At 59.9% G+C, this 43,280-nt stretch carries 35 protein-coding genes, 1 tRNA gene and 1 pseudogene; 14 read left to right on the top strand and 23 right to left on the bottom strand.

Annotation, left to right across the window (positions count from 1 at the left end; translation table 11 throughout):
- The first annotated feature begins 183 nt into the window (after positions 1-183).
- From ACIF4X_RS25815 to ACIF4X_RS25805, 3 genes are read left to right on the top strand one after another with little or no spacing between them, the layout of a single operon-like run.
- On the top strand, positions 184-843 hold the full coding sequence (locus ACIF4X_RS25815) for a paraquat-inducible protein A (RefSeq protein ID WP_397484251.1): 660 nt from the start codon (positions 184-186) through the stop codon (positions 841-843).
- Entirely contained in the window at positions 830-1,453 is a 624-nt protein-coding gene (locus ACIF4X_RS25810) for a paraquat-inducible protein A (protein WP_160059432.1), read from the top strand. Before ACIF4X_RS25815 ends, ACIF4X_RS25810 begins: the two co-directional genes overlap by 14 nt.
- Positions 1,446-3,749 (top strand): intermembrane transport protein PqiB, encoded by a 2,304-nt coding sequence (locus tag ACIF4X_RS25805; protein ID WP_397484250.1) that lies wholly within the window; start codon positions 1,446-1,448, stop codon positions 3,747-3,749. The genes ACIF4X_RS25810 and ACIF4X_RS25805 overlap by 8 nt, the downstream gene beginning before the upstream one ends.
- Before the next feature lie 231 nt (positions 3,750-3,980).
- Here the strand turns inward: ACIF4X_RS25805 and mksF are convergent, their stop codons facing one another.
- From mksF to mksB, 3 genes are read right to left on the bottom strand one after another with little or no spacing between them, the layout of a single operon-like run.
- Positions 3,981-6,821, bottom strand: coding sequence for an Mks condensin complex protein MksF (mksF, locus tag ACIF4X_RS25800; RefSeq protein ID WP_397484249.1), 2,841 nt, complete (start codon positions 6,819-6,821; stop codon positions 3,981-3,983).
- Positions 6,818-7,519 carry an Mks condensin complex protein MksE gene (gene mksE, locus ACIF4X_RS25795; protein ID WP_397484248.1) on the bottom strand — a complete coding sequence of 234 codons (702 nt, stop codon included), beginning with the start codon at positions 7,517-7,519 and terminating at the stop codon, positions 6,818-6,820. The genes mksF and mksE overlap by 4 nt, the downstream gene beginning before the upstream one ends.
- Positions 7,509-8,801: an Mks condensin complex protein MksB gene (gene mksB / locus ACIF4X_RS25790; protein ID WP_397484247.1), complete on the bottom strand. Its 1,293-nt coding sequence runs from the start codon at positions 8,799-8,801 to the stop codon at positions 7,509-7,511. Before mksB ends, mksE begins: the two co-directional genes overlap by 11 nt.
- A gap of 232 nt (positions 8,802-9,033) precedes the next feature.
- Between mksB and ACIF4X_RS25785 the strand changes: the two genes are divergently transcribed.
- Both ACIF4X_RS25785 and rimI read left to right on the top strand, forming a co-directional pair.
- Positions 9,034-9,780, top strand: coding sequence for an energy transducer TonB (locus ACIF4X_RS25785; RefSeq protein ID WP_397484252.1), 747 nt, complete (start codon positions 9,034-9,036; stop codon positions 9,778-9,780).
- Positions 9,773-10,225 (top strand): ribosomal protein S18-alanine N-acetyltransferase, encoded by a 453-nt coding sequence (gene rimI / locus ACIF4X_RS25780; protein ID WP_007912963.1) that lies wholly within the window; start codon positions 9,773-9,775, stop codon positions 10,223-10,225. Before ACIF4X_RS25785 ends, rimI begins: the two co-directional genes overlap by 8 nt.
- 104 nt (positions 10,226-10,329) lie before the next feature.
- Here the strand turns inward: rimI and ACIF4X_RS25775 are convergent, their stop codons facing one another.
- Positions 10,330-10,734: a serine kinase/phosphatase gene (locus tag ACIF4X_RS25775; protein ID WP_397484245.1), complete on the bottom strand. Its 405-nt coding sequence runs from the start codon at positions 10,732-10,734 to the stop codon at positions 10,330-10,332.
- 141 nt (positions 10,735-10,875) lie between these two features.
- Between ACIF4X_RS25775 and can the strand changes: the two genes are divergently transcribed.
- Entirely contained in the window at positions 10,876-11,520 is a 645-nt protein-coding gene (can, locus tag ACIF4X_RS25770; protein WP_064120416.1) for a carbonate dehydratase, read from the top strand.
- An 8-nt stretch (positions 11,521-11,528) separates the two neighbouring features.
- On the opposite strand, the gene ACIF4X_RS25765 is transcribed toward can, so the two are convergent.
- The 6 genes from ACIF4X_RS25765 to ACIF4X_RS25740 form a co-directional block, all read right to left on the bottom strand.
- A complete protein-coding gene (locus tag ACIF4X_RS25765) occupies positions 11,529-12,053 on the bottom strand; it encodes an SET domain-containing protein-lysine N-methyltransferase (RefSeq protein ID WP_397484244.1) in 525 nt (174 codons plus the stop codon).
- Positions 12,054-12,233: 180 nt separating this feature from the next.
- Entirely contained in the window at positions 12,234-13,421 is a 1,188-nt protein-coding gene (locus ACIF4X_RS25760) for a hypothetical protein (protein ID WP_397484243.1), read from the bottom strand.
- 119 nt (positions 13,422-13,540) lie between these two features.
- Positions 13,541-15,235 carry an acid phosphatase gene (gene acpA, locus ACIF4X_RS25755; RefSeq protein WP_397484242.1) on the bottom strand — a complete coding sequence of 565 codons (1,695 nt, stop codon included), beginning with the start codon at positions 15,233-15,235 and terminating at the stop codon, positions 13,541-13,543.
- A 98-nt stretch (positions 15,236-15,333) separates the two neighbouring features.
- Positions 15,334-17,061 carry a J domain-containing protein gene (locus ACIF4X_RS25750; RefSeq protein ID WP_397484241.1) on the bottom strand — a complete coding sequence of 576 codons (1,728 nt, stop codon included), beginning with the start codon at positions 17,059-17,061 and terminating at the stop codon, positions 15,334-15,336.
- 11 nt (positions 17,062-17,072) lie between these two features.
- Positions 17,073-18,770 (bottom strand): molecular chaperone HscC, encoded by a 1,698-nt coding sequence (locus ACIF4X_RS25745; RefSeq protein WP_397484240.1) that lies wholly within the window; start codon positions 18,768-18,770, stop codon positions 17,073-17,075.
- Positions 18,771-18,960: 190 nt separating this feature from the next.
- Complete coding sequence (locus ACIF4X_RS25740; protein ID WP_201228493.1) at positions 18,961-20,379, bottom strand: TIGR00366 family protein; 1,419 nt, start codon at positions 20,377-20,379, stop codon at positions 18,961-18,963.
- Between the two features lie 352 nt (positions 20,380-20,731).
- On the opposite strand from ACIF4X_RS25740, the gene ACIF4X_RS25735 reads away from it, so the two are divergent.
- Positions 20,732-22,045, top strand: a complete 1,314-nt coding sequence (locus ACIF4X_RS25735; RefSeq protein ID WP_397484239.1) for an MFS transporter — start codon at positions 20,732-20,734, stop codon at positions 22,043-22,045.
- Between the two features lie 39 nt (positions 22,046-22,084).
- Here the strand turns inward: ACIF4X_RS25735 and ACIF4X_RS25730 are convergent, their stop codons facing one another.
- Positions 22,085-23,455 (bottom strand): gluconate:H+ symporter, encoded by a 1,371-nt coding sequence (locus tag ACIF4X_RS25730; protein ID WP_397484238.1) that lies wholly within the window; start codon positions 23,453-23,455, stop codon positions 22,085-22,087.
- 190 nt (positions 23,456-23,645) lie between these two features.
- Here ACIF4X_RS25730 and ACIF4X_RS25725 point away from each other — a divergent pair.
- From ACIF4X_RS25725 to ACIF4X_RS25715, 3 genes and pseudogenes are all read left to right on the top strand, one after another.
- Positions 23,646-24,470 (top strand): annotated as a pseudogene (locus ACIF4X_RS25725) (PAS domain-containing protein); the annotation flags it as partial.
- Positions 24,450-25,010, top strand: a complete 561-nt coding sequence (locus ACIF4X_RS25720) for a methyl-accepting chemotaxis protein (protein ID WP_371748318.1) — start codon at positions 24,450-24,452, stop codon at positions 25,008-25,010. The pseudogene ACIF4X_RS25725 and the gene ACIF4X_RS25720, both read left to right, overlap by 21 nt.
- 181 nt (positions 25,011-25,191) lie before the next feature.
- On the top strand, positions 25,192-25,791 hold the full coding sequence (locus ACIF4X_RS25715) for a flavin reductase family protein (protein ID WP_397484237.1): 600 nt from the start codon (positions 25,192-25,194) through the stop codon (positions 25,789-25,791).
- 77 nt (positions 25,792-25,868) lie between these two features.
- On the opposite strand, the gene ggt is transcribed toward ACIF4X_RS25715, so the two are convergent.
- On the bottom strand, positions 25,869-27,701 hold the full coding sequence (ggt, locus tag ACIF4X_RS25710) for a gamma-glutamyltransferase (protein ID WP_397484236.1): 1,833 nt from the start codon (positions 27,699-27,701) through the stop codon (positions 25,869-25,871).
- Between the two features lie 262 nt (positions 27,702-27,963).
- Between ggt and ACIF4X_RS25705 the strand changes: the two genes are divergently transcribed.
- Complete coding sequence (locus tag ACIF4X_RS25705) at positions 27,964-29,076, top strand: DUF2817 domain-containing protein (protein ID WP_397484235.1); 1,113 nt, start codon at positions 27,964-27,966, stop codon at positions 29,074-29,076.
- A 152-nt stretch (positions 29,077-29,228) separates the two neighbouring features.
- On the opposite strand, the gene ACIF4X_RS25700 is transcribed toward ACIF4X_RS25705, so the two are convergent.
- From ACIF4X_RS25700 to ACIF4X_RS25690, 3 genes are read right to left on the bottom strand one after another with little or no spacing between them, the layout of a single operon-like run.
- Complete coding sequence (locus ACIF4X_RS25700) at positions 29,229-29,498, bottom strand: bacteriocin immunity protein (protein WP_397484234.1); 270 nt, start codon at positions 29,496-29,498, stop codon at positions 29,229-29,231.
- Positions 29,499-29,527: 29 nt separating this feature from the next.
- Positions 29,528-29,803 carry a bacteriocin immunity protein gene (locus ACIF4X_RS25695; RefSeq protein WP_397484233.1) on the bottom strand — a complete coding sequence of 92 codons (276 nt, stop codon included), beginning with the start codon at positions 29,801-29,803 and terminating at the stop codon, positions 29,528-29,530.
- A 7-nt stretch (positions 29,804-29,810) separates the two neighbouring features.
- Positions 29,811-31,058, bottom strand: a complete 1,248-nt coding sequence (locus ACIF4X_RS25690; RefSeq protein WP_397484232.1) for an S-type pyocin domain-containing protein — start codon at positions 31,056-31,058, stop codon at positions 29,811-29,813.
- 375 nt (positions 31,059-31,433) lie between these two features.
- Between ACIF4X_RS25690 and ACIF4X_RS25685 the strand changes: the two genes are divergently transcribed.
- Complete coding sequence (locus ACIF4X_RS25685) at positions 31,434-31,832, top strand: helix-turn-helix domain-containing protein (RefSeq protein WP_397484231.1); 399 nt, start codon at positions 31,434-31,436, stop codon at positions 31,830-31,832.
- Between the two features lie 68 nt (positions 31,833-31,900).
- Here the strand turns inward: ACIF4X_RS25685 and ACIF4X_RS25680 are convergent.
- From ACIF4X_RS25680 to ACIF4X_RS25655, 6 genes are all read right to left on the bottom strand, one after another.
- A tRNA-Met gene (locus ACIF4X_RS25680) sits at positions 31,901-31,977 on the bottom strand.
- 86 nt (positions 31,978-32,063) lie between these two features.
- On the bottom strand, positions 32,064-33,518 hold the full coding sequence (locus ACIF4X_RS25675) for an amidase (RefSeq protein ID WP_397484230.1): 1,455 nt from the start codon (positions 33,516-33,518) through the stop codon (positions 32,064-32,066).
- A 59-nt stretch (positions 33,519-33,577) separates the two neighbouring features.
- Positions 33,578-34,624, bottom strand: a complete 1,047-nt coding sequence (locus tag ACIF4X_RS25670; RefSeq protein WP_397484229.1) for an extracellular solute-binding protein — start codon at positions 34,622-34,624, stop codon at positions 33,578-33,580.
- Positions 34,625-34,651: 27 nt separating this feature from the next.
- Positions 34,652-35,458: an ABC transporter permease gene (locus tag ACIF4X_RS25665; protein ID WP_158960223.1), complete on the bottom strand. Its 807-nt coding sequence runs from the start codon at positions 35,456-35,458 to the stop codon at positions 34,652-34,654.
- Positions 35,458-36,378 (bottom strand): ABC transporter permease, encoded by a 921-nt coding sequence (locus ACIF4X_RS25660; RefSeq protein ID WP_397484228.1) that lies wholly within the window; start codon positions 36,376-36,378, stop codon positions 35,458-35,460. The genes ACIF4X_RS25665 and ACIF4X_RS25660 overlap by 1 nt, the downstream gene beginning before the upstream one ends.
- 15 nt (positions 36,379-36,393) lie before the next feature.
- Positions 36,394-37,512: an ABC transporter ATP-binding protein gene (locus tag ACIF4X_RS25655; RefSeq protein ID WP_397484227.1), complete on the bottom strand. Its 1,119-nt coding sequence runs from the start codon at positions 37,510-37,512 to the stop codon at positions 36,394-36,396.
- 226 nt (positions 37,513-37,738) lie between these two features.
- Here ACIF4X_RS25655 and ACIF4X_RS25650 point away from each other — a divergent pair, with 226 nt between their 5' ends.
- Positions 37,739-38,641: a LysR substrate-binding domain-containing protein gene (locus ACIF4X_RS25650; RefSeq protein ID WP_397484226.1), complete on the top strand. Its 903-nt coding sequence runs from the start codon at positions 37,739-37,741 to the stop codon at positions 38,639-38,641.
- Here ACIF4X_RS25650 and ACIF4X_RS25645 read toward each other — a convergent pair.
- A complete protein-coding gene (locus ACIF4X_RS25645; RefSeq protein WP_397484225.1) occupies positions 38,634-40,691 on the bottom strand; it encodes a methyl-accepting chemotaxis protein in 2,058 nt (685 codons plus the stop codon). The two genes, ACIF4X_RS25650 and ACIF4X_RS25645, sit on opposite strands and share 8 nt — an antisense overlap.
- Positions 40,692-41,112: 421 nt before the next feature.
- Here ACIF4X_RS25645 and ACIF4X_RS25640 point away from each other — a divergent pair, with 421 nt between their 5' ends.
- The gene (locus ACIF4X_RS25640) at positions 41,113-42,330 is read left to right on the top strand and encodes an MFS transporter (protein ID WP_397484224.1); all 1,218 of its coding nucleotides are present in this window, start codon (positions 41,113-41,115) and stop codon (positions 42,328-42,330) included.
- A 142-nt stretch (positions 42,331-42,472) separates the two neighbouring features.
- Here ACIF4X_RS25640 and ychF read toward each other — a convergent pair.
- On the bottom strand, positions 42,473-43,280 hold an 808-nt coding region (ychF, locus tag ACIF4X_RS25635), incomplete at its 5' end, for a redox-regulated ATPase YchF (protein ID WP_397484223.1).

The following is a 43,280-nucleotide window of genomic DNA, read 5'->3' as shown; positions in this document are numbered from 1 at the left end:
GGTTTCCCCATGTGAGAGTAGGTCATCGTCAAGATTAAATTCCGAAACCCCAATTGCGAAAGCAGTTGGGGTTTTGTTTTGTCCGCAGGAAAGTTTTTTGCTCGCGACAGCGAACAAATTTGCACAGTTATTTTCGAATCAGAACACTAGAATAGCCCCACCTTATTCGGAGCCAGAGCCCGTATGTCAGAGTCGGTTGACGCCCCAGGGCTGTCAGATTTACCGCTGGAAGACCTGGTGGCCTGTCACGAGTGCGACCTGCTGATGCGCAAGCCAACGCTTGCCCATGGCGAGAAAGCGCTCTGTCCTCGCTGCGGTTACGAGTTGTACGCTCACCGTCATAACGTGGTGCAGCGCAGCCTTGCCTTGGTGATTGCAGCGTTATTGTTGTACATCCCGGCAAACTTTTTGCCCATCATGCAGCTCAATATCCTCGGGCAGTCTTCGCAGGATACGGTCTGGAGCGGCGTTCTCGGCCTGTTCAACACCGACATGCAGGGCGTTTCGATTGTCGTCTTCCTGTGCAGCATGGCCATACCGTTGCTCAAGTTGCTGTGCCAGTTGTTCGTTTTACTGACGATTCGTTTCAACGTCGGCCGCAGCTACGGTCTGCTGCTCTATCGCATCTATCACCACCTCAAAGACTGGGGAATGCTTGAGGTCTACCTCATGGGCGTATTGGTGGCGATCGTCAAACTGGCGGACATGGCCGCCATTACCGTGGGGCTGGGTCTGGCGTGTTTCATCGGTTTGTTGTTGGTGCAGGTCTGGCTGGAAGTGGTGATGTCACCGCACCAGATCTGGCAGGCGTTATCAGGAGAGGACGCTCATGCGAGCGATTGATGCGGGCATTCTGGTGTGTACCGAATGCCACGAATTGAACAAACAGGAAGCTGACGCCGACGAGCAAACCTGCACCCGCTGCGGTGCGCTGGTTCACGCTCGTCGTCCGAACAGCCTCGTGCGCACCTGGGCACTGCTGATCACGGCGGCGATTATCTATATTCCGGCGAATGTCTTGCCGATCATGACTGTCAGTTCTCTGGGGCAGGGTGATCCGAGCACCATCATGTCCGGCGTGATTCAGCTAGTGCAACACGGCATGATCCCAATTGCCGCCGTGGTGTTTATCGCCAGTATTCTGGTGCCGACTTTCAAACTGGTCGGCATCGCGCTGCTGCTTTTCTCAGTGCAACGACGCCAGCCGTTGTCAGCTCGTCAGCGCATCTGGATGTACCGTTTTATCGAGTTCATTGGTCGCTGGTCGATGCTCGATATTTTTGTGATCGCCATTCTCGTGGCGGTCGTCAACTTCGGCCGGCTTGCCAGTGTCGAAGCCAATCTTGGCGCCATCGCCTTCGCCAGTGTGGTGATTCTGACGATGCTCGCCGCAGTAACTTTCGATCCCCGACTGATTTGGGATAACACGGAGTCGGACGACGACCATGACTGATTTGCCCGTAGCGAAAACCCGACCGGCCTCGAACTGGTCTGCCATCTGGGTCCTGCCTCTGATTGCGCTGATCATCGGTGGCTGGCTCGGCTGGCGTGCCTATTCCGAAACCGGTATCGAAATTCAGATCCGCTTCGAGAGTGGTGAAGGCATCCAGGCCAATAAGACCGAGGTCATGTACAAAGGCATGTCGGTCGGTAAGGTCAAGGCGCTCAAGCTCGACGATGAGGGCAACTCCAAAGGCGTGATTGCCACCGTCGAGATGAATAAAGACGTCGAGCAATACCTCAAGACCAGCACGCGTTTCTGGCTGGTCAAACCGAGCGTGACCCTGGCCGGTATTACCGGTCTGGAAACCCTGGTTTCGGGTAACTACGTGGCCATCAGTCCTGGCGAAGGTGAGCCGGTGCGCAAGTTCAAGGCGCTCTCCGAGGAGCCGCCGCTGTCCGACGCCAAGCCGGGTCTGCACCTGACCATCAAGGCTGATCGTCTCGGTTCACTGAGCCGAGGCAGTCCGGTGTTCTACAAGCAGATCAAGGTTGGCCAGATTAAAAGCTACGTGCTCTCGGAAGACCAAAGTACCGTTGAGCTCAAAGTCTTCATCGAACCGACCTACGCCAAACTGGTGCGCAAACATACACGCTTCTGGAATGCCAGCGGCATCAGCATCGACGCGAACCTGTCCGGCGTGAAAGTGCGCAGCGAATCGCTGGCCAGCATCGTCGCCGGCGGCATCGCCTTCGCCACGCCGGAAAATCGCAAGGACAGTCCGCCGACCGATCCAAGCCTGCCGTTCCGTCTCTATGAGGACTTCGACGCTGCCGCTGCCGGGATCCGCGTAAAGGTCAAACTCAGCGACTTCGAGGGCCTGCAGGCTGGCCGCACGCCGGTGATGTACAAAGGTATTCAAGTCGGCAACCTGAAAGCGTTGAAGGTCGATCCGGATCTGAACAGCGCCACAGCCGAACTGACCCTTGATCCATTGGCTGAAGACTATCTGGTTGACGGCACGCAGTTCTGGGTAGTGAAGCCATCGATTTCTCTGGCTGGGATCACTGGTCTGGAAGCCTTGGTGAAAGGTAACTACATCGCCGTGCGCCCGGGTGACAAGGGCGCTGCGCCGAAGCGCGAGTTCGAGGCACGGCCGAAAGCGCCGCCGCTGGACCTGCGTTCGCCGGGCCTGCACCTGGTGTTGTTCACCGATGTCCTTGGCTCGATCGATGTTGGCAGTCCGATTCTGTATAAACAGGTCAAAGTCGGTTCGGTGCAGAGCTATCAGTTCTCCAAGACCCGCAAGCAGCTGGTGATCGGTGTTCACATCGAGAAGGAATACGAAAACCTGGTCAACGCTTCGACGCGCTTCTGGAATGTCAGTGGCATCACGTTGACCGGCGGACTGACCGGTGGCATTCAGGTGAAGAGCGAATCGCTGCAGACGCTGATGGCCGGTGGTATCGCCTTCGAGACACCGCAAGCCAAGGCTCCATTGCAGAAGCGTATTCCGCGTTTCCGTTTGTTCGCCAACCATGATGACGCCAATCAGAAGGGCGCCGTAGTCACGATCAAGGTCGATCGCGCTGATGGTCTGCGCAGCGGCACCCCGGTTCGCTTCAAGGGCCTGGATGTCGGCAAGATTGAAAGTGTCGATCTGACTGACGATCTGCAATCGGTCATCCTCACGGCGCGCATCACCGAAGTGCCGGAGAAGATCGCCCGGGTTGGTAGTCAGTTCTGGGTGGTAAAACCTGAGTTGGGGCTGATCAAGACTGCCAATCTGGAAACTCTCGTCACTGGGCAATACATCGAAGTGCAACCGGCGGCGAAGAACCTCGGCCCACAGAAGAACTTCGTTGCACTGGCCAATGCGCCGGAAGTGACCAAGCAAGAGGCGGGGCTGAGTCTGGTATTGAGCGCTGCCCGTCGTGGTTCACTGAAGCCCGGAGTGCCGGTGACTTATCGTGAAATTACTGTCGGTAAGGTGACGGGGTACGAGCTGGGGCAGACTGCGGATCGTGTGTTGGTGCACATTCTGATCGAGCCGAAATATGCGCCGTTAGTGCGCAGTGGTAGCCGGTTCTGGAACACCAGTGGCGTCGGGTTTGATATCGGTTTGTTCAACGGGCTGACGGTGCGCACCGAGTCGCTGGAGACGGCGATTCAGGGCGGCATTGCCTTTGCCACGCCGGACGGTGAGCGCATGGGCAACCCGGCGCGGGCTGAGCAGACGTTCCCGCTGTTCGACAAGTTTGAGGATGAGTGGCTGACGTGGGCACCGAAGATTTCGCTCGGTAAGTAGCCTCAAGCTTATTCGGCGTCTGGAAGGACGCCATCGCTGGCAAGTCGAATCGTCGCACCGCAGCTCCCACAGTGGTCGGTGGTGCACACAAATTTTGTGTACGACAAATAGACCTGTGGGAGCTGGCTTGCCAGCGATGAAGCCCGCAAAATCAGCACAACTTCCAAGCCATAAAAAAGGGCCGCGATCCCATCAGATCGCGGCCCTTTTTTTGCCTTCAGTTAATGCCGATCAAACCGCATCCAGCTCCGGTTCATCCGCTGCAACATTGACCGTAGCCTTCACCACATCATGGCGACGGATGTATTTCCAGTCCGCCTCATCAATGTAGATCCCCGCCGGGCCGCTGCCACCTTCCAGGTCGATCGCAACACTGGCGCAGACCTGCGGCTTCACACTCGCCAGAATCGGCACGAAGCCCAGTTGCAGGCTGGTTTCCAGCAGAGCGGCCTGGTTCTTCTCGTCGATGTCCGCTGCTTCATCGAGGTAGTACGGCAGACGTACGCGACCGGCCTGATCGCGATCCATCAAGTGCAGCAACAAATACATGTTGGTCAGCGCTTTGATGGTCATCGTCGTACCGTTGGACGCCGCGCCATCGATGTCGGTGTGGATCACCGGCTGGCCATTGACCTTGGTGATTTCGAACGCCAGTTCGAACAAGTCCTTGAGGCCGAGCTGGTTGTGGTTTGCCGCCACCAGCCGCGCCAGGTACTCCTTGGCCTCTTCGTTCTTGTTGTCCTGCTCGGCACTTTGGCTGAGGTCGAACACCGACAGGGTTTCGCCTTCCTCGTACTGACCGGCGCTGTGGATGATCTGGTCGATGTGCTTGAGCGCTTCCTTGTTCGGCGCGAGGACGATGCGGAAACTCTGCAGGTTGGAGACCTGACGTTTGTTGATCTCGCGGTTGAACAGCGCCAGTTGGTGCTCGAGGCTGTCGTAGTCGCTGCGAATGTTGCGCAGGGTCCGGGCGATGTCGGTGACCGCTGCACGACGCGCCTTGCCCAGCGTCAGCGCTTCATCGGTGCGGTGCGCATAAGCATTGATCAGCAGCGACAGGCGGCGTTCCATGTCGTCTTCGCTGTCGAACTTGGCCACGCCTTTGAGGCGCACTTGCGCGTACAGCGCTTCGATCTGGCCATCGGCACGCAGCAGGCCTTGCCAGCTGTCCTGATAGTCGTTGAGCAGCGGCAGCAGGTTGTCCATCGAATCGTCGACCGGATCCATGAACGGCGTACCGAACGGTAGATCCGCCGGCAGCAACTGACGACGGCGCAGCGCATCATCCAGGGTGCGTTGCTTGGCTTCCATGTCGGCGATCTGCCGGCCGACCAATTGCAGCTTGGCCGACAGTTGCTGGACACGTTCGGTGAACGCATCGCTGGAACGCTTGAGTTCGTCCTGCGCGCCTTCCATCTGCGCCAATTGCTCGAGCTTGTCGCCTTCTTCAGCGCTCAAGGTCTGCGTGCGGCGGAAATCTTCCAGGGCTTTCTGCGCATCCAGCACTTGCTGGTACAGCGCTTCGGTCTGGGTCTTGCTCGCGGAGCGGTCAGCAGCAACGGCCTGTTGGGTCTTGAGCTGTTTCAGCTCTTTTTCCAGACGCTCTTTCTGATCGCGCAGCGCGGCGCGGTCAGCCAAGGCCTGAAGGGCCGGCGGTTCGATGTGTGAGATGTCGATCGACAGGCCCGGCACTTCGAAGCGCTCGCCTTTGAAACCATCAAGGATCAGCTCGACCGATTTGACCCATTCGCCGTCGTCGTCGAGGGTGATGCCGTGTTCGCCCAGCGGCAGGCTGAACAGTGCGCTGTTGAACAGACGCATCAAACGCTCGACGTCCTGTTGCGAGAATTCCTCGCGCAGACGGGCGTAGCTGTTGTTGTCGGCATGATCGAGTTGTTGCTTCACCGACTTCAGGCGTTTTTCCAGATCGCGCACGCGCTCTTCCAGATCTTCGGCGCTGAACTGACGGGACTGCGCCAAGGCACCGGCCAGTTCGTCGTGCGCGTCTTTGGCGGCGAGCAACTGTTGCTCAAGCACTTTGACGTCATCGACGAGCGCGAAGCGATTCTTCAGTACCGACAATTCGCCGAGCCAGCGCTGGATGCCGGAAATTTCCCGCTCCAGACGCATCAGTTCCTGAGTGCCACCGCGCTGATCGTTTTGCAGACTGTCCTGCTCACCACGGTAGTGGTCGGCCTGAATCGTCAGCTCTTCCTTGCGCGCACTGGCGTAGTCCGACCAGGTGCCGAGCAACGAATCGAGCAGTGGCGACAGGCGATGCAGTTTGCCGCGCAATACATCGCGCTGTTTCACACCGTTGGCCAAGGCTTCAACCAAGGGGCCGGCAGCGACCAGCGAGTTGTAGTCCTGTTCCATCCGGCGCACGTCACGGAAGGCTTCTTCGCACGCGGCGATGTAATCGACGCTGCCGGAACGCAGGCTGTGTTCGAAGGCATCGAGGAACAACTGCTTCAACTTGGCCGCAGTGATTTCGCGCATGTGCAGCAGGTTGATGAACAATGCGCGGAAGGTCTTCAGGCTCTGCTCGCTGGTGGAGCGCAGCGGGATCAGCGTCAGGTCGAGCGGGATCGACGTGTGACCGCCCACCAGCAAACGACGCAGCTCATCCGGCTTGAGTTCGTAGGCTTTCAGGCCTTCTTTCTCAAGGTTGCTGAACAGCTCTTTCTGACGCAGGCAGGTGTCGTTCTTCTGGTAATGCGCCAGATCGAGCTTGCCGGCGTAGGCGAAGAACTGGTGACCGAAACCACCGCCCGGGCCGCGCCCGACCACGCCAATCACGTGCGGGCCGTGGGGCAGATTGACTTCGACGAGGATGTAGCTGGTGTCGGAAGCGAAGTAGAAGCGCCGCGATTGTTCGAGGCTGTACTTGCCGAAACTCATGTCCGACATGCGCGCCAGAATCGGGAACTGCAAGGCGTTGATCGACGCCGATTTACCGAGGTTGTTCGCGCCGTAAACCGACAACGGTTCTTCCAGCGGGAACAGGCCGAGGCTGTAACCGGCGGTGTTCAAAAGGGCAAAGCGGCGGATGCCGTAGCGTTCCTGGCTCATGCGTCGGACTCCTGTTCTTCGGCAATGGCGCGGGCCAGTGCGTCTTCTTCGCTTTCTTCATCGAATTCGGTGAGATCGAGCGGATCGTCGGTTTCGAGGAATTTGGCTTCCGCCGCTTCGTCGATCAGCACCGGTGCTGGCAGCGGCAATACGCTGTGCACGCTGGCCGCCAGATCGCGGTCCTGCTGCACCGACAGGCACACATCGAGGAAACGGTGCATCGGCGGCAGGAAGCGATACACGCCGTTTTCTTCGCTGGCGAAACCGAGTTGAGTCATGCGGCGCATGATCTTTTCTTCGAGTTCTTCCACGGTCTGCACTTCGGCCTGAATGAACAGGTCGCGGTATTTCTCCAGCAGCGACGGCAGCTCTTCGCGACCGAGGCTGCCACCATCGAGCACGGCGATCGGGTCGCGGCCCTGATCGGCCAGATGCTCGACGAGGATGAAGGTGAACAGCGCCAGACGCTGCGCAGTCTTGTTCACCGCCGCAGCGGCCATGTCCGGCACGAAGTAGTAGAAACCACGGGTGTCGCAGACCAGTTCAAACCCCAGCGCCTTGAACAGCGTGCGGTACTGATCCTGGAAGTTCGACAGTTGCGCGTACAGCTCCGGGTCGCGGCGGCTGACGTGGTACCCCTTGAACAACTCGCGGAAAATCGGTGCGAGTTGCGACAGTTCGGAAAGATCAAGTTGCATTTGAAGTACCTGCAGAGAGGGCGCTCGCAGAATCCTCGGCGGCGTTGTCGCTGGCCGAGAGCAGGGCGAAGGAGCGCAGGCTGACCTGGTGCTCATGAGTGTGATATTCGCGGCGTTCCAGACGCTCACGCTTGAAGCGTTTTTCCCGCGACAGACGAGAGAACCAGTAGAGCAATTCGTCGGTAGCGCCGTCCGGTTCCTGTTCCAGCAGCCAGGTCATCAGATCCGGCATCGGCAGGGACTCTTCGCAACGGTCGACCATCTCGCGCACAGTGCGCGGGGCGCGTGGAGCTTCGCCTTTCTGCGTTTTGTGCGCCTTGGGGAAGCGCGCCGGTTTCGGCTCGAAACGCGCCAACGCATACACGTAGGCTTCGACCTGACTGGCGCTGCCGAGGAAGGTGCTTTGCGGACGGGTGAACAGCGGCATCGCCGCTTGCGGCACGGCATCGATGCCTTTACGGCGAATCGCCGCCAGGGCCAGCGCGGCACCACGGGTCACGGCATTGTGCCGGCGCGCTTCTTCACGCAGCGGCAGCAGCAGTTCGCGGGCATGACGCAAAGTCAGTTGGGCGCTGGTCTGCATTTCGAGGATGCGCGCGTGGGTGCGCAGGAGCATGTCATCGTCAACCAGATGGCCGAGGCGCTGTTGCTCGCTGAGCATTTTCAGCAGCACGGTTTCGACCTTGCGCACGCCTTGTTCGAAGGCGCCGTCGGCGTTCACCAGATCGATCATCGGCTCGACGTATTCGTCCCACGTCGCCAACACTTCGGCGTAACGCTGACGCAGCGGAATCTGCCGATCGCTGGTCTTGGCGCGTTCGGCCACAGCCACCAGCGCCTGTTCGTCGTTGTCGAGCTTCTTCAGTACGTCGCGCACGCGCATGTCGAGCAAGCGCAACTGGCGGGCGAGGTCGTGGCCGTCGCGGATGTCGAACGCGTCCTGGATGTAGCCAGCCAGACGCTCGAGGTGGCGCAGATAGGCTTCGATTTCCAGGCACAGGCCCAAGCGGTGTTCACGGCGCAAGTAAGCGAGGAAATCGTGAATCTGCGCATTCAACTCGAAACGGTTCGGGCTTTTCGCCACTGGAATCAGAATATCGAGGCGAATCCACACGTCGAGCAGGCTGGTGATGTCCTGTGGTGTGCTGTCCAGTTGTTGGGCGGCCAGTTGCGCGCGCAGTTCGTTAAGGCTCAATGTGCCTTGGTCGAAGTGCTCACACAGCGGCTCAAGCAGTGCCCAGTGTTCAGCGAGGGCGCGCAAGACGCGCTTGGGTTCGATCATCGGAATGCCCGGCTGGTTGGCAATGAAAAGCGGCGATTGTACTGCATCACGAAGGATGCGATTCACTCTCGGGACGGGCTGTCGAGTTTTCTAAGGGAGAGAGCTTAGATAAAGGCTATCGATCAACAGCAAGCGATCTTGAGCGAACGGCGGTAGAATCAGCGCACTTCAGTTATCCACAAGTGGCCGACCCTTGCTAATCGAGTCCCGCCGCCGCGCCTATTTGAACGCCATGCAGGTGGTCAACTGGCTGCCGCGCACCGAATTGCCTTTCGCCGCACCGTCGCGGCCCGAGCTGCTGGACATGCCCGAGCCCGAGGTAGAAGCGCCGAGGGTGCTCACGCCGCAGGCCGAAGCTCCGGTAGCACCGACCGCGCGTCCGAGTGAACGGCCGAAGATCGAGGTGCCGCGCCCTTCGCTGGCCAGCACGCGAACCAACGCCAAACCGGTGGAAGAGGCTGACGATACGCCTGTCGTCGCCAGACCGGCACCGGTGCCACCACCGCGTTTCGCTTTGCAATTACTTCGCGCCGGGCGTTGCCTGCTACTGGTCGAGTTACCCACAGGCGAACCGTTCCAGAGCCGTGATCCAGCGTATTTGCTGTTGAAAGACATGCTGCGCGCCGCCGGTCTGCCGGATGCACCGCAAATTGTCGGCGAGCCGGTGCGTTGGCCGTGGCTCAATCGCGGCACCATGGATCAAGGCCCGGACGCGGCGCGCGATTTCGTGCAGGGATTTCTTTCCGTGCAAATGGAAGCCGCACCGTGTGCCTGCCTGTGGCTGATCGGCCTGCCGGCGGTGCGTTTTGCCGGTGAAGCGGACGCCGAAGCGTTCAATCGTGAATTGCAGATCGAAGGTCTGGGCTCGGCCTGGGCCATTCCAGGTCTGGAATTGTTAATGGAAGAGCCACAGCGCAAGGCCGCTGTGTGGCAAGCCATGCGTCGGCTGATGGCGCGCTGGAAAGAATCGAATGAGTGACGCCGTATCGTTCCGCCCGATGACCGAGGCGGATCTGGAAACCGTGCTGAAAATCGAGTATGCCGCTTACAGCCATCCGTGGACTCGCGGGATTTTTCTTGATGGGCTGGGCAAGTACCAGATCTGGCTGATGTTCGAAGGTGAGCAGCAGGTTGGCCACGGTGTGGTGCAGATCATTCTCGATGAGGCGCACCTGCTCAACATTACCGTCAAACCGGAAAATCAGGGGCGCGGGCTGGGGCTGACGTTGCTTGAACATCTGATGTCGCGGGCGTATGCGGCTTCGGCGCGGGAATGTTTTCTGGAAGTGCGCGACAGCAATACGGGCGCGTTCAAGTTGTATGAACGTTATGGCTTCAATGAGATTGGCCGGCGTCGGGATTATTATCCGGCGGTGGGCGGGCGTGAAGATGCCGTGGTCATGGCCTGCACCCTGGTTGACTGATGACCTGTAGGAGCTGCCGAAGGCTGCGATCTTTTGATTTTTGATGTTACGACCAAGATCAAAAGATCGCAGCCTTCGGCAGCTGCTACAGGGGGGCGCGTCTGCTAGCGGTTGCCATCCAGCGGATCACGCCGCGCCTTCTCCGCCTCATCCAGCCCATTACCACCGCCGATGTCATCTTCATCAACGATGCTCAAATCCCAATCCGCCTGGTTGCCTTGGCCAGCCTCTTCGGCATCCCGCGCACCGTCTTCATGAATCAGGGTTTCCGGGCTCATGTCATCGTCAGTCGGCTCATGATCACTGACTGAAGCTCCGGTCATGCCCGCCTCACGCACGCGCTCATTGGGCATCAACTGCTCGCGCTCGCGCTCCGGGATCTCATCACCGATTTTCGCGCTGGGTTCGTCTTCATCGAAATCCAGCTCATGCACCGAGCCCATTCGGTCTTCGTTATCATCAATGGGTTCTGGTTGCACCGCATCGTAGGGACGTCGTGAATCAGTCATGGCAATTCCTCATACTGTGGGCCTTACTTAGGTGGACTCACCAGGCACACGAGAATTCCAATGAAATCACTTGCGGTGGCGGCGTGACCCCGACGGGCGGTCGTCTGTCATACCAGCGCATCTTTCTTGAGGCCTTACAGCATGCATGACTTACAAGACCTGATTGATAACAACGAGCGTTGGGCTGACGCGATCACCAAGGAAGACCCGGATTTCTTCGCCAAACTGGCGCGTCAGCAAACGCCGGAATATCTGTGGATCGGTTGCTCGGATGCGCGCGTACCGGCCAACGAGATCGTCGGCATGCTGCCGGGCGATCTGTTCGTACACCGCAACGTCGCCAACGTGGTGCTGCACACCGACCTCAACTGCCTGTCGGTGATCCAGTACGCGGTTGACGTGCTCAAGGTCAAACACATCCTCGTTACCGGCCACTACGGTTGTGGCGGTGTGCGCGCGTCGATGCAGGATCGTCAGTTCGGCCTGATTGATGGCTGGCTGCGTTCGATTCGCGATCTGTACTACGAAAAGCGCGAAGAACTGGCCAAGCTGCCGACCGAAGAAGAGCAGGTTGATCGGATGTGCGAACTCAACGTTATTCAGCAAGTGGCCAACGTCGCGCACACCAGCATCATCCAGAACGCCTGGCATCGCGGGCAGAGCCTGTCGATCCACGGTTGCATCTACGGCATCAAGGATGGCCGCTGGAAAAGTCTGAACACCACCATCAGTGGTTTCGAGCAATTGCCGCCGCAGTATCGTCTGCGTCCGGTTGGCGCGGTGTAACTCACCTTTCAGCGCAGGCCGGAATGCCGCCAGCACTGCAGGAAGTGATGACCTTCCAGGCTGGGTGGTTCGTTGTAGCCGGTGATCCACCCTCGGCAACGCGGCGAACCGCAACCGCAGGCGAACTGATGGAGCAGTTTGTCTTCGGTGGCGGCGTAATCCATGGTCAGGCGTTCGCCGCTGTGGATATCTTTCAAAGCCCACAGCCACAATTCGCTCATGTCGAGAAACACGTTGGGATCACAGGCATGTTCGATCAATCCGCAAAAGCGCGGGTCGTAGAGGTGAATGCCCGTCAGCAGTTGTCGGGTCTGGCGGCAGCGATAGGGCAACAGCTGGCCTGAAAACCTGCACATCCGCCGGTTTTGCGAAAACTCACGGCGCGCCCCGACCCCCGTTGGGGTGCCATAGGCGTCCTGAACGATTTCGTAATCGCTGCTGGAGGGGAACCCGAGGCGCACGGGCAGGCCGGCGAAAGGATAAATGCCTTTGCTGTCGCGTGGTGCAGGTTGCGCCATGACGTGGGTATTCATTGCGATCCTTGTCGCCTGAGAGGCGACTTTCCTTGGAGTGACGTCCTGTCATTACTGCAATGTGGTTATTTGGATCCAATCCTCTGCTATTAGGTATAGCTGGTCTACTGTCAGATCTGACAGGCGATTTAGACGCTTTCCCGCGTCAGCATTGGCTGACACGGGAACCACGCTTAACGATTACAGGTGCGGGGCGGGGATTGCGGCGGCTGGCAATGGCGCCTGCAGTTGCTTCAGTTGTGCTTTGACTGGAGTGGTTGCGCACTTGGCGCTGGCTTGCTCCGGGGTCAGGTTGCGGATCGAGGTGTAGAACAGCTCGCAGGTTTTGACTTTCTGCGTGACCTGCCACGTCTGTGTGCAACTGCTGAGGGTAGCCTGCGCATCGCTGCCCGGTTTGCTGCCCATCCCTGCCTGCCAGCAGGCGGCACTCAAATCCTGACCCATGACTTTCAGGCCTGCTGCATCAGCCTTCACCTGTGCATCGTCGCCGGTGTAGCTCTTCGGGTCGGCGGCGTACCAGATGTAACTCGGGTGATTGGAACCCAGCACCGGCACTTTCACGCCTTCGCTCGGGCTGATGGTCGCCAGACCCAATACATTCACGGTCGGCCCGTATTGCTGCTTGATCCAGTTACGCACCGGCGCGCCGAACGCGACCATCGGCAGCGTCGTGCCGCTGGCGGTCTGGCTGAACTGTTTGACCAGCGTGGTCTGGTAGTCCTTGAAATAGTCATACACGCCTTCCAGGTCGCTGCCGGCATTGGACGGCGCAGCAATCGGGGCAATGTCGATGATGGTTTGATAAGCCGGCGTCTGCTCGGCAGGAATGCCGTTGTCCGTCAGCAGCGTGGCCCAGCGATCGGTGGTGTTCGAACGCAGATAATCCTGTGCCTGGGTCAGCGAGTAATCCGGCGGGAAGTGCAGCAACTCGACGCTTTTGCGGTTTTCCAACGCCATACCCAACGGCAGGAACAGATACCAGCTGTAGGCCCACTTGCCGTCGGCGTTGAGCTTGCTGGCGCCGGTGTAGGCCAGATCTCCCGCGTCCAGCAGCGCCGACAGGGGTTTGTCGTAATCCTTCGGCACGCCGGTGATTTCGGCGTAGAGCTGACCGTTGTCGGTTTTTACCAGCACCTTGGCATCGGCATAACCATCGCGTTGCACGCTCTGGCTCAAGTAATGGGCGACGGTCTGTTCCAGCGTCCAGTTGCGGAAGCAGATGACGTTGCAGTTGTTGGGATAAGCGAAGAGGCGGGTGACGCGTTCGGTGCTGCCCAGTTTCAGATCGACATCGGCGTGGACGGTCGCGCTCAGCGTGAGCGCGGCGACGGCCAGTGTCAGGGAGGTTAGTCCTGCGAGTTTGAACATGCTCAGATCCTTTTCAGCGTGGGTTCCCCGCGTGTCGGGGGCGGCTCATAGTGGATCAGTCGCGTTTGCCAGAGAAGCCGTCATCGGTAGATTTTTGCGCAAACTCGCAGGGCTCATTTTCAGACTGGAAAATGCAGGGCGTTGGTCAAATCGCCCATGGGTTTCTGACCCCGGGCAATCATCGCATCGTCCCGTTGTTTGAGGCCGTCAAGGGTCTCCAACTGGAAGACACGGGTGATCAGCCGCAGGATCGACGCGGTGTCGTAGACCGTGTGATCCACCGTGCCTTTGCGCGCGAATGGCGACACCACCAGCGCCGGCACGCGTGACCCAGGACCCCAGCGGTCGCCCTTGGGCGGGGCGACGTGATCCCACCAGCCGCCGTTCTCGTCGACTGTGACGATGACCACCATGTTTTTCCATTGCGGACTTTCGCGCAGCACTTTCAACGCACGCACGATGTGCCGATCCCCGGAGGCGACGTCGGCGTAGCCAGCGTGCATGTTCAGGTTGCCCTGAGGTTTGTAGAAACTCACCGCCGGCAGCTTGCCGGCTTCGGCATCGGCGAAGAATTTGTTGCTGCTCGACTCATCCCCCAGGCCGGCATCGCGCAGGCGTTTACTGCGCTCGTCGGGGTGCTCCGGGCCTTGCTGTTTGAAGTAGTTGAACGGCTGATGGTGATACTGGAAATTCGGAATCTTCGGGATGCCGCCGGAATCCTTGTACTGATCCAGCGTCGCCTGCCACGCACCGGCATACCACGCCCAATCAATGTTCTTTTTCGACAGCTTGTCGCCGATGTGTTCGTGGGTCTGCGGCACCATGACGTTGGGCAGATCCGCTTTGGAATATGCCGGACGCTCGGGGTCGCGAATCCAGGTGGGCCAGTAGGGCGGAGCAAGAGTATTGACGCCGAAGCCATCCGGGGTCAGCGCACTCGGGCCGAACTGCGGCGGGCCGGTCATGGCGCTGGCCGGCGATGCGGCCAGCGGCTGGAGACGCGGATCGGCCGGATCATCGCTTTGTAGCGCGGCAATCTGTGATTTGGCCACGGAATTGGCAACGTCCGGATAGAACGGCGCGGTGGCGCTGATCAGGTATTGATGATTGAGGAACGAGCCACCGAAGGCGCCCTGAAAAAAGTTGTCGCACAGCACGAACTCCTGAGCGACGTCCCACAGCCGCAGGGAATAACGGCTCTGCGCGTAATGGCCCATGGTCAAACCGCCGGAGTCGGCCCAGGCGACGAAGCCGTCGTTCTTGCCGCCATTGATCTGCATCTGGTTTTGATAGAACACGTGCCACAAGTCGCGGGTCACCAGACCGAACGGCAAATCTTCAGCGTTCGGGCCTTTGAGAGCGAACGGTGCATTGGGCAGGTTTTCCTGAAACTGCGTGGCGCTGGGGTAGGTTACGCCATCGAGGGTTTGCGGGCCGATCTGCAGCACGCCACCCCAGACGGGCGGCAGGGTTTGCAGCAGCGAGCCGTCGCGGTCACGTTGTTGATAGTCGCCGGGCTTGAGCGCTGCCAGCGGTTTTTCGACACCGGGGAAATCACCGAACAGGTTATTGAAGCTGCGGTTCTCGGCGTAGATCACCACCACGGTTTTCACCTGATCGCGCAGGGCTTTGTCCAGCTCGGTGGGCGTCAGCGGGCGTTCGGTCGGTTTGCCCGGTTGATCGCTGGCGCTGCCACACCCGGCCAGCGTGGCACCGACACCTAGTACCGCGACGCCGCCGAGAAAGCGGCGGCGACTGGTGTCGGTGGGGTGATTGGATGCGGATGCATCAGTGCCGTCTGTGTCGTCTTTCATCGTTCAGCCCGTTTTGCTTAATTGTTTCAGTATGTTTCGGGCGGACGCTAGCAAGGCAATGTGACGGTTGGGTGACAGAGCGTTTTGTCGTTGCGCTCCTAGCCGGGCATGAGCTGGGTGAGCGAATAGCCGAGCCTGCTCGCCGCTGTTACGGCGGTCATGATCACCAGAAACAGCAATTGCAGCGGACTGAAGTGCGCCCAATGCAATGCGGTCAGCCAAGGGTGGCGGCTGCTCAGTTCCGGATCGAGCGAACCGATACGGCGTTTGTGCACCAGCCCGATCAGGAGCGTGCCTACATAAGTGAGCGCGCCCAGCGGCCCGAGCATCAGCGAAAACAACAGCAGCATCACCACCTGCGGAACCCCGTGGCGTATCACCAGCCAGCGCGTGTCAGGGTTCCATTTGCGCGGAATCAGTCCCTCGGTGAGCCACAGATCCGGCACGATCACGTGGGCCGTGAGCACCACCCACCAACTCAATGCAAAGCGAAAAAACCATACCGGTACGCAGGCAAAGATCATCGGAATGAAGATGAGATTGGCGGCATCCCTTTTCTCAATACCCAGATAGAACAGGCACAACGCCAAGGCAATTGCCGCCCATACCCGTACCCAGGTCTCGGCGGCGATGGGCCGTGGAAAGAACCGTCGCCAGTAAAAAACATCGGCATAGGGCAAACGTGCGAGCAGCTCGGGGAAGCGCCAAGTAAGCTTTTCCGACAAGTCATGGCAGGCCTGCCATTCATTCTGACCAAAGCCGTCGATGATCTTCTTCTGCTGCAGGGGCTTGAGCGGATTGATCAACAGATGCGCGGCCTGAACGTCGGCCGCCCACGTGCGGTCACTTTCCGCCTTGCCCCGCAGATTGTCGTAGAAACTTTCCTGATCGCAGCGTTCGATCAAGGTGTCCCAGAGCCAGTCCGGTTGCGGGTGCAGGCCTTTGTTGTGATCCCAGCCGAACAGTTGACCGATGCGGTCGAACAGCGGCACGCTCCACTCAGTGTCATTGAGCAAGTGCAGCAGGGTTTGCTGCCATTGTTCGCGGCGATCGAATACCTGCAGCCAGGGCTGAGCACTGTAGCGTTTGAGCACGTTGAGGAATTCGCGTTCGCTCTGGCTTTCGAGCAGCGCCTGCAAGGCGTTTCGGTAATCGGCCATCAGGCTTTCGGCGAGCCGGTCACGCTGATGATCATTGATCAGCACGTCCTGCCACGGCCCCAACCATCCCAGTTGCTCGACGGCCCAGTGCAGCACTGGGCTGCGCAGATGTGGCTGGTCAAAACACCGTTGCAGCAACAGCCTTTCGAAGGCCTTGGCGCAGCCTTGCTGTTGCGCCTGATTCCAACGCTCGTCGAGATTTTCTGGCGATAGCCCCTCAAGCAGTGGCCGTGCGGCCTGCGCTTCGAGCGCATACGCTTCTGTGTCCGGGGCCGCCGTCAGTGGCTCGACACGCAGAACATCATCCTTCGCCAGCGGCGCAAAAGGCTCGGGGGGGGCAGGGCCGACGGGTGGAACGTCGAGGGCGGAAAAATCCCACGGCTGGTTTTGCAGGTGGCTGTGTTTGTTTGCCAGCACAGCATCGGACGCCAGCGCGGCAAAGGCGCTGGACGCCGTGGCCACGGCGACGTCTTCTTCGTCCGCAGGCTCGGCGTTTTCAAGGCGCCACCGGGCAATCGCCAGCGCCTGTTCGTAGGCTTCGCGCAAGCGCTGGAACCCTTCGGCATCCTCATCGGGGCGGAAGGTTTTCAGCAGGCGCGCATACGCGCGTTTGATGTCGCGGGCTTGCGCGTCATCGTGCAGGTGCAGCACCGACCAGCAATCCATGGCCAGGCTCCCTATTGCCACGGAGTGCGGTCGAGTTCGCTCAGGCGGCGGCTCAAGTCGGTGCGCACCTCACGGATCTGGCGCTCATCCTGACTGTCGAGCGCGATCTGGAATTGCTTGGCCCAATCGCCCATCAGATCACGCATATCGCCCAGGCTTTCCTGATAGAGGCGCTCCAGACGTGCAGTCAGCAGCGTGTTGACCTGTTGCTCGCGCGGATGAATCTTCAGCTGTGCGAGGTTCGCCAGGCGTTGCTGGATCTCCTCCGGCGAGAGCACGCCCGGGTTGTTTTCGATGACCAGCGAATGCTGTTGCCCGGTCAGGGGGATTTTCACCTGGGCTTCCAGCAGACCGTTGTTGTCATAGGTAAACCGCACATCGAGGGCGACTTCGCCGGCCTTGCGTTTGGGCACCTTGATGTCCAGTTCGCCGAGCGCCACATTGTCTTTGACCAGACGGCTTTCACCCTGAAAGATCCGCACGACTACGTGTTCCTGGTTGTCGTGCAGCGTGTACACGGTTTTCACCCGACTGACCGGCACGATGCTGTTGCGCTCGATGATCGGCAGGTAGTGGCCGCTCTCATAGTTGCGGCCGACCTGCGTGGAAGTCTCGATACCCAGCGTGTAGGAGCAGACGTCGGTCAGCACCACTTCTTCCAGCGCTGCGGCGCGGGCCTTGAGTGCCGCCTGAATGGCCGCGCCCTGTGCCACGACCTGATCGGGGTCCAGAGTGATCGACGGAAAGCGGCCGAACAGCCCGGCGGCGAGTTTGCGTACCAGCGGCATGCGTGTGGTGCCGCCGACCAGCAAAATCTCGTCGAGGTCGCTGACGCGGATGCGCGCATCGCGCAACGCCCGCTCAATCGGCGCGCGCAGGCGCTCGAGCAGCGGCATGTACAGCGTCGCCAACTGTTGTTGGGTGATGATTTGCGTCCACTGCCGCTCATCGAGCTGCAAGCGGAATTCGGCGCTGTCGTCCTGGCCCAGCGCCTTGCGCACACGCTCGGCCTCGCGACGCAGGGGCTGGATGACGCTGCTGCGCTCAGGGAAGTCTGCGGCCGAGCGGTGCTGGCTGATGAAATGCTCAAGCAGTACGGTGTCGAAATCTTCGCCGCCGAGGAAGTTGTCACCGGCGCTGGCGCGTACCTCCATCACGCCTTCGAACAGCTCCAGAATCGACACGTCGAACGTGCCGCCACCGAGGTCGAAGACCAGGAAAGAGGTTTCCTTGTCCCGTTGGTGCAGTCCATAGGCGAGGGCGGCAGCCGTCGGTTCGTTGATCAACTTCTCGACCTTCAGCCCGGCCAGTTCGCCGGCGATGCGCGTGGCTTTGCGTTGAGCGTCGCTGAAGTAGGCCGGGACACTGATCACGGCTTCGGTGACGGTTTCGCCAAATGCGCGCTCGACGTCTTCTTTCAGACTCTTGAGCACCAAGGCGGAGAGTTCTTCCGGGCGAAACGCCTTGTCGGCCAGGTACGTTTGCGTGGCGCTGCCCATGTGGCGCTTGAATAGCGAAGCCGTCAGACGCGGATGCGTGTGCAGACGCTCACGTGCCGCCTGACCGACCAGAATCCGGCCTTGATCATCGAGGCCGACAACGCTCGGTGTCAGGAACTGGCCCAGGGCATTGGGCACCAACTCGGTGGCATCGCCCCGCCATACGGCGACCAGGCTGTTGGTGGTTCCCAGGTCAATCCCTACGATCATTGCAACGAACTCCCTTTGCGCTTGGTAAAAAATGGAAACATTTATCGGCGCGCAGAATATTACCGAGGGTGCGATGCGGTAAAGCAGGATGATGGCTCTGAGCCATTATTTGCGACAGGCAACCCGACACAGGGCTGTTTCAGAAGAAAAACGTCGGGGCGCGGCCACCATGACTGCGCCCCGCTTTGGGTTAAGGCATCACTGGCGGCGTATACGCCAGTGTCGTCCCCAGCGCCCACAACAACAGCAGCACCAGCGGCGTGTGCACCAGCAACTGCACGAAGGAGAAACCAATCAGATCCCGCGCCTTCAACCCCAGCACGCCCAGCAGCGGCAGCATGTAGAACGGATTGATCAGGTTAGGCAGCGCTTCTGCAGCGTTATAAATCTGCACTGCCCAGCCGAGGTGATATTGCAGATCGTTGGCGACCTGCATCACGTACGGCGCTTCGATGATCCACTTGCCGCCACCCGACGGAATGAAGAAGCCGAGAATCGCCGAGTACACGCCCATCAACAGCGCATAGGTGTCGTGGGAGGCAATGCTGACGAAGAACGTCGAGATGTGGTGCGCCAGCGTCTGCGCATCCGCGCCTTTGACCGTGGTCATCAGTGCGGCAATCGAGCCGTACAGCGGGAACTGGATCAACACGCCGGTGGTGGTCGGCACCGCACGGGCCACGGCATCGAGGAAACTGCGCGGACGCCAGTGCAGCAGTGCGCCGAGCATGATGAACAGGAAGTTGTAAGTATTGAGCCCGGAAATCGCGGTGATCGCCGGTTTGGTCGAAAACTCATGGAACAGCCATCCCGCCGCCAGCAGCACCAGCACGATGATCAGCAACGGGCTGTGTTCCAGCCATTCACCCGGCCGCGTGCGCGGTTGCAGCGGTGGCAGGTTGAAGGCCGGGTCGATGCCGCAGGCCTTGGCGTCACGCGCAGAATTCGGGCCGGGAGCGGTGGCGTAGGCGATGATGATCGAGACCACGATCAGCGCCAGCAACATGACGCCGGACTGCCAGAGGAAAATCGTTTCGGTGAACGGAATCACCCCGGTGATCGACAGAATCGACGGCGGCAGGCTGGCGGGGTTGGCCTGCAACTGCGCGGCCGACGACGACAGACCCAGCGCCCACACCGCGCCAAGCCCCAGATAGGCCGCAGCACCGGCGGCGCGGTAATCCATTTTCAGGTCAGTGCGACGAGCGAGGGCGCGCACCAGCAAACCGCCGAACACCAGCGACAGACCCCAGTTGAGCAGGGACGCGACCATCGAGATCAACGCGACCCACGCCACGGCGGAACGGCCGTTTTTCGGGATGCGTGCCAGGCGATCTATCAGTTTCACGGCGGGCGGCGAACTGGCGACCACGTAGCCGCCGATCACCACGAAAGCCATCTGCATGGTGAACGGAATCAGGCTCCAGAAGCCGTCACCGAAGGCCATCGCCGCATCGGTGGGTTTGGCGCCCATGGCCAGTGTAGCCAGGGCGACAATGATCACGGCGAGCGCAGCGAACACCCAGGAGTCGGGAAACCAGCGTTCGGCGAAGCTTGAACAGCGCAAGGCAAAGCGTGCGGAGCGGCTATCTTCGATATCAACGGCCACAGGGAGTACCTCGGATTTTTTATGGTTATTGTGGTCCGCGGGAGCAGGCGCCCATCTTGACAGCGCGGAGATCCCCTGTGGGAGCGAGCCTGCTCGCGAAGAGGTCGGCACATTCAACATTGAGGTCGCCTGAACTGACGCTTTCGCGAGCAGGCTCGCTCCCACATGAGGTTCACTGCGGTTGGCCGGGGTTGGCGTGATCCCGCTGGACAGGCAATAACAGTAATTCAACTGCCGGTGCTTTGTGAGCAGCTTTTGCAAAACCGGGACTATGGTCTAACGGGTTGTCCATTCGCCCATTTGCGTAGACCATGGGCGCCTTGGTTTTTTGCCTGTGTCCGAGTTCTTTGCCATGACTGCCCAATCCCCGGCCAAACCCGCGCCGTTCAGCCGTTCCGACTACAAGACCCTCGGCCTTGCGGCCCTTGGCGGTGCGCTGGAAATCTACGATTTCATCATCTTCGTGTTCTTCGCCCTGACCCTCAGCCAGTTGTTCTTCCCGCCGGAAATGCCCGAGTGGCTGCGCTTGTTGCAAAGCTTCGGCATTTTCGTCACCGGTTATCTCGCGCGGCCGCTGGGCGGGATTCTGATGGCGCATTTCGCCGACAAACTCGGGCGCAAGAAAGTCTTCAGCCTGAGCATTCTGATGATGGCGCTGCCGTGCCTGCTGATCGGCATCATGCCGACCTACGCGCAGATCGGTTATTTCGCGCCGTTGTTGTTGCTGGCGCTGCGCATTCTGCAAGGTGCGGCGGTAGGCGGTGAGGTGCCGAGCGCTTGGGTGTTCGTCGCCGAGCACGCACCGACTGGCCATCGCGGGTATGCCTTGGGCTTTTTGCAGGCCGGGCTGACCTTCGGTTACCTGATCGGCGCATTGACCGCGACTTTTCTCGCGCAAGTCTTCACACCTGCTGAAATCCTCGATTACGCCTGGCGCTACCCGTTCCTGCTCGGCGGCGTGTTTGGCGTAATTGGCGTTTACCTGCGCCGCTGGCTGAGCGAAACCCCGGTGTTCATGGCCATGGAAGCGCAGCGTGAAGCGCGGGTCGAACTGCCGTTGCGCACGGTGCTGCGCGAGCATCGATTGGCAATGTTGCCGGCGATGCTGCTGACCTGCGTATTGACCTCGGCGGTGGTGGTATTCGTAGTGATCACCCCGACCATGATGCAGAAAACCTTTGGCATGACCGCCAGCCATACCTTCGCCCTCAGTGCATTGGGCATCGTGTTTCTCAACATCGGTTGCGTGATCGCCGGCCTGCTGGTCGACCGCATTGGCGCGTGGCGCACGGTCATGCTGTATAGCCTGCTGCTGCCGCTGGGTATCGGTGTGCTTTACGGCTGCCTGATCAGCGGTGGCGAGTGGATTGGTATCGCCTACGCCATAGCCGGCCTCGCATGCGGCGTGGTCGGCGCGGTGCCGTCGGTGATGGTTGGTTTGTTCCCCGCACGCATTCGCGTGTCAGGCATTTCCTTCACCTACAACATTGCCTACGCCGCGTGGGCGAGTATCACCCCGCTGTTGCTGATCGGACTGATGCCGTGGAGCCCGTGGATTTGTGTGATGTTCTGCGCGGTGATGGGCATGGTTGGCATCGTCAGCGCGGCGTATTTTGGCGCGCGCATGCCCCGAGTCGGCAACCAATCCGTGGCGCCCTGTTCCTGAAGGCGAGTTAACGGCCTCAGCGCCAACCCGCCGAGGCCGTCACGTCAACCAGTGCCACCACAGCAACGTCCCCACCAGGCCCACCACCGAGACGATGGTTTGCAGGATTGACCAGACCCAGATCGTCTGTTTCAGCTGCAAGCCAAAATACTCGCGAACCATCCAGAAACCGGCGTCATTGACGTGGCAGAAGAACACCGAGCCGGCGCCAATTGCCAGCGCCACCAACGAACTCTGCGTTGCGGCGAGACCCGCCATCATCGGCGCCAGAATCCCCGCCGTCGTCGTTGTGGCCACCGTCGCCGAGCCTGTGGCCTGACGCAATGCCACGGCGATCAGCCAGGCCAGCAACAGGTATGGCATGTGTGCGCCTTCAGCGACTTTGCTGATGGTCTGGCTGACGCCGGCATCCAGCAAGGTCTGCTTCAAGCCGCCGCCAGCGCCGATGGTCAGCAGCAGCACGGCAATCGGCGCGAGGCTTTTGCGCAGGGTGCCGCCGACGTCTTCACGGGGCATGTCGTTGGCCCAACCGAGGCAGATCACCGCTGCCATCACCGCAATACTTAGTGCAACCAATGGTTCGCCGAGGAACTTCAGAGTCAGGGCGACGCTGCTTTCCGGGCTCATCGCGACTTTCGCCAGAGTGCTGCCGAGCATCAGCAGCACTGGCAGCAGAATGATCAACAGCGACATGCCGAAACTCGGCTGGCGCGGCGCTTTCGGCGGCGCACTGAACAGCGCGCCGAGTTCGGCCGGCTCATCGACGTGCATGCGTTTCGACAGCCAGTTGCCGTACAGCGGCCCGGCCAGAATCACCGCCGGAATGGCGATGCTGAAGCCGAGCAACATGGTCAGCCCAAGGTCGGCGTGCAAGGCGCTGACGGCGATCAACGGCCCGGGATGCGGCGGCATCAGCGCATGCAGAGTGGTCATCCCGGCCAGCGCCGGAATCGCGATTTTCAACAGCGGCTGCCCCGAACGGCGAGCCATGACGAAGATGATCGGCACCATCATCACCAGCCCCACTTCAAAAAACAGCGGCAGGCCAATCACCATCGCCACCAGCGCCATGACCCAGGGCAGCGACTTGCCTTTGCCCAGTCCGAGCAAGGTCGAGGCGATGCGGTCGGCGGCGCCGGATTCGGCCATCAGCGCACCGAGCATCGAACCCAACGCAATGATGATCCCTGCCTCACCGAGAATTGCCCCGGCACCTTTGCTGAACGCCTTGGCCACGTCTTCGGGCGGTAAACCGGCGCCGACACCCGCGATAAAAGTGCCGATCAGGATCGATAGAAACGGCGGAAGTTTGGTGGCGCTGATCAACACGATGATCGTCGCAATGGCCAGCAGGCAGCAGAGAATCAGGCGGGTGTCGTGAACCATCCAGGCAGCGGTCGATAAATCCAAAACGGGACTCCTTATCGGGCGGATAGCTGCAACATGTTGTTGCAATTTGCCTTGAGAATACCCGATATGGCCGGGCCAGAGCGCTGGGTTTTGTTTCCGCTCGGAAGGAGATAGATAAGACCAGTGGCCTCTTGAGATTATTTTTGACTGGCCGGTCGCGAGCGCTCTTCAGAAAAGATTTCCAAGGCCGATGGTTAGGCTGCATCCCGCTTTCTATCCTGCCCATCGGTACTTCCCCATGTTCAACAAACGCCTGAAGCAAGAGCTGGCCGCTCTTCGTGAAGAACTCTCCAGCCTTGTGCAAGTGAAGGAAAGCCTGGAAAGCGAGATGCTGGTGCTGAACCTTGAGCCCGACGGGCGCATTCAGTCGGTCAACCAGAACTTCCTCACCGAGATGCTCTACAAGAGTCAGGATCTGATCGGTCGGGCCATTGAAGACATCGTCCCGGCGCATGTGAAGACTGACGAATTCCATCACCGCTTCAAAAACGCCATGACCCGCGGCGAGCATTTCGCCGGCGCGGTGCGCCTGTTGCGCGGCAATGGTGAAGAAGCGTGGCTGCGTTCGATCGTGCAACCGGTGCGTTCCTCGGATGGGCGCATCAAGCACATTTCGCTGTTTGCCAGCGACCTGACCCGCACCATCGAAGCCTCCCGCGAACATGAAAACCTGATCGGTGCACTGGTGCGTTCGACTGCCGTGATCGAATTCGACCTCAACGGCAATGTGCTGAACGCCAACGATCGCTTCCTCAGCGGCATGGGTTACAGCCTGGCGCAGATCAAGGGCAAACATCACCGCACGTTCTGCGCGCCGGAGGAATACAACAGCGCCGAGTATCAGAACTTCTGGCGGCGTCTGAACAATGGCGAGTTCGTCGCTGACCGCTTCAAACGTGTCGACAGCCATGGTCGTACGGTGTGGCTGGAGGCGTCCTACAACCCGGTGGTCGATGCCAACGACAAACTGTACAAAGTGGTGAAGTTCGCCACGGTGATTACCGATCAGGTCAATCGCGAACAAGCGGTAGCCGACGCGGCCAGCATTGCCTATAGCACTTCACAGCAAACCGACAGCACCGCGCAACGTGGCACCACCGTGGTCACCGAGGCGGTGAATGTGATGCGTGATCTGTCGCGGCACATGCAAGCTGCCGGTGAGGGCATCGAAGCGCTGAACGAGCAGTCGCAGGTGATCGGCACCATCGTCAAAACCATCAGCGGCATTGCCGAACAGACCAACCTGCTGGCGCTCAACGCTGCCATTGAGGCGGCGCGCGCCGGTGAGCAGGGTCGAGGTTTTGCGGTGGTGGCCGACGAAGTGCGGCAACTGGCCTCGCGCACCAGTCAGGCGACCGAAGAAATTGTCACCGTGGTACGGCAGAACCAGGAAATGGCGCGTAACGCCGTAGCGCTGATGACCGACGGCAAGCTCCAGGCCGAACAAGGCCTCGCGCTGGCGGCAGAGGCGGGCACGGTAATTGTCGAGATTCAGGACGGTGCGCAGAAAGTCGTCAACGCCGTCGGCCAGTTCGCCAACCAACTCTCCCACTAATCTCCGCCCAACCCCTGTAGGAGCTGTCGAGTGCAACGAGGCTGCGATCTTTTGATGTTGACTCCGAGGAGCAACATCAAGATCAAAAGATCGCAGCGTGCCGCAGCTCCTACAGAGTTTTCACCTGCCGGTGTTTCGGTGCTGGCGCTACAATCGGCTCCTTTTCCCCGGAGCAGATCCCATGAGCGACTCCCACCGCCGCCCGGTGCCCCTGAACAAAGCCTACCGTTTGCTCAACCACGGGCCGACCGTACTGGTCAGCGCCGCCCACGACGGCCAGCGCAATATCATGGCCGCGGCTTGGGCAATGCCATTGGATTTCGAACCACCGAAAGTCGCCGTCGTCCTCGATAAATCCACCTGGACCCGCCAACTTCTCGAAGCCTCGGGCACTTTCGTGCTCAACGTCCCTTGTGTCGATCAAGCCGACATTGTGCAAACCGTCGGCAATACCTCGGGTCTGGACATCACCCAAACCCAAGGGCAAGACAAGTTCCAGGCGTACGGCTTGCAGACGTTTTCCGGCGAACAAGTCGAAGCGCCGCTGCTCGAAGGCTGCGTGGCCTGGCTTGAATGCCGCTTGCTGCCGGAGCCGCGCAATCACGAGCAATACGACTTGTTCCTCGCCGAAGTCATCGCCGCCCACGCTGATGAGCGCGTGTTCAGCGACGGACGCTGGCATTTCGAAGGGCATGACGGCTTGCGCACCTTGCACCACGTGGCGGGCGGGCATTTCCTCAAGATTGGTGATGCGGTGGATGGAAAGACGTTGTCGGTTTGAGTTCCGTTTATGCGGGATCCAACGGCAACAAAAAAGGACTACCTCGCGGTAAGCCTTTTTTGTTTTGCGTCCTAGCCTCAATCCCCTAACGCTTCCCCCTCACGCCGCGGATCCGCGCCACCTTCCAAAGACGCTTTCCCCTGCGCATCCTTGACCCGCACGATGGCCTGGGTGCCGCTGGTCATGTCGATTTCATTCACCGCATGCCCTTTGTCTTTCAGTGCCTGAATCAGCGCCGGGCTGAACTGGCCTTGTTCCAGTTCGGTCGGGCCGTTGCGGCTGCCGAAGTTGGGCAGGCTGATGGCGCTTTGCGGGTCGAGGTTCCAGTCGAGCAGGCCGACGGTGGTTTTGGCGACGTATTCGATGATTTGCGAACCGCCCGGCGAGCCGACCGTGGCGACGAATTCGCCGCTGTGGCGATCGAAGATCAGCGTTGGCGCCATCGACGAGCGCGGGCGTTTGCCGGGTTCGACGCGGTTGGCGACTTTCTGGCCGTTCTCTTCGGGGATAAACGAGAAGTCGGTCATCTGGTTGTTGAGCAGAAAGCCCTGAACCATCAGGTGCGAACCGAACGCGGCTTCGATGGTGGTGGTCATCGACACGGCGCCGCCGAGGTCATCCACCGCGACCACTTGCGAGGTGGAAATGCGCAGCGGCGAACGGTCCGGCGCGTAGGCAACCTGTACGCCCGGCGGCGTGCCCGGTTTGGCGCTGCCCATGCTGCGTTCGCCGATCAGGCTGGCGCGGCTGGCGAGATAACCCGGATCGACCAGGCCTTTGACTGGCACCGGCACGAAGTCGGTATCGGCGACATATTGTGCGCGGTCGGCGTAGGCCAGACGTTCCGCTTCAGCGATCAAATGCACGGCTTGCGGATCCGGTTCAATGCCGGCCGGTTTGTCGGTTTTCACTGGTTTGAGCGGTGTCAGGGAAAGGCGCGGGTCGCGGGTTTCCAGCGCCTGCAACGTACCGAGAATCTGCGCCACGGCGATCCCGCCCGACGACGGTGGCGGCATGCCGCAAACCTGCCAGCGTTTGTAATCGGTGCACAGCGGCGCACGTTCTTTGGCCTGATAGCGCTGCAGATCGTTCAGCGTCAGGCTGCCGGGGTTGGCATGGCCTTGCACCTTGGCGACGATTTCTTCGGCGATCGGGCCTTTGTACAACGCATCGGCGCCTTCATTGGCGATGCGTTTGAGCACCGCGGCCAGCGCCGGGTTTTGCAGGCGCTGGCCGACGGCTTTGACGTTGCCATCAGCGTTGAGGAAGTACTTCGCCATCTCTGGCGACTGGCGGATCACCGGGTCTGCTTCCAGCAACGAATGCAAACGCGGCGAAATCGCGAAGCCTTGCTCCGACAGTTTGATCGCCGGTTCAAACAGCTTCGCCCAAGGCAGGCGACCGTGTTGTTTATGCGCCAGCTCAAGTGCACGCAATACACCTGGCGTACCGACTGAGCGACCGCCGATCTGCGCCTGCGGGAACGACATCGGTTGGCCATCGGCGCGCAGGAACAGTTTCTCGGTGGCGCCGGCCGGTGCGGTTTCGCGGCCGTCAAACGTGCGCACCTGTTTGCCGTCCCACAACACGATCATCGCGCCGCCGCCGATCCCGGACGATTGCGGCTCAACCAGGGTCAGCACCGCTTGCATCGCAATCGCCGCATCAATCGCCGAACCGCCCTGACGCAGCATCTCGCGACCTGCCTCGGCGGCCAGCGGATTGGCAGCGGCGGCCATATGTTTGCTGGCGTGACGGGTTTGCAGATCGGTGCGGTAACCGGAAGCGGCTTCCGGGGCCAGCGGCAAGGTCGAGGAGGGCGGGGCGTTGCACGCGGTGAGGGTCAGGGCGCTGATGATCAGCGTCAGGGCAGGCAGGCGAAAGCGGCTCAAGGGCAAGGCTGAAAACACGCGGGCTCTCCGTCCGTGGGATAAAAGTCTGAGGGACTTTATCGACCGCTCGGTCGCGACGCAAACCGGTGGGCATTTTTGTCTTTCTTTTCGGGGCGGTTGTTCGCTACGGTCAGCGTCAAACTCATCGAACTGAAATACGCCCCTGTGGGAGCGAGCCTGCTCGCGAATGCGGCGTGTCAGGCAACCAAAATGTTGGATGCACCGCCGCCTTCGCGAGCAGGCTCGCTCCCACAAATACAAGATCAACAAGAGGCCACGCATGCACAGCGAGTTCCCCACCGAGTCCAGCTACCGCGATCAACGCGAACAGTTCATCGCCGCCGCCAATGCCGCCGGCGCCACGCTCACCTCCTACGCACATCCAAGTTGCGGCCCTTTTGGCGAACCGCTGAGCACAGACGTCGCCGTGCTCGGCAATCCGCAGGCCAAACGCCGACTGGTAGCGCTCAGCGGCACGCACGGAGTCGAGGGTTATTACGGTTCCGACTGTCAGATCGAATGGCTGAAGGCATTCGTACCCGGTTCGCTGCCCAAGGATGTCGCGGTGGTCATGGTTCACCTGATCAACCCATGGGGCACGGCGTGGTTACGCCGGGTCAACGAAGACAACATCGACCTCAACCGCAATCACCTCGATTTCACAGGACCCTTACCGGATAACCGCGCGTACGCCGCACTGCATGAAATCTACGCCTGCACCGATTTGCACGGCCCCGAGCGCCAACGCGCCGATGCCTTGCTCGATGCACAAATCAACGAACACGGCTGGCCAGCGGTGATGTCGATTGTCGAGGGCGGTCAGCACAGCCATCCCGATGGCCTGTTCTACGGCGGCCGCGCGCCGAGCTGGTCGAACCGCACGCTGCATCAAATCATCGAAACGCATCTGGCTGGCGCTGAAACCGTGATGTGTTTTGACCTGCACACTGGCGCCGGCGAATACGGCCATCCGATGTTGCTGACCATCACCCAAGCGCCGTACCCGGCACTCGCGCAAGCCCAGGCGATTTATGGCCCATGGCTTTACACCCTGCACACTGGCGCCGAGACCTTGAGCGAAACCGGAGTGGCAGCGACGGCTACGGGGTACACCTCGCAGGCGTTGCTCAATGCTCTACCGGACGTGCGGTTAATGCCGTTCGTGATCGAGTGCGGGACGTATCCGGGGCCGGATGTGCATCGGCATTTGCGCGATGACCATTGGCTGCATCTGCATGGCGATCCGCTGGACGCGACGGGGAGGGGGATCAAAGTGAATTTGCTGGAGCAGTTTTATCCGGCCGATCCGGATTGGCGGGCGATGGTGGGGCTGCGGACTCGGCAGATTTGGGCGAAGGGGTTGGCGGCCCTATCGGTAGAGATTTTTGAATAGGTCAGACATAGCCCTGTGGTGACGGGATTTATCCCCGATGGACTGCGCAGCAGTCCCATTCATTTCTACTGAGAAGAGGGGGCGCTTCGCACCCCATCGGGGATAAATCCCCTCGCCACGGGTTCGGTGTTGTCTCAAGGTATACAAAGCGCTTATTGCTTAAACCGGGGTAGTCTATTAGCTGCACGCCATGTTGCAACTGTACGGGCTATACCAGCGGAGGACGTGTCAGATCCGGGTTTGGGATAATAAATGAGGTCCATCCCGTCTGGGTGCCCAACAACCTCGTTGAAGTGCCGCACCAAGACATCTGCACGCTTGTCCGTAGGCGCTATATCTTCTTTCCTAATCTCGTCCACGAGCTCAACGAACTCTTGTTCGGTGTAGTCCGCGACGCTGCGTTTGATGAATGGATCGGCCATGTTGTTATTTTCTACGACGCGTCGAGTTGCTAAGCATTCTTGAACCCTGGCAAGCCCTGCGCCGCTCGCCAGTCTTTTACAATTTGCGTTACGCCCTGAGGTGAGCTATCCGCACCAGTCTCGGGATAATAGATAAGATCCGACCCGGCGGGGTGTTCGCTGATTTTCTCGAAGTGCAACAACAGCAAATCAGCACGGTTATCGTTTTCGGCTTCTTCGTCTTCTTTGGCGAGTTCTTCCAATAGTGCGACGAATTCGGCCTCGGTGTACTCCGAAATACTGTTTCTCAGTAGTTTGTCCGCCATGGTTGACCTATTCGTTCCTGTGGATGTGAATGTGGTTTCGCGGCGTGTTTACCCGCAGATTATCTACGTCGTAGACGCCGCCTCCCTCGGATATTTTTTCGAGGTGATGAAGTTCGTAGGATCTTCTACCGCCGACACTATCTGCTTTGCGCACACGTGGCGCTTTACCTTTACGCATGCGGCCAGTGCTCTGTTTAATGAACTGATCCGACGCGGCAGACTCGGAAACAGCTTTCCAAAGGGCTGCTCTGAACGAATCAAAATTTTGGAATTCGCGTCCCCGCAGTGAGTTTGCCACGTCCGTTGGAATTGGCACTCCTACTCCCGAGCTTGCTCCGATGAGCCATGTACCAAACACATCCTCTCCAACCCCCGTCACCGTACCCGGCGTCAATCGGGCCGGTTTCGAAAACACCACATACAGCGACTTCAACCCAGTCTCTGCCGGGAACACCAGAATGCAATCCTCGGCAGTAATGTCCTCGCCGGGCAGGCCTTCTATCTGGCTGTCGGTGTTCTGCGCGATCGGATGAACAAGGATCGTGTTCAGTTGCTCGCCGTGATCGGGATAGACCAGCGGCGGCATTGCACCGAGTGGCCCGCGTTGCGGCGTCCACAAAATCGTGATGCCGTTGAGCTTGGCCTCCATGGCGGTCTTGTCGCTGTTCCACGCGACTTTGACGGTACGCACCGAGTCATCGCCCGAGGCGCCGGTGTGGATGCCGTAGACCTGCATGACCCCTTCGACGTCACGCCGGAACTGGAAGCGAACGCGGGTGGTGGCGCGGGTCATGCGGCGTAATTCGTCATCGGTGTGCAGCGTGCCGTCGCCCATCCTGGTCGGCAGCATCCCGAGGATGAACACGCTGGCCGGCCCGCCCGCGCCGCGAATGGCCCAGTTGAGGCGTTGTTGCAGAATCCCGCCGCCGGCTAAACGGCCCAAGGCCAGATCGGCACCTATCGCCGTCGCGACAGCGGTGCTGGCTGACGGAAAGAGCATGGCCCCCGCGACCATGATCTTGCCGAAGTTGGCGGCAGATTCGGGCAGCGTGCCGGCGTCCGTTCGGCACCAGTTACCCGGCGTGCAGGACTTGGCGAACACCTGACTTTCGCGGGGCTTGGGCGTTGGCCATTCATCCTTTTCGATGTAAACCGGCTCCGGTGGGGGAGGCGGACTCCATGCGGCCCACGAGCCGCTCCATCTCGGACGTTTCCAAGGCCAGTCTTCATCGAAGATAGATTTGAATCGAGCCACGACAACTCCCTGTATGGCCTTGAATCGAGCCAGGGAAGCTTGTCGGTCAGTGGGGATTTCGGGCAAACCGCAGGGGTGAGTTTTATGCGCCTGGATTTACGAAAAATCCAATTCGTACCTGGATCGAATCCGTTTCCTACAGCGCTCTCTCGGTCTGTTGATTTGGCGATTGATACAGATGAACCAGCGGTGTTTCGCGCTTGTAGTCCTTCGGTTTGGATGGCGGGGTAGTGTGTATTTCTCCTACAGACTTTTCAGGTCGACAACTTACGCGCCTTTACCTGAGGATGGTTTCTATCATTTTTTCCAGGATGGATTTCAGATGAAAAGGATGAGTCCGTTGCCATTCAACTCTATTTTCAGTCGGCCATTGTCATGAGCATTTCCAATGAGGACCGTGATTTTCTGGTGGCGATGGGCAGTCGCATTGCTCACTTACGCACAGTGCACGAGATCACACAGACTCGGTTTGCACGGGCTTTAGGTCTTTCCCGGCAGACCTTTCAGGGCTACGAGGAGGGCACGCGCAGCATGCCGGTCACGACACTGGTGAAGATGGCATTTGCGCTGCGCGTGCCTGTTGAAGACCTGCTCGGCGTTCCCTCGTACACGGAGACGCCCAGACGCAGCTTGACCTCGACGTGGTATCGACGGCTTCAGTCCATCAATGAGCTTTCGAAGGTTCAACAGAAGGTTATTGCGCAGATGCTCGACGCACTGATCTCGCAGGCAGCGACCAAAACTAGCGACGAAGAGAAGGATGTATTGAAGTAACCGATTACCGAGACTTTTCTCGAGGCATAAAAAAACGGCCTACCTTTCGGTAAGCCGTTTTTAGTACTTGGTGGCTACACAGGGACTTGAACCCCGGACCCCAGCATTATGAATGCTATGCTCTAACCAACTGAGCTATGTAGCCAAGTGGCGCGCATTATTCCCCTGAAATGGAAAAGCGTCAAGCGTAAATTTAAAAAATTTTTCTACGCTTTCAACCGTTTATCAAAATCACTGGCTCAGCAGCGGCGAAGGGCAGCGTTGGAACCAGCGGCTGGCCTGCTCATACGCGTGCGCCAATTGCAGGACAGCGAAGTCGGCCTGGTGCTTGCCGATGATTTGCAGGCCCATCGGTAAACCCTGCGCATTGAATCCCGCCTGGACGCTGGCGACCGGGCAACCCGACAGCGTGCCGGGGATGACCACCTCCATCCAGCGGTGATACGTGTCCATCGCCACACCTTCGATAGATGTTGGCCAAGGCTGGGTTTTATCGAAAGGGAACACTTGGGCGCTGGGCAGCAGCAGGTAATCGTACTTTTCGAACAGCCGAGAAATCGTCCGATACCAATCGCTGCGCACCACCGAGGCTGCAAATACTTCGCTGGCCGACAGCTTCAAGCCATTCTCCACTTCCCAGATCGCCTCCGGTTTCAACAACGCGCGTTTTTGCGGATCGGCATAAGTCGCGCCCAAAGACCCCGCGACCATCCAGTGCCGCAACGTCCGCCAACTGCTCCACAGCCGTTCCGGCGCGAAACCCGGCTCAACCGATTCAACGTGGCAGCCAAGGCTCTCAAAGTCGGCAAAGGTCTTCTCGCACAGCGACAGCACCCCTTGCTCCATCGGCAGATAACCGCTGAAGTCCCCCAGCCAACCCAAACGCGTACCCTTGAAATCACGCCCCAGCGGCGCCGCAAACGCCTCACCGGACTCCGCGATGGACAGCGGCGCCCGCGCATCGCCCCCGGCCTGCACCGACAACAGCAACGCCGCATCCCTCACGCTGCGCGCCATTGGCCCCTCATAACCGAGCTGATCAAAAAACAGATCCGCACTGTCATCAAACGGCACACGCCCTTGCGACGGACGAAAACCAAAAATGTTGTTGAACGCCGCTGGATTACGCAGCGAACCCATCATGTCGCTGCCATCCGCCACCGGCACCAGATGCATCGCCAGCGCCGCCGCCGCGCCGCCACTGCTGCCGCCCGCCGTTTTGCTCGGGTCATACGCGCAAGCGGTGGCGCCAAACAACGGGTTGTAGCTTTGCGAACCGAGACCGAATTCCGGGGTGTTGGTCTTGCCAATAATGATCGCCCCAGCAGCCTTGATCCGCTCGACCATGATGCCGTCGCGCTCAGGCACAAAGTCCTTGTACAGCGGCGACCCCAGCGTGGTGCGGATGCCTTGGGTCAGCGACAGATCCTTGATCGCATGAGGCAAACCATGCATCCAGCCGCGGTATTCACCACGCGCCAGTTCGGCGTCGCGTTCATCGGCCTGAGCCAGCAGATGTTCCGGTGATTGCAGGCTGATCAACGCATTGACCAGCGGGTTGAAACGTTCGATATGGGCAAGGTAAGTCTGCATCACTTCCCGGCAGGAGACCTGATGCAGGCGGATGCGTTCGGCGAGCGCATGGGCCTGTAACAGGACCAGTTCGCTGATGTTATTAGAGTTCATTGCAAGCGCCTTTCAGACGGCTGGAAAAACGCCCCGCCAGTGCGCCGGGGCGGTAGCGATCAACGCATCAGGTTGGTCCAGAGACGGTCAGCGAGGCGGATCGCACCCTCGCCGCAAGTCTTGCTGAACACCACATTCGTCCCTTCGGGAATGTGCAATTCCGGCGCGTCCTTGAGCGCCGCGTCGAGGAACGGTTCGACGCCCTTGATCGGGCTCTGGTGCTTGAGGAAATTCTGCGTCATTGCCGAGTTTTCCGGCTGGCTGAGGAAGGCGATGAACACCTTGGCATTCGCCGGATTTTTGCTGCCGGTGGGGATGACCATGTTGTCGACCCAAGCCAGCACGCCTTCTTTCGGGTAGAGGTATTTCAGCGTCGGTTTCATCTCACGGGCACGCATCGACGAACCGCCCCAGAACATCGACATGTCGATTTCACCCGAGGCGAGGTTCTCGCGAATCGAACCGGCCTTGGAGCTGTAGGTTTTCACGAACGGCTTCTGTGCCTTGAGCAAGGTCAGCACTTGCTGCATCTGTTTCGGGTCTTCACTGCACAGCGGAATGTTCAGATAGAGGCTGGCCATGTCGACCATGTCGCTGACCGAGTCGAACATGTTGATCCGCCCCTGCAACTCGGCTGGCGGCTCATACAAAACCTTGTAGCTGTCGGCCGGGCCTTTGTAGCGTGCGGAATCGAGCACGACGCTGGTGGTGCCCCAGATGAAGGGCACCGAATACGCGCCCTCCGGGTCCCAACTCGGTTTTTTCAAGTTATCCACAACGCTGGCGTAGTAGGGCTCTTTGACCGGGTCGAAGCGTTCCAGCAGTTTTTCCTTGATCAGGATCGGCACGAACTGGTGCGACGGAATCGCCACGTCATAACCGGCGCCGCCCTGTTTCAGTTTCGCCAACAAGGTCTCGTTGGAATCGTAGGAATCAACGGTGACTTCGATGCCGGTCTGCTTCTGGAACTTGGCGAGAATCTCCGGCGAAAAGTAGCCGCTCCAGCTCACCACGTTGAGTTTCTCGGCGGCCTGAACACTCGCGGCCATGCTCAGCGGCAGAGTCAGAAACAACGAAGTGCCAACGCTTTTTATCCACTTGCTCATGCTATTTCCCCACAGGTCGTAGAAGGTTCAGGCGTTCTTTTTGCCCAACAGGTAAGAGAGGCTGACGAACAGCACCGAGACGCCGAGGATCAGCGTCGACACGGCATTGACGTCGGGTGTCACCCCCATGCGCAGCAGGCCGAAAATGAAGATCGGCAGGGTCGTGGTGCCGGCCTGCGAGACCATCATCGAGATCACGAAGTTATCCAGCGAGACGATGAAGGCCAGCATCAGCCCGGAGAAAATCCCCGGCATCAGCAGCGGCAAAGTTACTTTGCGAAAGGTCCGCCATGGGCCGGCATACAGGTCGGCCGAGGCTTGTTCCAGCGACAGGTCCATATCATTTAGCCGAGCGCGAATCGGCAGGTAGGCGAAGGGAATGCAGAACACCGTGTGCGCGATGATCAGGTTGCCGTAACCCAGCGACAGACCGATGGTGGAGAACAGCGCCAACGTCGCTACACCGACGACAATCTCCGGCAACACCAGCGGCAACATGATCGCGCCCATCGACAAGTGCAGGCCCTTGAACTTGGCGCCGCGCGAGGTGCCGAGGGCGGCGAGGGTGGCAATCGCCGTGGCGATCATGCTCGCGCACACGGCGATCAACAGGCTGTTGCCGGCAGCTTGGCGCAAGGCCTGATTGGCGAACGCGGCGCGATACCAATCGAGGCTGAAACCTGTCCACACCGTCGCCGATTGGTTGGCATTGAACGAGAACACCACCAGCACCACGATCGGCGCATACAGGTACAGGTAGAACAGAAAACTGAAGCCGCCGAAACCGGGAAAGTCCTGCACGCCCAGCCCTTTGCGTTTGAATAGGCCGATCATCACGCACCTCCTTTGGCGATGCGCTGGCGCTCGGCGCGCAAGGCATAAACGGTCAGCACCAGCATCACGGCGGCCATCAGCACGAGCGACAGCGCTGCACCAAACGGCCAGTTACGCGCATCGCTGAACTGCCGGAAGATCAGGTTGCCGAGCATCATTCGTGTGCCGCCACCGAGCAGTTCAGGGGCGATCATCGCGCCCAGACACGGCACGAAGGTGAGGATCGCACCGGCGAGAATCCCCGGTTTGGCGATCGGCAAAACTACTTTTCGCAAGGTGCGCACGCGTCCGGCGTAGAGATCCTGCGCGGCTTCGAGCAGACGGATATCCATCTTTTCCAGAGTCGCGTAAATCGGCAACACCACGAACGGCGCGTAGGTGTAAACCAGCCCCAGCAGCACCGCGCCGTCGGTGTACAACAACTGTAACGGTTCATGGATAACGGCCATGCCCATCAGGCTGTTGTTGATCACCCCTGTGTTACGCAGCAGCAGAATCCACGCGTAAGTGCGGATCAGCAGGTTGGCCCAAAACGGCACGGTGATCAGAAAGATCAGCAAGCCACGGCGATGCGCCGGCTGCATGGCCAGCCACACCGCCACCGGAAATCCGATCAACAACGTGATGATCGTGGTCAGCCCGGCGATGCCGATCGAGCGCAGGGCGATGATCAGATACGAGTCGGCAAACGCGAGGCTGTCGTCCAGTTGCCGCTCGAACAGCAGCGAGGTGTAGGCGTCGCTGCTGAAGACTTTGTTGACCCCGCCGTAGGGGTTGGCCTCCATCAGCGAATAGCCGATGACGATGAGGATCGGCACTACCAGAAACAAACAGATAGCGATCAGCGCCGGGCTGACCCCGAGGAAACTCTGGAAAGCCTTGCGGCGTTCCAGTGTGTTGGCAATCGGTAAGGCGTGCATGGCAATTCCTCCGGCTCAATCGTGCAGGACGCTGGCGCTGCCCGGGTCGAACAGCAAACCGGCCTGGGAGCCGACGGCAAAGCGCAGGCTTTGGTCGACGCAATTGGGCGTACGCACGGTGAGGCGCGAACCGTCGCTGAGGCTGACCTGATATTGCAGATCAGTGCCGAGATAGATCTGCGCTTCGATCCGGCACGGCAGCGCGTTTTCGCTATTGGCCGGCAGCAGATGCAGGCGCTCGGGGCGTACCGACAAGATCACGCTGGCGCCGACTGCCACGTCGCTGCACGGTTGCGCCGGCAGCGGATGCCCCGCCGGCCCGGCGAACCAGGCCATGCCGTCCTCCACGCGAGTGACCGAGCCTTCAATGAAATTGGTTTCGCCGATGAAGTCAGCGACGAAGCGATTGCGCGGTCGTTCGTAAATATCTTCCGGCCGACCGACCTGCTGCACTTCGCCTTCGGAGAGCACGGCGATGCGGTCGGACATGGTCAGCGCTTCTTCCTGGTCGTGGGTGACGAAAATGAAGGTAATGCCGGTCTTGGCCTGGATGGTTTTCAACTCTTCGCGCATCGCCTGCCGCAGCTTGAGATCGAGTGCTGACAGCGGCTCATCGAGCAGCAGCACTTTCGGATGCGGTGCCAAGGCGCGGGCGAGAGCGACGCGTTGCTGCTGACCGCCCGACAGTTGCGCCGGTTTGCGATTGGCGAAGCGCTCCATCTGCACCAGCGCCAACATCTCGCGCACACGCTCGGCGATTTGCGCCTTGGTGAGGACTTTGCCCATCGGCTGCGATTCAAGACCGAAAGCCAGGTTCTCGGCGATGGTCATGTGCGGGAACAGCGCGTAATGCTGGAACACCGTGTTGACCGGGCGCTGGAAGGGCGGGCGATCAGCGATGTTTTCGCCGTAGAGGAGAATCTCGCCTTCGGTGGGAAATTCGAAACCGGCGATCATCCGCAGCAGCGTGGTCTTGCCGCAGCCGGACGGGCCGAGAAGGGTGAAGAATTCGTTGTCGCGGATGTCCAGGTCGATGCTTTTCAGCGCCACCGGACCGGTCTGCGGATCACCGTAAACCTTGCGCACTGAGCGGATCGAGACCGCCAGCGTTTGCAGCGAATGCAGGGCATTCATGCGTTACCTCCGATTCCCCCATCGCCTGCGACTCGCTGTGCAAAGCGTTGCCGTCGGGCCATGGATATTATTTTTTTGGGCAGGATCGAGATTGCGTTCGGGTTTGAAACCAGCTGTTTTTTTATTCTGCTGTGGCTCGATTATCAGCCAGGGGTTGCGCGGCGCGACACTTCAATTTAAACATGGCAGGTGTTAGTTAATTTAACAGCCGAAGGTGCCAGGAATCATGCCCGACCACCGTTTGCCGCCGCTCAACGCGGTGCGCGCCTTTGATGCCGCCGCCCGTTTGGGCAGCTACGTCGAAGCCTCGAAAGCCCTGCACGTGACCCAGCCCGCGATTGGGCGGCACGTGAAGTTGCTCGAGGACTGGTTGGGTATTCAACTGTTCGAGCGCACCTCACGCGGGGTCAACCTGACCCCGGCGGGGGACAAGTACCACCGCAAGATCAGCGCCGCTTTGCAGTTGATCATCGAGGCGGGCAAGGAAGCGCAGCCGAAAGATGCCGAGCGCTGGTTGCGGATCATGGTGGTGCCGGGTTTTGCCAAGCGCTGGCTGATGCCGAGGATCGAAGCGCTGCGGCATCTGCGCCCGGGATTGAAACTGGCGATCGAGCCGAACTCGACCTTCACCGAAGTGGATGGCAAAAGCGCAGATCTGGGCATCGTCTACGGTCTCGACGGGCAATATGCCGACTCACGGGAGGCGCTGATTTGTCCTCGGGTTTTCCCGATCTGCACACCGGCGTATCTGGCCAGCATCGCACCGATCAACAGCCCGGCCGATCTGGTCAGAAACGATCTGATCCACGTCGATGACGGCGAATGGTGGAACCTGTGGTTCGCTGCGCACGACCTCGATATCCATCTCAATTCCGACATGCTCTACGTCAACAATGACCACGCGCTGTCGGTCGCCGAAAGCGGGCAGGGCATCGCGCTGGCCAACGAAGTACTTGTGCGTCATGAACTCGCCAGCGGCAAACTGGTGCGCGCGGTCGACGCTCAGGTGAAGCTTGAGAGTTATCGGGTGCTGACGCCGTCCGCCGAACTCTCGGCGGATGTGGCGTGGTTTATTCAATGGCTCAAGGCTGAGCTGGAAGCGGACTTTCCCGAGGCCGTGATCAGCTGAGGCGGAAACGCGCGGTGTTGTCGCTCAGCGCCTTGCTGCCTTGGCTCAGGGTGTCTGCGGCAAGATTCACTGCGCGTGCGCCTTCGAGCAAACGTACGGCGGCCTGATCGACTTGCTGGATGTTGCCACTGACTTCGTCGGCGGTGCTCGCTTGTTCCTCAACGGCCGTGGCGATCTGCGCCAACGTGTCGGTGACGCTCTGCACGGCGCTGGCGATTTCGCCCAGGCGTTCGCCGAGACCGGTGACCGACTCGGCATCGGTTTGCGCCTGACCGCACGCGGCTTCCATCAGGCTCACGGCTTCGTTGACCGTGGCGCGCAAGCTGTCGACGGTGCCAGCGATCTGCGCGGTCGACGATTGTGTGCGTTGCGACAGGCTGCGCACTTCGTCGGCGACCACGGCAAAGCCACGTCCCTGTTCACCGGCTCGCGCAGCTTCGATGGCCGCGTTGAGCGCGAGCAGATTGGTCTGTTCGGCGACGCCACGAATGGTGTCGACCACCAATTGAATCTGCTGGCCTTGCTCGCTGACCCGACCCAACGCCGCTGCGGTGTCGTTCAAGCGTTGATTGAGCTGCTGAATACTCGCCGTGGTGCGTTGGCTGTCACGGCTGCTGTCGGCGGCGATGCGTCGGGTGTGCTGAGCGCTGCCCGAGGCCTGCTCGCAACTCTGCGCGACGCCTTGCGAAGTCGCGGCCAATTGCGTGGCGGCTGCGGCGATCTGGCTGATCTGCAACTGCTGCGCCTCGACTTCGCCAAGAGCGCCGCTGGAGTGTTCGTTGAGACTGCGCACGGCATGGCTCAACTGTGAGGTCTCGTGATCGACGCCGAGCATGCTCGCGCGCAGTTGCACCACGGCAACGTTGAGCGCGGTGCTGATCGCCGCCAGCTCATCACGGCCCACCACCGGCACTTGCAGGCTCAGGTTGCCGTCGCGCAGGGCTTCAGCGAGCAGGGTGATGCCGCTGGCGCTGCGGCGGATCGAGGTTTGCAGGCAGACAAACAGATACAGCGCCGCGAGCAGCAGGCAGCCGAAGATGGCTGCGACGATGATGAACTGACGGATCGCCGAGCTGTGGTAGGCATCCAGTCGTTGGTCCAGCGACACCAGCGATTGCTGGCGCAGGGCCGCGAGGTCGGTCAACAGGGCATCGAGGCTGCGTTCGAAGTCGTCCGGCTTGAGGTTGATGCTGCCGCCGAACACGCCGTCATCCAGCACCTTCAAACCGCTATCGAGGTGTTTCAGGCTGTCGTGGTATTGGCTGGCCCAGCTCTGCTGATCTTTCGGCAGGCGTGCTTCGAGCAGCGTGGCAGTTTTGACCAGTTGCTCGCGGGCATCGCCGATGCGGCTGCGCAGGTCGCGCAACTGCAAACGGCTTTGCAGGGTGAATTGTCCGGAGACGACCGAGGCTTGGCCAACGGCAGCGAGGCGGCCGACCCGTTCGATCAGGTCCGGCGCGTGTTGCGTGGAAATTTGCGTCAGCAGATAGGTTTCCAGCCACGGTGCGAGGGTCAGGCGATTGTCCATGACGATCTGCTCGCGCAACGCTTGCAGGGCGCTGAGGGCGTTGGTGAAACGGTCGTAACCGTCCGGCCACCAACCGACACCGCTGAGGCTTTTCGAATCCAGACCATTCAGCGCGGTTTGCAGCGCCTGATAGCGCGTGAGGGTTTCGCCTTCCGCGCCTTCGTTTTTCAGTGCGTTGCCCAAATCAGTGGTGGCTTGCTGCACGGCCGGTTGCACCGCGTCGAACGCGCCCATGGCGGCGAGCGTGGCCGGCGTCGGTTGGCGATTGGTTTCGGTGGCGCGCCAACGGGCGGCGCGATCACGTTGGGCGGCGAGCAGGTTGTCCAGCGCGTCGAGTGCCAGCAGCTGCCGCACGCCGGCACGTTCGCCAGAGATCAGATTGAGCTTGTCGCGATAGTCCTGGCCGATCATCAACAGGCTGCCGGCCAACGGCAGAATGAACAGCAGAAACAACAACTGGAATTTACCTGCGAAGCCAAACCGCCCCAGCAATTTGATCCCCGGTGAAAGGAAAGCCTGCATGCCCCATGACTCCTCTGGACACCACGCACCAATGGCGTGCATCGCGGTCGTGCGACCTGGATGTTGTGCCCTGCTAAAAGGCCTCGAAAGTTCACTCTCGCCCGCTCTGTAGGCCGGCTCTGTAGCGAAACTTCCCATTGTCGGTGCCCTTTGTAAGGGCGCCGCGTTCAAGCGGAGAAGCAAGGCAAGATTCAGACCATGGCGTTGCGCTATCACCTATCCCTTGTAGGAGCTGCCGAAGGCTGCGATCTTTTGATCTTTGTTTTCAAGATCAAGATCAAAAGATCGCAGCCTTCGGCAGCTCCTACATGATTCGGTCAGGTTGGTTAGTTAGCTGGCTAAGGGGATGGCGCTCGCGCACTGAAAAATGGCACATTGACGCACCTGCCTGTGCGCACCCATCTGTTGTCCGGAAATTCTCATGGCTATCAGCAACGCTCAGACCGCCGCTGCCTCGGCGCCTGCTGCTCCGCAAAGCAGCCCATTGGTGATGCGTATCATCGGCGCGGTGGCGCTGGCGCATTTGATCAACGACCTGATCCAGTCGGTGCTGCCGTCGATCTACCCGATGCTCAAGGCCAATTACGGCCTGACGTTTACTCAGGTCGGGCTGATCACTTTGACCTTTCAACTGACCGCCTCGCTGTTGCAGCCGTGGGTCGGTTATCACACCGATCGGCATCCGAAGCCGTGGCTGTTGCCGGCCGGTTCGATCTGCACGCTGATTGGCATCGTGATGATGTCGATGGTCGGCAGTTTCCCGTTGATTCTGCTGGCGGCGGCGCTGATCGGTATCGGTTCCTCGACGTTCCACCCCGAGGCCTCGAGGATTGCGCGACTGGCGTCCGGTGGACGCTTTGGTCTGGCTCAGTCGACCTTTCAGGTCGGCGGTAACGCCGGTTCCGCGTTCGGCCCGTTGCTGGCGGCGGCGATCATCATTCCGTTCGGTCAGGCCAATGTGGCGTGGTTCGGGTTGTTCGCAGTGTTTGCGCTGTTCGTGCTGTACCGCATCAGCCGCTGGTACGCCCATCACTTGAATCTGTTCAAGCTCAAGGCTGGCCAGGCGGCGACTCACGGGCTGTCGAAGGGCAGGGTGACCAGTGCGTTGGTGGTGCTGGGGCTGTTGGTGTTTTCGAAGTATTTCTATATGGCCAGCCTTACCAGCTATTTCACCTTTTACCTGATCGAGAAGTTCGACCTGTCGGTGGCCAGCTCGCAGCTGCACCTGTTCCTGTTTTTGGGCGCGGTGGCGGCGGGGACGTTCTTCGGCGGACCGATTGGCGACAAGATCGGGCGTAAGGCGGTGATCTGGTTCTCGATCCTCGGCGTGGCACCGTTCACGCTGCTCATGCCCCACGTTGACCTGTTCTGGACCACGGTGCTCAGCGTGGTGATCGGCTTCATTCTGGCTTCGGCGTTCTCGGCGATTGTGGTGTACGCGCAGGAACTGGTGCCGGGCAATGTCGGAATGATTGCCGGGGTGTTCTTTGGTTTGATGTTTGGTTTCGGCGGGATTGGTGCGGCGTTGCTGGGGCATCTGGCGGATGTGCACGGGATTGAGTACGTGTATTTCCTCTGTTCGTTCCTGCCGTTGTTTGGCGTGTTGGCGATCTTCTTGCCGCGCACCAAAAAGGCCTAAGATCAAAAGATCGCAGCCTTCGGCAGCTCCTACATGGGATTGATGTACACCTGTAGGAGCTGCCGCAGGCTGCGATCTTTTAACAATCTGCCAGGCACAAAAAAGCCGCGTATCAAACGCGGCTTTTTCTTGGGCGTAACGCTTACACGTTGAAGCGGAAGTGCATCACGTCGCCGTCCTTGACGATGTAATCCTTGCCTTCCAGACGCCATTTACCGGCTTCTTTGGTACCGGCTTCGCCCTTGTACTGGATGAAGTCGTTGTAGGCGATCACCTCGGCGCGGATGAAGCCTTTCTCGAAGTCGGTGTGGATCACACCAGCAGCCTGAGGTGCGGTGGCACCGACTTTGACGGTCCAGGCGCGGACTTCTTCGACACCGGCGGTGAAGTAGGTCTGCAGGTGCAGCATTTCGTAGCCGGCGCGAATCACGCGGTTCAGGCCAGGCTCTTCCAGGCCCAGGGCCTCGAGGAACATGTCCTTCTCTTCACCGTCATCGAGCTCGGCGATTTCTGCTTCGATCTTGTTGCAGACCGGAACGACCATAGCGCCTTCTTCTTCGGCAATGGCGCGAACCACGTCCAGGTGCGGGTTGTTCTCGAAACCGTCTTCAGCAACGTTGGCGATGTACATGACCGGTTTGGTGGTCAGCAGGTGGAAGCCCTTGATCACGGCCTTTTCGTCAGCGCTCATGTTCTTCATCAGGCTGCGTGCTGGCTTGCCTTCGGTGAAGTGCGCGATCAGTTGCTCCAGCAGAGCTTTCTGAACCACAGCGTCCTTGTCACCGCCCTTGGCGTTGCGCGCGACTTTCTGCAGTTGCTTCTCGCAGCTGTCGAGGTCGGCGAAGATCAGTTCCAGGTCGATGATTTCGATGTCGCGTTTCGGGTCGACGCTGTTGCAGGGGATGAACGCGGAAACATGCTCGGGCATCTGCCAGATCTGCACGTTTTGG

Source organism: Pseudomonas sp. NPDC085632 (genome assembly GCF_044541255.1).
Lineage (GTDB): Bacteria > Pseudomonadota > Gammaproteobacteria > Pseudomonadales > Pseudomonadaceae > Aquipseudomonas.
Note: the sequence above shows the minus strand (reverse complement) of the source record. Positions and strands in the feature narration are given on the sequence as shown.

Excerpts from the sequence above, each read along its gene's own strand:
- ACIF4X_RS25685 (WP_397484231.1), top strand. The coding sequence starts at position 31,434 with ATGAGCATTTCCAATGAGGACCGTGATTTTCTGGTGGCGATGGGCAGT.
- mksE (WP_397484248.1), bottom strand. The coding sequence starts at position 7,519 with ATGCAACTTGATCTTTCCGAACTGTCGCAACTCGCACCGATTTTCCGC.
- ACIF4X_RS25735 (WP_397484239.1), top strand. The coding sequence starts at position 20,732 with ATGACTGCCCAATCCCCGGCCAAACCCGCGCCGTTCAGCCGTTCCGAC.
- ACIF4X_RS25745 (WP_397484240.1), bottom strand. The coding sequence starts at position 18,770 with ATGATCGTAGGGATTGACCTGGGAACCACCAACAGCCTGGTCGCCGTA.
- rimI (WP_007912963.1), top strand. The coding sequence starts at position 9,773 with ATGAGTGACGCCGTATCGTTCCGCCCGATGACCGAGGCGGATCTGGAA.
- ACIF4X_RS25695 (WP_397484233.1), bottom strand. The coding sequence starts at position 29,803 with ATGGCGGACAAACTACTGAGAAACAGTATTTCGGAGTACACCGAGGCC.
- acpA (WP_397484242.1), bottom strand. The coding sequence starts at position 15,235 with ATGAAAGACGACACAGACGGCACTGATGCATCCGCATCCAATCACCCC.
- ACIF4X_RS25700 (WP_397484234.1), bottom strand. The coding sequence starts at position 29,498 with ATGGCCGATCCATTCATCAAACGCAGCGTCGCGGACTACACCGAACAA.
- ACIF4X_RS25655 (WP_397484227.1), bottom strand. The coding sequence starts at position 37,512 with ATGAATGCCCTGCATTCGCTGCAAACGCTGGCGGTCTCGATCCGCTCA.
- ACIF4X_RS25640 (WP_397484224.1), top strand. The coding sequence starts at position 41,113 with ATGGCTATCAGCAACGCTCAGACCGCCGCTGCCTCGGCGCCTGCTGCT.
- ACIF4X_RS25785 (WP_397484252.1), top strand. The coding sequence starts at position 9,034 with ATGCAGGTGGTCAACTGGCTGCCGCGCACCGAATTGCCTTTCGCCGCA.
- ACIF4X_RS25705 (WP_397484235.1), top strand. The coding sequence starts at position 27,964 with ATGCACAGCGAGTTCCCCACCGAGTCCAGCTACCGCGATCAACGCGAA.
- ACIF4X_RS25660 (WP_397484228.1), bottom strand. The coding sequence starts at position 36,378 with ATGCACGCCTTACCGATTGCCAACACACTGGAACGCCGCAAGGCTTTC.
- ACIF4X_RS25665 (WP_158960223.1), bottom strand. The coding sequence starts at position 35,458 with ATGATCGGCCTATTCAAACGCAAAGGGCTGGGCGTGCAGGACTTTCCC.
- ACIF4X_RS25810 (WP_160059432.1), top strand. The coding sequence starts at position 830 with ATGCGAGCGATTGATGCGGGCATTCTGGTGTGTACCGAATGCCACGAA.
- ACIF4X_RS25760 (WP_397484243.1), bottom strand. The coding sequence starts at position 13,421 with ATGTTCAAACTCGCAGGACTAACCTCCCTGACACTGGCCGTCGCCGCG.
- ACIF4X_RS25715 (WP_397484237.1), top strand. The coding sequence starts at position 25,192 with ATGAGCGACTCCCACCGCCGCCCGGTGCCCCTGAACAAAGCCTACCGT.
- ACIF4X_RS25650 (WP_397484226.1), top strand. The coding sequence starts at position 37,739 with ATGCCCGACCACCGTTTGCCGCCGCTCAACGCGGTGCGCGCCTTTGAT.
- ACIF4X_RS25765 (WP_397484244.1), bottom strand. The coding sequence starts at position 12,053 with ATGAATACCCACGTCATGGCGCAACCTGCACCACGCGACAGCAAAGGC.
- ACIF4X_RS25645 (WP_397484225.1), bottom strand. The coding sequence starts at position 40,691 with ATGCAGGCTTTCCTTTCACCGGGGATCAAATTGCTGGGGCGGTTTGGC.
- ACIF4X_RS25775 (WP_397484245.1), bottom strand. The coding sequence starts at position 10,734 with ATGACTGATTCACGACGTCCCTACGATGCGGTGCAACCAGAACCCATT.
- ACIF4X_RS25815 (WP_397484251.1), top strand. The coding sequence starts at position 184 with ATGTCAGAGTCGGTTGACGCCCCAGGGCTGTCAGATTTACCGCTGGAA.
- ACIF4X_RS25750 (WP_397484241.1), bottom strand. The coding sequence starts at position 17,061 with ATGGATTGCTGGTCGGTGCTGCACCTGCACGATGACGCGCAAGCCCGC.
- can (WP_064120416.1), top strand. The coding sequence starts at position 10,876 with ATGCATGACTTACAAGACCTGATTGATAACAACGAGCGTTGGGCTGAC.
- ACIF4X_RS25670 (WP_397484229.1), bottom strand. The coding sequence starts at position 34,624 with ATGAGCAAGTGGATAAAAAGCGTTGGCACTTCGTTGTTTCTGACTCTG.
- ACIF4X_RS25805 (WP_397484250.1), top strand. The coding sequence starts at position 1,446 with ATGACTGATTTGCCCGTAGCGAAAACCCGACCGGCCTCGAACTGGTCT.
- ACIF4X_RS25675 (WP_397484230.1), bottom strand. The coding sequence starts at position 33,518 with ATGAACTCTAATAACATCAGCGAACTGGTCCTGTTACAGGCCCATGCG.
- mksF (WP_397484249.1), bottom strand. The coding sequence starts at position 6,821 with ATGAGCCAGGAACGCTACGGCATCCGCCGCTTTGCCCTTTTGAACACC.
- mksB (WP_397484247.1), bottom strand. The coding sequence starts at position 8,801 with ATGATCGAACCCAAGCGCGTCTTGCGCGCCCTCGCTGAACACTGGGCA.